The sequence below is a fragment of the Glycomyces algeriensis genome, from assembly GCF_027622855.1.
GTDB lineage: Bacteria > Actinomycetota > Actinomycetes > Mycobacteriales > Micromonosporaceae > Glycomyces > Glycomyces algeriensis.
Genome location: NZ_JAPZVR010000006.1, coordinates 57,006 through 114,676 on the forward strand (window position 1 = coordinate 57,006; position 57,671 = coordinate 114,676).

At 70.7% G+C, this 57,671-nt stretch carries 41 protein-coding genes (2 of these 41 cut by a window edge); 21 read left to right on the forward strand and 20 right to left on the reverse strand.

The window, feature by feature from the left end; all coding sequences use genetic code 11:
- Both O2L52_RS12945 and O2L52_RS12950 read left to right on the forward strand, forming a co-directional pair.
- Positions 1 to 524, forward strand: partial view of a TetR/AcrR family transcriptional regulator gene (locus tag O2L52_RS12945; RefSeq protein ID WP_270115931.1) — the 3' portion only. 49 nt of this gene lie to the left of the window's left edge; 524 of the gene's 573 nt are visible here — the last part of the coding sequence; the start codon falls outside the window, past its left edge; it ends in the stop codon at positions 522 to 524.
- Positions 525 to 782: 258 nt separating this feature from the next.
- Positions 783 to 1,241 (forward strand): DoxX family protein, encoded by a 459-nt coding sequence (locus O2L52_RS12950; protein WP_270115933.1) that lies wholly within the window; start codon positions 783 to 785, stop codon positions 1,239 to 1,241.
- Positions 1,242 to 1,308: 67 nt separating this feature from the next.
- On the opposite strand, the gene O2L52_RS12955 is transcribed toward O2L52_RS12950, so the two are convergent.
- The 6 genes from O2L52_RS12955 to O2L52_RS12980 all read right to left on the reverse strand — a co-directional run bounded on the left by O2L52_RS12955 (position 1,309) and on the right by O2L52_RS12980 (position 10,504).
- The gene (locus O2L52_RS12955) at positions 1,309 to 3,366 is read right to left on the reverse strand and encodes an Hsp70 family protein (protein WP_270115935.1); all 2,058 of its coding nucleotides are present in this window, start codon (positions 3,364 to 3,366) and stop codon (positions 1,309 to 1,311) included.
- 496 nt (positions 3,367 to 3,862) lie between these two features.
- Positions 3,863 to 5,998 carry a DEAD/DEAH box helicase gene (locus tag O2L52_RS12960; protein WP_270115937.1) on the reverse strand — a complete coding sequence of 712 codons (2,136 nt, stop codon included), beginning with the start codon at positions 5,996 to 5,998 and terminating at the stop codon, positions 3,863 to 3,865.
- Between the two features lie 255 nt (positions 5,999 to 6,253).
- The gene (locus O2L52_RS12965) at positions 6,254 to 7,279 is read right to left on the reverse strand and encodes a GNAT family N-acetyltransferase (protein ID WP_270115938.1); all 1,026 of its coding nucleotides are present in this window, start codon (positions 7,277 to 7,279) and stop codon (positions 6,254 to 6,256) included.
- Positions 7,280 to 7,339: 60 nt separating this feature from the next.
- Positions 7,340 to 8,359: a GNAT family N-acetyltransferase gene (locus tag O2L52_RS12970; RefSeq protein ID WP_270115939.1), complete on the reverse strand. Its 1,020-nt coding sequence runs from the start codon at positions 8,357 to 8,359 to the stop codon at positions 7,340 to 7,342.
- A gap of 82 nt (positions 8,360 to 8,441) precedes the next feature.
- A complete protein-coding gene (locus tag O2L52_RS12975) occupies positions 8,442 to 9,479 on the reverse strand; it encodes a GNAT family N-acetyltransferase (protein WP_270115942.1) in 1,038 nt (345 codons plus the stop codon).
- On the reverse strand, positions 9,476 to 10,504 hold the full coding sequence (locus O2L52_RS12980; protein WP_270115945.1) for a GNAT family N-acetyltransferase: 1,029 nt from the start codon (positions 10,502 to 10,504) through the stop codon (positions 9,476 to 9,478). Before O2L52_RS12980 ends, O2L52_RS12975 begins: the two co-directional genes overlap by 4 nt.
- A 172-nt stretch (positions 10,505 to 10,676) precedes the next feature.
- On the opposite strand from O2L52_RS12980, the gene O2L52_RS12985 reads away from it, so the two are divergent.
- Entirely contained in the window at positions 10,677 to 11,288 is a 612-nt protein-coding gene (locus O2L52_RS12985) for a SigE family RNA polymerase sigma factor (RefSeq protein WP_270115947.1), read from the forward strand.
- Positions 11,281 to 12,444: a TolB-like translocation protein gene (locus O2L52_RS12990; RefSeq protein ID WP_270115948.1), complete on the forward strand. Its 1,164-nt coding sequence runs from the start codon at positions 11,281 to 11,283 to the stop codon at positions 12,442 to 12,444. The genes O2L52_RS12985 and O2L52_RS12990 overlap by 8 nt, the downstream gene beginning before the upstream one ends.
- 76 nt (positions 12,445 to 12,520) lie before the next feature.
- Here O2L52_RS12990 and O2L52_RS12995 read toward each other — a convergent pair whose 3' ends face one another.
- From O2L52_RS12995 to O2L52_RS13005, 3 genes are all read right to left on the reverse strand, one after another.
- Positions 12,521 to 12,724, reverse strand: coding sequence for a cold-shock protein (locus O2L52_RS12995; protein ID WP_270115949.1), 204 nt, complete (start codon positions 12,722 to 12,724; stop codon positions 12,521 to 12,523).
- A gap of 149 nt (positions 12,725 to 12,873) precedes the next feature.
- Complete coding sequence (locus O2L52_RS13000) at positions 12,874 to 14,748, reverse strand: ABC transporter ATP-binding protein (protein WP_270115950.1); 1,875 nt, start codon at positions 14,746 to 14,748, stop codon at positions 12,874 to 12,876.
- Positions 14,749 to 14,892: 144 nt separating this feature from the next.
- A complete protein-coding gene (locus O2L52_RS13005; protein WP_270115952.1) occupies positions 14,893 to 15,159 on the reverse strand; it encodes a helix-turn-helix domain-containing protein in 267 nt (88 codons plus the stop codon).
- A gap of 104 nt (positions 15,160 to 15,263) precedes the next feature.
- On the opposite strand from O2L52_RS13005, the gene O2L52_RS13010 reads away from it, so the two are divergent.
- Positions 15,264 to 16,520 carry a hypothetical protein gene (locus O2L52_RS13010; protein WP_270115954.1) on the forward strand — a complete coding sequence of 419 codons (1,257 nt, stop codon included), beginning with the start codon at positions 15,264 to 15,266 and terminating at the stop codon, positions 16,518 to 16,520.
- A gap of 226 nt (positions 16,521 to 16,746) precedes the next feature.
- Here O2L52_RS13010 and O2L52_RS13015 read toward each other — a convergent pair whose 3' ends face one another.
- Positions 16,747 to 18,366: an ABC-F family ATP-binding cassette domain-containing protein gene (locus O2L52_RS13015; protein ID WP_270115956.1), complete on the reverse strand. Its 1,620-nt coding sequence runs from the start codon at positions 18,364 to 18,366 to the stop codon at positions 16,747 to 16,749.
- Between the two features lie 420 nt (positions 18,367 to 18,786).
- Between O2L52_RS13015 and O2L52_RS13020 the strand changes: the two genes are divergently transcribed.
- The gene (locus O2L52_RS13020; RefSeq protein WP_270115957.1) at positions 18,787 to 19,530 is read left to right on the forward strand and encodes a M23 family metallopeptidase; all 744 of its coding nucleotides are present in this window, start codon (positions 18,787 to 18,789) and stop codon (positions 19,528 to 19,530) included.
- An 89-nt stretch (positions 19,531 to 19,619) separates the two neighbouring features.
- Here O2L52_RS13020 and O2L52_RS13025 read toward each other — a convergent pair whose 3' ends face one another.
- The 3 genes from O2L52_RS13025 to O2L52_RS13035 all read right to left on the reverse strand — a co-directional run bounded on the left by O2L52_RS13025 (position 19,620) and on the right by O2L52_RS13035 (position 25,142).
- Positions 19,620 to 20,606 (reverse strand): LacI family DNA-binding transcriptional regulator, encoded by a 987-nt coding sequence (locus tag O2L52_RS13025; RefSeq protein WP_270115958.1) that lies wholly within the window; start codon positions 20,604 to 20,606, stop codon positions 19,620 to 19,622.
- On the reverse strand, positions 20,606 to 23,467 hold the full coding sequence (locus O2L52_RS13030; RefSeq protein ID WP_270115959.1) for a glycoside hydrolase family 3 protein: 2,862 nt from the start codon (positions 23,465 to 23,467) through the stop codon (positions 20,606 to 20,608). Before O2L52_RS13030 ends, O2L52_RS13025 begins: the two co-directional genes overlap by 1 nt.
- Before the next feature lie 430 nt (positions 23,468 to 23,897).
- Positions 23,898 to 25,142 carry an ROK family transcriptional regulator gene (locus O2L52_RS13035; protein WP_270115960.1) on the reverse strand — a complete coding sequence of 415 codons (1,245 nt, stop codon included), beginning with the start codon at positions 25,140 to 25,142 and terminating at the stop codon, positions 23,898 to 23,900.
- A gap of 262 nt (positions 25,143 to 25,404) precedes the next feature.
- Here O2L52_RS13035 and O2L52_RS13040 point away from each other — a divergent pair, with 262 nt between their 5' ends.
- The 6 genes from O2L52_RS13040 to O2L52_RS13065 all read left to right on the forward strand — a co-directional run bounded on the left by O2L52_RS13040 (position 25,405) and on the right by O2L52_RS13065 (position 32,062).
- Positions 25,405 to 27,090, forward strand: coding sequence for a type 2 periplasmic-binding domain-containing protein (locus O2L52_RS13040; RefSeq protein WP_270115962.1), 1,686 nt, complete (start codon positions 25,405 to 25,407; stop codon positions 27,088 to 27,090).
- A gap of 84 nt (positions 27,091 to 27,174) precedes the next feature.
- Positions 27,175 to 28,158, forward strand: a complete 984-nt coding sequence (locus tag O2L52_RS13045; RefSeq protein WP_270115963.1) for an ABC transporter permease — start codon at positions 27,175 to 27,177, stop codon at positions 28,156 to 28,158.
- Positions 28,155 to 29,087: a carbohydrate ABC transporter permease gene (locus O2L52_RS13050; protein ID WP_270115964.1), complete on the forward strand. Its 933-nt coding sequence runs from the start codon at positions 28,155 to 28,157 to the stop codon at positions 29,085 to 29,087. The genes O2L52_RS13045 and O2L52_RS13050 overlap by 4 nt, the downstream gene beginning before the upstream one ends.
- Positions 29,088 to 29,254: 167 nt before the next feature.
- Entirely contained in the window at positions 29,255 to 30,139 is an 885-nt protein-coding gene (locus O2L52_RS13055; protein WP_270115966.1) for a hypothetical protein, read from the forward strand.
- Between the two features lie 124 nt (positions 30,140 to 30,263).
- On the forward strand, positions 30,264 to 31,226 hold the full coding sequence (locus tag O2L52_RS13060) for an ATP-binding cassette domain-containing protein (protein ID WP_270115968.1): 963 nt from the start codon (positions 30,264 to 30,266) through the stop codon (positions 31,224 to 31,226).
- A complete protein-coding gene (locus tag O2L52_RS13065) occupies positions 31,223 to 32,062 on the forward strand; it encodes an ABC transporter permease (RefSeq protein WP_270115969.1) in 840 nt (279 codons plus the stop codon). Before O2L52_RS13060 ends, O2L52_RS13065 begins: the two co-directional genes overlap by 4 nt.
- Here O2L52_RS13065 and O2L52_RS13070 read toward each other — a convergent pair.
- On the reverse strand, positions 32,059 to 34,959 hold the full coding sequence (locus tag O2L52_RS13070) for a BTAD domain-containing putative transcriptional regulator (RefSeq protein ID WP_270115970.1): 2,901 nt from the start codon (positions 34,957 to 34,959) through the stop codon (positions 32,059 to 32,061). The two genes, O2L52_RS13065 and O2L52_RS13070, sit on opposite strands and share 4 nt — an antisense overlap.
- Before the next feature lie 301 nt (positions 34,960 to 35,260).
- On the opposite strand from O2L52_RS13070, the gene O2L52_RS13075 reads away from it, so the two are divergent.
- Both O2L52_RS13075 and O2L52_RS13080 read left to right on the forward strand, forming a co-directional pair.
- Complete coding sequence (locus tag O2L52_RS13075) at positions 35,261 to 35,749, forward strand: Imm1 family immunity protein (RefSeq protein WP_270115971.1); 489 nt, start codon at positions 35,261 to 35,263, stop codon at positions 35,747 to 35,749.
- 89 nt (positions 35,750 to 35,838) lie between these two features.
- Complete coding sequence (locus O2L52_RS13080; protein WP_270115973.1) at positions 35,839 to 36,387, forward strand: GNAT family N-acetyltransferase; 549 nt, start codon at positions 35,839 to 35,841, stop codon at positions 36,385 to 36,387.
- 228 nt (positions 36,388 to 36,615) lie between these two features.
- Here the strand turns inward: O2L52_RS13080 and xylA are convergent, their stop codons facing one another.
- From xylA to O2L52_RS13095, 3 genes are read right to left on the reverse strand one after another with little or no spacing between them, the layout of a single operon-like run.
- Entirely contained in the window at positions 36,616 to 37,788 is a 1,173-nt protein-coding gene (gene xylA, locus O2L52_RS13085) for a xylose isomerase (RefSeq protein WP_270115974.1), read from the reverse strand.
- 14 nt (positions 37,789 to 37,802) lie between these two features.
- Positions 37,803 to 39,212 carry a xylulokinase gene (gene xylB, locus O2L52_RS13090; RefSeq protein ID WP_270115975.1) on the reverse strand — a complete coding sequence of 470 codons (1,410 nt, stop codon included), beginning with the start codon at positions 39,210 to 39,212 and terminating at the stop codon, positions 37,803 to 37,805.
- A complete protein-coding gene (locus O2L52_RS13095; protein ID WP_270115977.1) occupies positions 39,213 to 41,510 on the reverse strand; it encodes a TIM-barrel domain-containing protein in 2,298 nt (765 codons plus the stop codon). It abuts the gene before it with no gap.
- A gap of 286 nt (positions 41,511 to 41,796) precedes the next feature.
- Here O2L52_RS13095 and O2L52_RS13100 point away from each other — a divergent pair, with 286 nt between their 5' ends.
- Positions 41,797 to 42,267, forward strand: coding sequence for a Dps family protein (locus O2L52_RS13100; RefSeq protein ID WP_270115979.1), 471 nt, complete (start codon positions 41,797 to 41,799; stop codon positions 42,265 to 42,267).
- A 112-nt stretch (positions 42,268 to 42,379) separates the two neighbouring features.
- Here the strand turns inward: O2L52_RS13100 and O2L52_RS13105 are convergent, their stop codons facing one another.
- Positions 42,380 to 43,801: an endo-1,4-beta-xylanase gene (locus O2L52_RS13105; RefSeq protein WP_270115980.1), complete on the reverse strand. Its 1,422-nt coding sequence runs from the start codon at positions 43,799 to 43,801 to the stop codon at positions 42,380 to 42,382.
- A gap of 260 nt (positions 43,802 to 44,061) precedes the next feature.
- On the opposite strand from O2L52_RS13105, the gene O2L52_RS13110 reads away from it, so the two are divergent.
- Positions 44,062 to 44,454: a hypothetical protein gene (locus O2L52_RS13110; protein WP_270115981.1), complete on the forward strand. Its 393-nt coding sequence runs from the start codon at positions 44,062 to 44,064 to the stop codon at positions 44,452 to 44,454.
- A 64-nt stretch (positions 44,455 to 44,518) separates the two neighbouring features.
- On the opposite strand, the gene leuS is transcribed toward O2L52_RS13110, so the two are convergent.
- Positions 44,519 to 47,329 (reverse strand): leucine--tRNA ligase, encoded by a 2,811-nt coding sequence (leuS, locus tag O2L52_RS13115; protein ID WP_270115982.1) that lies wholly within the window; start codon positions 47,327 to 47,329, stop codon positions 44,519 to 44,521.
- Positions 47,330 to 47,648: 319 nt separating this feature from the next.
- Between leuS and O2L52_RS13120 the strand changes: the two genes are divergently transcribed.
- The 5 genes from O2L52_RS13120 to O2L52_RS13140 all read left to right on the forward strand — a co-directional run bounded on the left by O2L52_RS13120 (position 47,649) and on the right by O2L52_RS13140 (position 56,028).
- Positions 47,649 to 48,653, forward strand: coding sequence for an AAA family ATPase (locus tag O2L52_RS13120; protein ID WP_270115983.1), 1,005 nt, complete (start codon positions 47,649 to 47,651; stop codon positions 48,651 to 48,653).
- Between the two features lie 2 nt (positions 48,654 to 48,655).
- Positions 48,656 to 49,900 (forward strand): DUF58 domain-containing protein, encoded by a 1,245-nt coding sequence (locus tag O2L52_RS13125; protein ID WP_270115984.1) that lies wholly within the window; start codon positions 48,656 to 48,658, stop codon positions 49,898 to 49,900.
- Positions 49,897 to 52,251, forward strand: a complete 2,355-nt coding sequence (locus O2L52_RS13130) for a transglutaminase TgpA family protein (RefSeq protein ID WP_270115985.1) — start codon at positions 49,897 to 49,899, stop codon at positions 52,249 to 52,251. The genes O2L52_RS13125 and O2L52_RS13130 overlap by 4 nt, the downstream gene beginning before the upstream one ends.
- Before the next feature lie 10 nt (positions 52,252 to 52,261).
- Positions 52,262 to 54,028: a DEDD exonuclease domain-containing protein gene (locus O2L52_RS13135; protein WP_270115987.1), complete on the forward strand. Its 1,767-nt coding sequence runs from the start codon at positions 52,262 to 52,264 to the stop codon at positions 54,026 to 54,028.
- Between the two features lie 272 nt (positions 54,029 to 54,300).
- Positions 54,301 to 56,028: a RelA/SpoT family protein gene (locus O2L52_RS13140; protein WP_270115988.1), complete on the forward strand. Its 1,728-nt coding sequence runs from the start codon at positions 54,301 to 54,303 to the stop codon at positions 56,026 to 56,028.
- Positions 56,029 to 56,118: 90 nt separating this feature from the next.
- Here O2L52_RS13140 and qcrB read toward each other — a convergent pair whose 3' ends face one another.
- On the reverse strand, positions 56,119 to 57,671 hold the 3' portion of the coding sequence (gene qcrB / locus O2L52_RS13145) for a cytochrome bc1 complex cytochrome b subunit (RefSeq protein WP_270115989.1). The gene runs 34 nt beyond the window's last position; 1,553 of the gene's 1,587 nt are visible here — the last part of the coding sequence; its start codon lies off the right edge, out of view; the stop codon is at positions 56,119 to 56,121.

Genomic DNA, 57,671 nt, shown 5'->3' on the forward strand with positions numbered 1-57,671 from the left:
TCGACGGCGCGCGCTCGTGCTTCGCCAAGTTCGGATACGAGGGCGCGACGGTGCGGCGGCTGGAGGAGGCGACGGGGCTCTCGCGCGGGGCGATCTTCCACCACTTCCGGGACAAGGACGCGCTGTTCCTGGCCGTGGCCTCCGTCGACGCGGCGGAGATGGCGGCGACGGTGGCCGACCGGGGCCTCGTGGGCGTGATGCAGGACCTGACCACGGGCGCGGACAAGCCCGAGACCGCCGGCTGGCTCGGCACGCAGCTGGAGGTCGCGCGGCGCCTGCGCACCGACCCGGAGTTCGCCGAGGCCTGGGGGCGGCGGCGCGAGGCGATCGCGGAGGCGAGCCGGGAGCGGCTCGAGCACCAGCGCGAGATCGGGGTGCTGCGCACCGACATCGACATCGAGGTCCTGGCCGGGTTCCTGCAGCTGATGTACGACGGCCTGGTGCGCTACCTCGCGACCGGCCGCGAGGACCTCGACATCACCCGCATCCTCAGGCTCGTGGAAGAGGCCGTGCGCCGCCACTGAGCGGGTCGGCATCGACGGCGGGAGGGCGGGCATTGTGCCCGCCCTCCCGCCGTTTGTCACTGATGCGCGGCGACGCAAAACGCGCACAGTATTCCTAGGCAGCAGACATTTACATCCATCATTACATTTTGCTAAACTTCTCTCTTAATTGAAAACTCAACCAATGTCGCTTCCGGTGCCTCCGCTCGCGGTCGACCGACCGCTCCACAGTGCCTCTCGCAGGCCGGTCGCGACTCCCACCCCCTATGGAGGGCATACATGATCACCCGACTCCAACCGATCGGACTCCTCATCGGACGCGTCGTCCTCGGCGTCGTCTTCATTGCACACGGCTGGCAGAAGTTCAGCGAGAACGGCATGGACGCCACGGTCCAGGGCTTCGAGGGCTTGGGCATCCCGGCACCCACGCTGTCGGCCTACTTCACCGTGGGGGCCGAGATCATCGGCGGCGCCCTGCTTATTTTGGGAGCGCTCCTACCGCTGGCGGGGCTCTGGCTCGCCAGCGTCATGCTCGGCGCGATGTACTTCGTGCACCCGCTCGACGGCGCGTTCTTCTCCCAGGAGGGCGGCTACGAGTACGTGCTCCTGCTGGCCGCCATCGCCATCGCCATCGGTTTCTCCGGCGGCGGCGCGCTCGCCGTCGACTCGCTGTGGCTCAACAACATCGGCGAGAAGAAGGAGGCTGACGAGCCCGCTCGCGCCGAGAGCCTGGCCTGACCCGCACTGGACCCGGAGCCTCCGAGCGGTGCCCGCTCGGAGGCTCCGGGCGTTCAGCGGCTCCGGATCAGCACGCGGCGAGTCCTCCGATGGAGTTCAGGTCCGCGGGGTCGACCACGAGCCAGACGAACGGGATGTAGCCGCGACCCTCGGCGAGCTCCACCTCGACCATGAGGTTCGACGGGCTCTTCCCCGGGTGGTAGTCCCAGAAGCCCTGTTCCTCCTGGCCGCTCGGGTCGATGGTCTCGGCGGCCGTGTAGCAGGCCAGCTCGAACTCCTCGCCGACGTCGGCGTAGTCGACGGCGGACGCCGCGTCCCCCGGCGTGCCGCGGATGCCGGGCCTGCCGCCCTGGTTCTGGCAGTACGTGCGCGACTGCGGGCAGTCCCAGTACACGGTCCCGGTGACGATGGACGTGTCCCCGACACCGGTCACCGGCTCGCTGTCCGCCGCGGGGCTGTGGACGGAGAAGAAGTAGGTGTCCGAGGCGTTGAGGCCCTCCAGGGTGAACTCGGCGCAGGGCAGGTCCTCCACGGAGCCTTGGGAATCGGAGCCGGTGTAGTCGACGCGGCAGCCGGTGGAGGCCGGGTCGGCGTCGGTGGTGACGGTCAGCGAGGAGACCCCGGGCACGACCTCCACGACCTCGCCCGGCCAGGCCGGCAGTGCCGCATCGGTCTGCGCCCCTGCGGATTCGGGCTCGATGCCCACGCCCTCGGTGGTGTCGCCGGTCGGGTCCTCACCGCCCGACCCGTCGCCGTTGCGGCGCAGGACCTCGGCGAGGACCGCGCCGCCGCACATGAGGACGACCAGCAGGACCGCGAGGACCACGGCGCGCGGCCGCGGCCGGCCCCGGTCCGGTTGCGGCGCAGGCGGGCTGAGCGGTGGCAGGACCCCGGTCATCGGCATGGTCGGCGGGCCCTGGACCGCCGGGGCGGCGGCAGGCGTCAGGACGCTCGTGGCGGCGGGCGCCGGTGCGACGGGGGTGTACGGGACCGCCGGGGTGACCGGCGGGAGCGGGGCGGCGGGCGTCTGCGGGGCCGGGGCGTGGATCGCCACGGCGCCTTCGCTGACGACCAGCTCGGGCTGCTCGATGAGGGTCGGCGCGATGCCGAGTTCCTGGTGGATCATCGTGGCGGCCAATGGCATCCGGCTCGCGCCGCCGACCATGAAGAGTCCGGCGAGCTGCTCAGGGGCGAGCCCGGCCTCGCGGATCACTGCCCGCGTGATCTCGACGGCTTGGGCCATGAGCGGGCGGGCCAGCAATTCGAGTTCGGCGCGGGTGAGCATCTCCTCGACGGCGAAGCCCGGCACCGCGATATCAGTGCTCGTGCGGCGCGACAGGCGCTCCTTCGCTTCGCGCACTTCGTCGTAGAGCGTGAAGCGCCCGCGGAGCGCCTCCGGTCCGGCGTCGGGGTCGAGGAGCCCGGCCCACCGGCTGGCGCGCTCCTCGGATCCGGCGAAGCGGCCGCCGAGGTACTCGACGAGCGCCTGGTCGAGGTAGTGCCCGCCGATCCGGTCCGATCCGTCCACGGCGAGCACGTCGTAGCCGGTGTCGGTGCGCGCCACGGCGCTCGCGTCGAAGGTGCCCGCGCCGAGGTCGAAGACGACGAGGGTCTGGCCCGGCGCGAGTTCATGGCCGAGCACCTCCGCGAAGTAGCGGGCGGCGGCCACGGGCTCGGGCAGCAGCACCGGTGACACGGCCCCGGCGCTGACGGCGGCGTCGCCGACGACGTGGCGGCGGGCCGGACCCCACCCGGCCGGGACGGTCACGGTGACCGAACGGGGCACGCCGGCGGCGGTGCCGCAGTCGGCGATGACCCGGCGCAGCACGGCCGCGACCGCTTCGCGGACAGGGATCTCCTTGTCCCCCAGCAGGATCGTGGAGGCATCGAGGCGCAGCTTCGGGTTGCGCTCGTAGCGCTCGGGACGGCGGCGGCCCTCGCGCGCGGCGTCGCGTCCGACGAGGATCGATGCCTCGTTATCGAGATATATTCCTGAAGGCAGCAGTGGCGTGCCCTCGAAGAGCAGCTGGTGGCGGCGGCCGTCGTCGCGGAGGACGGTGGCGACCGTATGGTGCGTGCCGAAGTCGATGCCGAGCGCGGCAGCCGTACGGGGGGCGGAGTCCATGCCGAGCTTTCTGGGGAGGCGGATCGGGACCGCATCAGCGTACTCGTGAGGAACGAGGCGCACATCGGTCGTCTTCGGCGGCAAGGCGATCGGCGGGCGGATGGGACCAACCGCCGCATTCCGGGCAACCCAAGGCGAATCGTTCGCTCTCGGCGGTACAGCGATCGGGATGGGGGGTCGGGGACCCGCCACTGCCGATGCCCTCGGCAGGGCAATCGGGGCGGCCAAGTCCTGCCGTCACATAGCGGCCGCCGCATTCCGGGCAACCCGAGGCGAATCGATCGCTCTCGGCGGTACAGCGATCGGGGCGGAGGCCGGAGCGCGCCACTTCGTGTCGGCCGCTGCCTTCCAAGCGCCGATCGTTCGCTCGGCAACAAAGCGACCAACGAATGGGACCAGCTGCCGCATCCACGCCGCAGGAAGCACGAAGCGGCCCTGAGGAAACCAGTTCCTCAGGGCCGCTTGCTCAGTCAGTTGTTATCCGACGCGCTGATGACTACCAACGGTCGCGACGCTCGCGGTCGCCGCGGAAGCCGCCGCCTTCACGGCTGCCCCGGTCGTCGCCGCGGAAACCGCTGCGGGTGCCGCGGTCGTCGCTGCGGAAGCCGCCGCCACCGCGGTTGTCGCGGTCGCCGTAGCTCCGGCGCTCGCCACCGCCGCTGTAACCACCGCTGCGGTTGTCGCCGCCTCGGAAGCCGCCGCCGCGGTTGTCGCGGTCGCCGTAGCTGCGACGCTCGCCGCCACCGCTGTAGCCGCCGCCTTCGCGGTTGCCGCGGTAGCCGCCGCCATCGCGGTTGCCCTGGTAGCCCCCGCCTTCGCGGTTGCCCTGGTAGCCGCCGCCGGAGCCGCCTTCGCGGTTGCCGCGGTAGCCGCCACCGTCACGGTTGCCCTGGTAGCCCCCACCGGAACCGCCCTCGCGGTTCCCGCGGTAGCCGCCGCCGGAGCCGCCTTCGCGGTTGCCCCGGTAGCCGCCGCCGGAGCCGCCGCCACGGTTGCCCTGGTAGCCGCCGCTGCGGCGCTCGCCGCCACCGCGGTCGTCACGATCGCGGCGCGGGCCGCGGTCGTCGCGCTCGCGGCGCTTCGGCGGGTCGAGGATCTCGCGCTCGGCCTGCTCGCGCAGACGGGCCGCCTGGGCGCGCAGGCCCTCGGCGTCCTCTTTCAGGCGCTGGATCTGCTGCTCGAGGCGGGCGGCCTCGGCGTCGTTCTGCGAGGCCTGGTGGTCCGCCGCCACCGCACGGAGGTCCGTGAAGTTGCGGGCGCCCATGAGCGCGGCCAGCTCAGTGTCGAAGTTGTCGCCGACGTGGTGGCGCTGGGCCTCCACGCCCGCACGCTCGATCAGGCTGAACATGCTGCGGTTCTGGTGCGGGAGCACCAGGGTCGCGACGTGCCCGGACTGGCCGGCGCGGGCGGTGCGCCCGGCGCGGTGCAGGTAGTCCTTGTGGGTCTTCGGCGGGTCGACGTGGAGGACCATGTCGACGCCGTCCACGTGGATGCCGCGGGCCGCGACGTCGGTGCAGACGAGGGCGTCGAGGCGCCCGTTCTTGAAGCGCTCCAGGACCTTGGAGCGGTCGACCTGCGACATGCCGCCGTGCAGGCCCTCGGCCTTGACGCCCTGCTCGCGCAGTTCCTCGGCGATCCGGTCGACGGCGAGCTGCGTGCGGACGAACACCATCGTCAGGCCCGGGCGGGCGGCGACGGCGGCGGTCATCGTGGCCTTGTCGCGCGGGCCGATGAGCAGCAGGTGGTGGGTCATGGTGGTGACCGAGCCGGCCGACGGGTCGACCGAGTGGGTGACCGGGTCCTGCAGGTACTTGCGCACCAGGACGTCGATCTCCTTCTCCAGGGTGGCGGAGAAGAGCATGCGCTGGCCGCCGACGGGGAGCATGTCGAACAGCTCCTCGACCTCGGGCAGGAAGCCCATGTCGGCCATCTGGTCGGCCTCGTCGAGGATCGCGAGCTCGACGGAGTCGAGCGAGCACTCGCCGCGGCGGATCAGGTCGCGCAGGCGGCCCGGGGTGGCGACGAGCATGTCGACACCGGAGCGCAGCGCGTCGATCTGGCGGTTGAATGCCGTACCGCCGCAGACGACCTTCATGTCGATGCCCACGGCGTCGCCGAAGGTCTGGAGCGACTCGGCGACCTGGATGGCCAGTTCGCGGGTCGGGGTCAGGATGATCGCGCGGGGCCGCTTGGCCTTCGTGCGACCGCCCGCGGCGAGGCGGGCCAGGGTCGGCAGGCCGAAGGCCAGGGTCTTGCCCGAGCCGGTCTGGCCGCGGCCGAGGATGTCGCGCCCGGCGAGGGCGTCGGGGATCGTCGCGGCCTGGATCGGGAAGGGCGTGATGATGCCCTGCTCGGCCAGTGCGGCGGTGATCTTCTCGGGCAGGCCGAGTTCCTCGAACGACGGGCCGGTGTAGGCCGGGACCTCGTCGGCCTCGACGGTGAACTCCGCGGCGGGAGCCGTCTCGGCGGCCGCTTCGACCACCGCAGCGGTCTCGAGCTCGACGGCCTCGACGGTCTCGGCGGCGGCTGCGACCACGGCGGGAGCCTCGGTCACGGCGGCGGCTTCGACGGCCTGGGCGTCGGTGGTTTCGGGGGTTTCAAGGGTTTCGAGCGCCATGTCGGATTCATTCATGGCAGCATCGGGCACAGTTTGGTCAAGAGTCATGGTTCGCCTTCCGCGAGAACGACTTCGTAAAGTGACGCACGTTCCGCGGAGTTTTGATTCACCATGAGCCGACGGTGATGGGGCGGGACGCGCCTGATCGGGCCACTATGAGGGCCAGCTATTGACAATAGCGGACCGCGGAGGGGGCTCGCCACCTCCGCGGTCGTCTTGTGCCTAGAGACACCATTTCGAGGCCGTATCTCCGGGCGGGTCCTACTCGGTTCAGGCCTCGAACTTGCGCGAGAACTCGCCGCCGGCGTCGACGATCTCGTACCCGAGGGTCACGTTGATGTCGATCATCGGGGCGTTGACGTCGGCGTTGTCCGTCCAGATGGCACGGATGTGCGGGAAGTTCTCGCGCACGAGCCGCACGTTGACGATCTTCAGGAGGAGGCCGAGGCGGTGGCCGCGGTGGTCCTTGTCGACGATCGTGATGCCCTGGTAGGCGTCCGGGAACTCGCCGTCGTCGTGAATGAACACGCACGTGTTGGCGACGACCTCGCCGGTGCCGCGGTGGCGGGCGACGGTCTGGACGATCTTCATGCCCATGGCCTCGTTGCGGTCGGCCTTGGCGTTCTTCAGTTCCGCGTCGATGGTCTCCGGTTCGAGGCCGAGCTCGCCGAGCGGGACCTCCGCGAGGATCGTGGAGTCGATGCGGGCCATCGTCTCGACGAGTTCCTCGGGGGTGCGCCCGATCCACGAGATGACCTCGTACTCGTCGCCGGCGGCGGCTTCGGCCTTCTCGAGGAGGGCCTGCTCGGTGGCGGCGTCGAGGGCGTCGACGGCGCAGCGGCGGTTGATCCAGGTGAGCGCGAGCTTGAAGCCGTGGTGCTCGTTGAACAGCTGGCCGGCCTTGGAGCGCTCCAGGCCGCCTTCCCAGCTCATATGGGTGTCGAGGGTGAGCTCGGTGCGGCCGCGCCCGCGCGCGTAGGCGACGTACGTGTCGACCAGGGCCGAGCCGATGCCCTTGCGGCGGTGCTCGGGGTGGACGATGATCCAGGCCCAGGCGAAGTGCAGGTTGCCGCGGTTGGGCATGCCGATGCCGAGCAGGGCGCGGACCTGCCCGTCCTCGACGGCGACGAAGTGGGCCTCGTCCTCGTCCGGCGGCGGGTAGCTCAGGCCGGCGACGAAGGTGGCCCGGTGCGGGGCGGGGTTCTCGGGGTGGTCGACCGCGTGGGCCGCGGTCATGACGTCGAATGCGCCGGAGACGAGGTCGCCGTCAGCGGGGTCGAGTTCGATGATTTCCATTCCGTCAGTGTGGACATCCGCGGTGACCTGCGGCAACCGAATATCGGTTTCGGCGCCGGCTCAGGCGTCGACGGTCCGCTGGTGGATGCCGATGCGCTCGACCGGCTGGTAGCCGAGGCGCTCGTTGATGGCGATCATCGGGGCGTTGGAGGCGGCGTTCGCGGTCCACAGCTCGGTGACGTCAGGGTGGTGTTCGCGCAGGTGGTGGAGGTTGGCGAGCTTGACGCGGAGGCCGAGGCGGCGGCCGCGGTGGGCCGGGTCGACGAGGGTGATGAGGACGTGGGCGTGGCGGGCCTCGGGGACGTCGTACACGTCGCTGCGGGTGTGCGCGGCGACTTCGCCGGTGGCGCGGTGGACGGCGACGGTGTGGACGGGGGTCATGCGGTGGGCGGCCGTGGCGGCCTCCTTGGCCCGGAACCGCGCGGGGTCGACCTGCTCCGGGGCTATGTCGAGGTCGCCCATCGGGACCTGCGCGAAGATCATGGCGTCCATGCGGCACATGGCGTCGAGGAGGTCGTCGGGGACGGGGCCGGTCCAGCTCCTGACCTCGTAGTCGCTGGATGCGGCCAGCGCCTCGTTCCGGAGGCGGGCTTCGGCGGCGTCGTCGGGGGTGTGGACGGGGAGGCGGCGGCGCACGAGGTCGAGGGCGAGGGTGAAGCCGTGGTGTTCGAGGAAGCGGGTGCCGTCGCCGGAGCGCTGGGGGCCGTCGTCGAGGGCGCGGATGGCGCTGAAGGTGAGGGTGTCGCGGTCCTCGGCGCGGCAGATCGCGAGGGCGTGGTCGAGGAGGGCGGTGCCGTGGCCTTCGCCGCGGTGGGCGGGGTGGACGAGGAGTTCCCCGGAGGCGGTGCGCGGGTTGTCGGGGGCGACGTCGAGCCGCAGGTAGCCGATGACGCGGTCGTCGATGGCGGCGGTGAAGTGGCGGACGTTGTGGCCCGGCTCGGGATGGGCGATGGCGGCCGCGTACGCGGCGGCGATGATCGGCTGGCCGCCGGGGGCGTCGGCGGCTCTGACGGTGGCGGCGAGTCCCGCGGCCTCGGTCGTGCGGGCGTGGTCGTCAGGTCCGATCTCGGCGATGTCCATCGGGCGAGTATAGGAGGAGCGGTGCACTCGATTGGGGTGCAATCGATGTCGGGCCGGGCGGATGCCCGGCCCGACGGGTCGGTCAGGTGAGCTTGCGCTGGTAGCAGACGCGGGCGTCGACGGGGCGGAAGCCGAGCAGGTCGTTGATGGCGACCATGTGGGCGTTGGTGTCGGCGTTGCCGGTCCAGACGGTGGTGACCTCCGGGCGGTGTTCGCGGAGCTGGCGGTGGTTGGCGAGTTTGGCGAGGAGTCCGAGGCGGTGGCCCCGGTGGGCCGGGTCGACGATGGTGATGGCCTGGCGGGCGTGCGGTTCGTCGCCGTGGAGGTAGATGACGGTGTTGGCGGCGATCTCGCCGGTCGGGCGGTGGACGGCGACGGTGCGGATCATCGTGTCGCCCTGGGCTTCCGCGCGGTCCTCGCGGGCGATGACGTACGCGGTGTCGATGACGCGGGGGCGGAGGTCGACCTCGCCCAGGGGGATCTCGGTGAAGATCTGGGAGTCGATGCGGCCGAGCCCTTCCAGGTACTGCTCGGGGGTGCGGCCGGTCCAGGACACGAGTTCGTAGTCGGCGGCGGCGCCGATCGACTCGTTCCAGAGGCGGGTCTCGGCGGCGGGGTCGACCGTGTCGAGGCGGAGGCTGCGGTCGATCTCGGTGAGGGCGGCGGTGAAGCCGCGCTGCTCGAGGAACCGCGGGCCGGTCTCGTCGCGGGCCGGGCCGTCCTCGACGGCGGTGCGGGCCAGGACGACCACCTCCGTGCGGGCCTCGTCGCGGGCGGTTTCGAGGAGGCGGTCGAGCAGTGCCGTGCCGACGCCGCGGCGGCGGTGGTCGGGGTGGACGGCCAGCTCGGTCTCGGTGTAGTGCGCGTTCTCCTTGCCCAGCAGGTGCATGACGAGGACGCCGACCGCGGTGCCGGCGATCTCGGCGAGGTAGCAGTGGACCTGCGTGTCCTGCGGCGGTTGGGCGAGGAATCCGCCGAACCGGCGGCGGCCTTCGGGCGCCGTCTCGGGGTGGTCGAAGGCGCGCACGGCTTCCTGGAGGGCGTGGGCGCGGTCGACAGCGGGCTCGTCGGCCGGGTCGACGAGGCGGATCTGCAGGTCCGCCGGACCTTCCTGGTTCACCGCGCCTCCAGCTTGAGCTGGTACTCGGCGTTGGCGTCCATGGTGGTGTAGTTGAGGAGTTCGTTGATGGCGATCATGGGGGCGTTGACGTCGGCGTTGTCGGTCCAGATGTACTCGACGTGCGGGAAGCGGTCGCGGATCTGGCGGAGGTTCGCGAGTTTGAGGAGCAGGCCGAGGCGGTGGCCGCGGTGGCCGGGGTCGACGATGGTGATGGCCTGGTGGGCGTCGCGGTACTCGCCTTCGTCGACGGCGACCTCGGTCCACGCGACGATCTCGCCGGTGGCGCGCTCGATGGCGACGGCGTGGGAGATGACCCGGCCCTCGGCGGCGTAGACGGCTTCGCGGCCGCGGAGCTTCTCGGGGGTGACCTGTTCGACCTCCATCTCGATCTCCCCCAGGGGGATCTCGCTGATGATCATGGTCTCCATGCGGCACATGGTGTCGAGGAGGTCGTCGGGGACGGGGCCGACCCATTGGCGCACTTCGTAGGCGTCACCGGCGGCGGCCAGCGCCTTCGCGTACTGCTCGGCCTCGCGTTCGGGCCCGAGGGGGTCGACGGGGCTGCGGCGGTTGACGGTGGTGAGGGCCTTGCCGTAGCCGCGGGATTCGAGGAGCCGCGCGAAGCCCTCGTCGCGGGCGGGGCCGTGCCCCCAGTACACGGGGGCGCTGGTGAGGACGGTGGTGCGGCCGTGCTCGGCGCTGAACCGCTCGGCGTGGTCGAGGAGGGCGGTGCCGATGCCGCGGCCGCGGTGGTCGGGGTGGACGGCGCTGAAGCGCAGCATCGCGAGTTCGCGGTTCTCGTCGGTGAAGAAGGTGAGGCGGGTGTGGCCGAGGAGGGCGCCGTCCTCGACGCAGGCGAACCAGTGGTTCTCGCGGCCGGGGAAGGCGTGGGTGAAGAGGGTCTTGAAGAAGCGCTCGACGGGGGCGGGGTTCTCGGGGGTGTCCGCGCCGTGGGCGGCGGTCAGGACGGCGAACGCCTGTGCCACGAGTCCGGGGGTTTCGGGGTCCATTTCGATGATTTCCACTGGGACAGTGTGCCGGGTGGGGGCGATGGTCTCAAACCGATATCGGTGGGTGCCGGCGACCTGTCCGTTCGGTCAGGTGGTGGTCGGCCGTTCGTACGATGCGGAGCCGTGGCGGTTTTCCCGTCTCTACAGGTATCTCCACCGTATTTCCCTTATAGAAACGGATTCGACCGTGACCGGATCGTCTGTCCCCGCAGGGGAGCCGCCGGGTCCCCCACCGCCTGGGGCGCCCACGAGGCAGAGCGAGTTCGAGGACTTCGTGCGGGCGCGCTCGGGGGCGCTGTGCGCCTCGGCGTACCTGCTCACCGGCGACCGGGGCCTCGCCGAGGACCTGGTGCAGGACGCGCTCGCCCGCACCTGGCGGTCGTGGAAGCGGCTGCACCGCACCGCGAACGCCGAGGCGTACACGCGGCGCACGATGTACCACCTGCATGTGAGCATCTGGCGGCGGTCGAAGGTCGCGGAGGTCGCGACCGAGGCCGTGCCGGAGCGGGCGGACGAGGAGCCCGACACGGCCCTGCGGCTGGCGGTGCACGCGGCGCTGCTGTCGCTGCCGGCGACCCAGCGGGCCGCGATCGTGCTGCGGTACTTCGAGGACCAGACCGAGGCGTCGGCCGCGGCGATCCTGGACTGCCCGGTGACGACGCTGCGCGCCCGCGTGCAGCGGGGACTGCGGCGGCTGCGCAACGGGTTCCCCGAACTGGTGATCGGCGGCGATCCGGGCACGCACCTGGCGCGCTGGGAGTCTGAATTCGCGAACGTGAGGGGAGAGGCCAATGCCTGACTCGATCCGCGAAGTGCTGCAGGGCATCGCCGGCGACGAGGGTCCCTCCCGGGACCTGGCAGCCGGGGCGTACCGGCGGGCCCGGACGATCACGCGGCGGCGGCTCGCCGCGGTCGCGATCACCGTCGTCGCGGGACTGGCGATGGCGGGCGGGGCGACCGCCTCGATCATCGACCGCGACAGGGTCGAGACGCCCCCTGTGGACGATGCCACCAGGGACGCGACCGGGGCGCCGACCGATCCGGCGACGACGCCCGAGGAGGTGGAGACCACTGCCGACGAGGCGTCCGGGTGCGGCGTACCCGAGGACTGGTCCGGTTGGGGGCCTTCGGATTCGATGGGTGGTCTCGACGCGCTGCCCGACGGGCTGGTGTTCGAGGTGCGCTCGGACGGCGCGGAGGCGGACCCGGTCTTCGTGCGCTTCGAAGGCGACGAGCCGGTGCAGGTCCTGCAGGACGGGGAGTACGCCGTGGCGCCCGACGGGCAGCGGTTCGCGGTCGGGGGCGACGAGGCGTGCACCGGGACGCTGGCGACCCTCACCGGCGAGAAGCTCGACGGGCTGGAGATCTGGACGATGTATTGCACGCCCTCGTGGTCGCCTGATTCGGACCGGGTCGTGCTGAACCGCGCGGACCCCGAGAACACCGGCTACGTGCTCGATGTCGCCACCGGGGCCGTCTCGGCGGTTCCCGCGGAGGTCGGGTGCTCGCCGCGATGGACCGCGGACGGGGAGTTCCTGGTCAGCGTCGACGGAACGGTCGCGATGCGGCCCGACGGGAGCGGCCGGGTCGAGCTGGCGGGCTCCGACGCGTGGATCACCGAGGAGGGGTTCGCCGGGCTGTCGTCGGTCTCCGCGGACCTGAGCCGAGCGTGCCTGCACTTCGAGGACTCTGAGGCGGGCGCCTCCGGGCACGTGGAGCCGACCCGCTGCGACCGGTACGTGGACACCGCCACGGGTGAGGAACTGGAACTGCCCGTGGACGCGGAGAACCCGAACGTGGCGTTCCTCGCCGACGGCTCGATGATCATCTGCGACGACCAGTACGGCCAGATCGTGCTGACCCTCATGGACGTGGACGGAAGCGTCGCGGACACGCTGACGCTGCCGGGCCAGAGTTCGGGCGGGACGATCCTGCGGGGCTACTACACCGGCTGACCCCGGCCGGTTGACCCCGCGCAGCAAAGAAGCCGCTGTCCTTCATGGTGAAGGGCAGCGGCTTCGGCCGATCGGCTTAGAGCGCGCGCAGGTTGGCGGCCTGCGGGCCCTTGTTGCCCTGCTCCACATCGAACTCGACCCGCTGGTTCTCTTCGAGCGAGCGGTAGCCGCTGCCGGAGATCGCGGAGAAGTGAACGAAGATGTCGGGTCCGTCGCCATCAGGAGCGATGAAGCCGAAGCCCTTTTCAGAGTTGAACCACTTGACAGTGCCTTGCGCCATTATTGCGTTTCCTTGCGATTCGATCGTCAGACCCGCGCTTCACCCGCGCCGCGAGAGCGGCGCGGCCTGCGGCGGCGAGGCCTGTGCGTGCTGCCATTGCTGGCCTTTCACCCATTCGGTGAGTAATACTCCGAACCGGCTGCTGCACTCTACAATACTCCGGCTCCCTCGAACTGGGTCTTGTACAGCTCGGCGTAGAGGCCGCCGCGGTCCACCAGCTGCTCGTGCGTTCCCGACTCGGCGACGCGCCCGTCCTCGAGGACGACGATCCTGTCGGCCCGCCGCACGGTGGAGAGGCGGTGGGCGATGACCAGGGAGGTGCGGCCTTCCAGGGCCGAGTCGAGGGCGCGCTGGACGGCCGCCTCGGACTCGGAGTCGAGGTGCGCGGTGGCCTCGTCGAGGATCACGATCGGCGGGGCCTTGAGCAGGACGCGCGCGATCGCGAGGCGCTGCTTCTCGCCGCCGGAGAACCGGTAGCCGCGCTCGCCGACGACCGTGTCGAGCCCGGATTCGAGGCGGCGCACGGTGTCGCCGATCTGGGCCCGGTCGAGGGCCTCCCAGATCTGCTCGTCCTCGGCGTCGGGCCGGGCGTAGCGCAGGTTCTCGCGCACGGTGTCGTGGAACAGGTGCGCGTCCTGGGTGACCATGCCGATGTGCGCGGCGAGCGAGGCCGAGCTGAGGTCGCGCACGTCGATGCCGCCGACCTCGACCGCGCCCTCGGTGACGTCGTACAGGCGCGGCACCAGGGTCGCGGTGGTGGTCTTGCCGGCTCCGGAGTGGCCGACGAGCGCCACGAGCTCGCCGGGGGCGACCGCGAAGGAGACGCCGTCGAGGATCTGGCGGCCGTTGTCCGAGCGGTCCGGCCGGGCCAGGTCCTCCAGGCTCGCAAGGGAGACCTCGTCGGCGCCGGGGTAGCGGAAGCGCACGTCGCGGAAGTTGATCGAGGCGGCGCCGGCGGGGAGCTCGCGGGCGTCCTCCTTCTCGCGGATGAGCGGCTGGAGGTCGAGGACCTCGAAGACACGCTGGAAGCTCACGAGCGCGCTCATCACGTCGACGCGCACGTTCGACAGGGCGGTGAGCGGGCCGTACAGGCGCGTGAGCAGCAGCGCGAGGGTGACGACGGTGCCGGCGCTGAGCTGCCCGGCGAACACGAGCGCGCCGCCGAGGCCGTACGCGAGGGCCTGCGAGAGGCCCGCGACGAGGGTGAGCGCGACGATGAAGGTGCGGGCGTACATCGCGGTGGTGATGCCGATGCCGCGCACCCGGTCGGCCTTGTCGGCGAATTCGGCGGACTCGGTCGCGGGGCGCCCGAAGAGCTTGACGAGCATCGCGCCGCCCACGTTGAACCGCTCGGCCATCTGCGTGTTCATGGCCGCGTTGAGGTCGAAGCCCTCCTTGGTGAGGGCCGCGAGCTTGCGGCCGACCCACTTGGCCGGGATGATGAAGACCGGGACGAGCACGAGCGAGAGCAGCGTGATCTGCCAGGACTGGAAGAACATGACGCCGATGATGAGCGCGACCGCGATGCCGTTCGAGACGAGCCCGGAGAGGGTGCTCGTGAACGCCCGCTGCGCGCCCATCACGTCGTTGTTCAGCCGCGACACCAGCGCACCGGTCTGCGAGCGGGTGAAGAACGCGACCGGCATCGACTGGACGTGGTCGAATACGACCCGCCGCAGGTCGAAGATGATGCCCTCGCCGAGCTTCGCGCCGTACCAGCGCATGGCGAGGTTGAGCACCCCTTCGACCGCGGCGAGCCCGGCGATGATGGCGGCGATCGTGACGACCCCGCGCTGGGTGCCGTTCGCGCCGGTCAGCTCGTTGACGATGTCGCCGGCGAGCACCGGGGTGGCGACGCCGATCGCGGCGATGAGCGTCACGAGTCCGATGAAGAACCCGATGTCGCGCCGGTAGGGCCTCGCGAAGCGGAGGATGCGGCGCTTCACGCCGCGGGAGAGTTTGACGCCTTTGAGGTCGTCCGCGCGCCGCATGGAGCGCATGGCGTCCCATCCGGCAGGTCCCATCGATGACACTGGGCCTCCTGTTGTTCAGGTGTGCCCAAGTGCGTTCGTCGGCCGCGCTCGTCGTCTGCCTGCAAGGCGGAGCGGGGGTGGGCTTGGGCTGGAGCTGATTTCTCGTCGACCCCTCAACGCCGTGCCCCGCCGGTTTTATTTCCGCGGGCCCTTGCGGGCGCCTCCCCGGGTGCGCAGCTCGGTGCCGGACTCGGCGAGGAGCCGGTGCACGAAGCCGTAGGAGCGCCCTATGGTTGAGGCGATGTCCCGGATGCTCTGCCCTTTCTCGTACTCGACGCTCACGAACTCGGTGAGCTCGCGGCGCTCGACGCCCCGGACCTGCCGGTTCGGGTCGGTTCTGGTGGACTCGGCCGGGGGGAGGCCGGACGCACCACTGCTGCGGGGTGGAACCTCTGGTGCCATGTGTCCTTTCCTATGCACGGAGGGTAATGAAGGTGCGTTGTGAAGTTTGCCGGAGTTTTCTCGCCCGGCGGTCGCTTGTGTCGGATACCCGATAGTTTCGTAACGTGACCGCACCGCAGACCTCCTTCACCGACCGGCTCGAGGCCCTCGCCCCGGCCCGGCACCGCCACGGCCGGGTGCGCGACATCGGCATCTGGATCACGCTGCTGGTGGCGACGCTGACCCTCGCGTCGGTCGCGGTCGAGACCTCCTCCGAAGTGGTCGGCCCCTCGACCCTCCCCTGGTGGCCCGCGCAGAACCTCCAGTTCCACGTCACCGCCGGCATGGTGGTCGCGCCCCTCACCGCGGCGGCCGTGCTCGCCGTGGCCTCGCGGCCCATGGCGGCGCGCATGTCCTGGAACACGCTGCTGGTGCTCGCCTACCTGGCCTCGATCACCTGGTCGGCGGCGCTGCACACCAATGTGGACCCGACGACGATGACGACGGCCACCGCCGGCGCGCGGCGGGCGATCGCGCTCCTGGTCTCCTACACCGGTTCGCAGGCGGGCCTCGCGATCACGGTGATCGCGATCTCGTGCCTGGCGGTGCCGTTGACGCTCGTCGCGGTCAAGAGCGTGGCCGGACCCGTCGCGGCCCGGTCGCTCTCACCGATCCTCATCCTCGGCCCGTGGGCGGCCTGGACCACCCTCGGCATCGACGGGATCTCCGCGGCCGCCTGCGCGGCCGTGCTCGCGTGCGGCGCGGTCGTCTCGGAGCGGAAGGTCCGCGGCGCGGACGCGTTCTTCGGCGCGGCGGCCGCGGGCGGCATGCTCGGCATCGCGGCGCTGCTCTCCTACGGCGCGGCCTGGTTCGCGGTCTCGCTGCTCTGCATCTTCTTCGCGCGGCGCCGGTCCGCGCAGATCCTCACCGCCGCGGCCTCGGCACTGACGGTGCTCGGACTGGCTGCGGCCCTGGGAAACTCGTGGCCGTACGGGCTCGTCGACACCTACAACGCGGCGATCGGCGAGATCGCGGCGCACCCGGGCCAGCTGTGGTGGCTCGCGCTCATGCCCGCGCTCGTGGGTGTGGCGTGCGGCCCGGCGATCATCGAGAGCCTGCGGCGCTTCGGGTCCAGCGCGGCCTGGCCGCTCATGATCGGGCCGCTGCTGGCGCTGATGATCGCGCCGCTCAGCGGATCGAACCCCGAGCAGCCCGAATACGGCTGGATCGCCTTGTGTCCCTGGCTGATCGTCGCCGCGACCGCCCCGCGCCTCAACGGCGCCGGAAAGCCCGGCGAGCCGCGCATGCGGTCCGTGCGCGTACCGCTCGTGACGGCTGGTGCAGGCGCCTGCGCGGCGATCGTGCTCATGTACTCCGGATGAGCACGGCTTCAGGATGAACACGGCGTCCGGATGAGCCCGGGGTCCGGATGAACGGCTCGCGGCCGCGTACCGATACCCCGTCCACTAGCCCCCACCCACCACTAGAGGGGAAAAGACTGTAGGCCCCAGCGTCCCGCCCGGGTACGACAAAACGGGGGCCGCGCGGCCCCCGTGTCACTCGAAAGAGTCAGCCGGCGCCGTACTCGAGTCCGGCCGCAGTATTCGCTTATGCAAGTTCGACGAGTTCCATGAGGTCATCGGACCAGAGGTCCTCGTCGCCGTCGGGGAGGAGGATCGCGCGCTCAGGTCGAAGCGCCTCCACTGCGCCCGGGTCGTGGGTCACCATCACGATCGCGCCGGTGAAGCCGTCGACCGCGTCGAGCACCTGCTGGCGGCTCGCCGGGTCGAGGTTGTTCGTGGGCTCGTCGAGCAGCAGCACGTTCGCGCCCGAGCACACCAGGCTCGCCAGCGCCAGCCGCGTCTTCTCGCCGCCTGAGAGGACGTGCACGGGCTTGTGCACGTCGTCGCCGGGGAACAGGAACGCGCCGAGGATCTTGCGGAGGTCCGCGTCGGGGATGTCCGCGCCGGAGTCGGAGGCGGCCGACTGCATCTGCTCGAGCACCGTACCGGTGTGGTCGAGCGTGTCGTGCTCCTGCGCGAAGTAGCCGATGCGCAGGCCGTAGCCGGGTTCGACCTGGCCGGTGTCGGGTTCGAGGGTTCCGGCGAGCATCCGCAGGAGCGTGGTCTTGCCCGCGCCGTTGAGGCCGAGGATGACGACGCGGGAGCCGCGGTCGATGGCGAGGTCGACGCCGGTGAAGATCTCGAGCGAGCCGTAGGACTTCGAGAGGCCGCTGGCGGTGAGCGGGACCTTGCCGCACGGGGCGGGCTGCGGCAGGCGGACGTCGGCGACCTTCTCCTGCAGCAGGTCCTCTTCGAGGTTGTCGAGCATCTCCTCGGCGCGGCGGATCATGCCCTTGGCGGCCTTGGCCTTCGTGGCTTTGGCGCCGAGTTTCGCGGCCTGCTTGGTGAGGGTCGCGGCCTTCTTCTCGGCGTTGGCGCGCTCGCGGCGGCGGCGTTCGGCGTCCTCGGCGCGCTGGCGCTGGTAGGCCTTCCAGCCGAGGTTGTAGGCGTCGATGACCGAGCGGGTGGGGTCGAGGAACCAGACGGTGTTGACGACCTCGTCGAGCAGTTCGACGTCGTGGGTGATGAGGACGAGGCCGCCCTTGTGCCCGGCGAGGAAGCCGCGGAGCCAGTTGATGGAGTCGGCGTCGAGGTGGTTGGTGGGCTCGTCGAGCAGGAGGATGCCGTCGCCGTCGTCGGAGAAGAGGATGCGGGCGAGTTCGACGCGGCGGCGCTGGCCGCCGGAGAGGGTCTCGAGCGGCTGGGCGAGGATGCGGTCCTCGAGGCCGAGCTTGGAGCAGATGCGGGCGGCCTCGGACTCGGCCTGGTAGCCGCCGCGGGAGGAGAACTGCTCTTCGAGGCGCGAGTAGCGGCTGACGAGCTTGTCGCGCTTGGCGTCGTCGGCGACCTCGGCGAGCGCGGCCTCGGTCTTGGCGAGGTCGGCGATGAGCTGGTCGAGGCCGCGGGCGGAGAGGACGCGGTTGGAGGCGGTCTGCGTGAGGTCGGCGAAGCGCGGGTCCTGCGGGAGGTACCCGAAGGGGCCGTTGTTCTCGATCTTCCCGGCGTAGGGCTGGGTGAGCCCGGCGAGGACGTTCATGGTGGTCGTCTTGCCGGCGCCGTTGCGTCCGACGAGGCCGATCCTGTCGCCGGGCTGGATCCGCAGATCGGCCCCGGACAGGAGGATGCGCGAACCGGCGCGCAGCTCGAGACCGGTGGCGGTGATCATGGGGCACTCCTTCAGGCGATGGCGGCCGAAATGACGGCGACCGGTGAGATGGCGGGCGTGGTCGTACGAGCGACACTGCCGCAGACCTACCAAGTTTAGGCGGCGTCGTACGTCACGGTCATGTCGATATGGTCGGAGCCACCATGAGGAGGCGCACGCTCACACTCCGTGTTCAGCCTCCTCCTTTCGGATGAGGCGCGGCCGCCCCGGGGTGCCGACCTCTGCCGCAAGAGGACCAGTTCCGGCGTTGTATCGCCTGGTCGTGGGCTTGTTGTCCAAATCGGGTCTGTTAGGTTTCCCGGCGCTATGGGCAAACATGACGACACCAGCGAATCCGCTGGCAGAGAAGTGACCAGCCGCCGGCTTCGGGCCGTACTCAGGCGACGCCGCATCCGTCGCGAACGTCACAGTTGGCGTTTCGTGAACGGTGGGCTCGCCGCCGCGATCCTCGTCGGCTCCGGACTAGCCGCCCTTTCGGGGCAGAACGCCGCTGCGCAGGCCGCCGAGGCCGAGGAGCAGCAGAACGACACGGTCGTCCAATCCGAGTGGCAGGTCGATTCCGTCCTGGCCGGGATGGAGTCCGAGTGGGTGGCCGAGCAGGCGGCCCAGGAGAAGGCCGAGAAGGCCGCCGCCGCAGAGGCGAAGCGGCTGGCCGAGGAGCAGGCCGCGAAGGAGGCCGCCGAGCAGGCCGCCGCCGAGGAGGCCGCCCGCGTGGCAGCCGAGGAGGCCGAGCGCGTCGCTGCGGAGGAGGCTGCGGCCGCCGCTGAGGCGGCGAACCCGTGGACCGCCCCGTCGGACGCGCGCATCACCTCGTACTACGGGATGCGCGACGGCCGCCTGCACGGCGGCACCGACTTCGGCAACTTCGAAGGCGACGAGATCAAGGTGGTCGGCGACGGCACCGTGACGTACGTCGGCTACGAGGCGGGCGGCTACGGCAACGTGGTCTACGTCGACCACGGCGACGGCATCGAGACCCGGTACGCCCACGCCTCCGAGGTCCCCGTCAGCGTCGGCGACAAGGTCTCCAAAGGCGACACGATCATCCTCTCCGGGAACACCGGCGGCTCGACCGGCCCGCACCTGCACTTCGAGGTGCTGATCGACGGCGAGAAGATCGACTCGCTCGCCTGGCTCGAGGAGCAGGGCCTCGACGTCGGCTGACCCCCCTGAGGACTTTTCTCCCTCCCTACAAGTGAATAGAGTGCGGCGGCCCTGGGGACATCTCCCCCAGGGCCGCCGTTCTCTCGCGTCTAGCGCAGTGTGAGCTGCGGTTCGATCAGCGTCGAGTCCGGGACCTCGAGCCCATCGAGCTTGCGCATGAGGTGGCGCACCGCGGTCTCGGCCAGGGTCTCGGCCGGGACGAGCACCGAGGGCAGCTGCGGGTGGGTGCGCTCGGCGACCTCGTCGGGGCCGATGACGACGACGTGGAAGTCCTCCCCCACGCGCTTGCCCGCGTCCGCCAAGGCGTGCATGACATGCCCGACGGCCGGCTCGTTGTGCACGGCGAGGCCGGTGAGCTCGGGCTTGGAGGTGAGCAGCTCCTTCACGGTGCGCTGCACGGAGACCGCGTCGTCCGGGCAGGGCCAGACCTCGGCGCGCGCGGCGCCCTGGCCGAGGAAGCCCTCGCGGACGCGCTCGGCGAAGCCTGTGCGGCGGGCGTAGACCGCTTCGGAGGCGCCGAGCAGGGCGATGTCGCCGCAGCCGCGCTCGACGAGGTACCGCGCGCACACCCGCCCGGCCGCCTCGAAGTCGAGGTCGACGCAGGTGAGGCCTTCGGCGTCCGCCGGGAATCCGATGAGGACGCTCGGGAGCCCCAAGCGGCGCAAGGTCTCCACGCGCGGGTCGCGGACCTCCACGTCCATCAGGATGAGGCCGTCCACTATGGCCGAAGCGGCGACCCGGGCGAGTCCGGCCGGGCCCTCGTCGGCCGTCATGAGCAGCACGTCCTGGTCGTGGCGGCGCGCCTCGGTGACCGCGCCCGAGGCGAACTGCATCAGCACCGGCAGGTGCATGCCGTCGCGCAGCGGGAGCATCATCGCGACGACCCCGGCCCGCCGGGAGGCGAGCGAGCGCGCCCCGGCGTGCGGGTGGTAGCCGAGGTCGGCCACGGCCGCCATGACGCGGTCGGCGGTCTCCGGCGAGATCGACCGCTTCCCGCTCAGCACATACGAGACGGTGCTGGCCGCGACGCCGGCCCGCGCCGCGACGTCGGCGATCGTGACGCCCCGGCCGGCCACTACGCCGCCCCGCCGTGCTCGGCGGCGAAGGACAGCGACGCGAGGCGCACGGGCCCGGACTCGAAGGCCACGTACAGGTCCTTGACCCCTTCGATGCGGCCCAGTTCGACCGTCACGTCGGTGTAGTCGTACACCCCGTTCGTGGCGGGCGTGTCGATCTTGGCGAGCACGTCCCCGTCGAGCGGGTCGTCCACCCGCAGGGTCAGCTGCGAGGCCTGGCCCGCGACGCGGGCGGTCACCGTCGGGTACTGCTCGGCGCTGCCGAAGTCGCAGTCGCCCAGCATGATCCAGCCGCCGGCCTCCTCGGCGGCGATCACGTCGCCGGAGGTGCGGTTCTCGTCGCGCCACAGGACGCCCTCGTAGAGGTCGTTCGCGGTGGCTTTCAAGGTCTGCGAGAGGTCGCGGGCGCCCACGGTCTCGCCGTCGACCCGCACCGAGGCGGAGAGGACGATGTCCGTGGCGGAGCGGCCGACCATGAGGCGCTGGCGGGACTTCTCCACGATCATCCGCCCGGTCACGTTGTCCCAGTGGGCGAGTTCGTCCACGGGCACGGTGAACGTCACGGTGCGGGTCTCGCCCGCGGCCAGGCGGACCTTCTCGAAGCGGCGAAGCTGGCGCAGCGGCTGCTTCACGCGGGAGCCACACTGGTGCGTGTAGAGCTGCACGGTCTCGACTCCGTCGCGGCCGCTGGTGTTGGTGACCTCGACGGTGACGGTGAGTTCGTCGCCGGGCTTGGCGTTCTCCTTGTCGGCCTTCAGGTTCGCGTACTTGAACTCCGCGTAGGAGAGGCCGTGGCCGAACGGGTAGAGCGGCTGGCCGAGGTAGTAGAGGTAGGTCGCGTCGGAGGCCACGATGTCGTAGTCGAGCATCGCGGGCAGCTCGGCCGCGTCGGTGTACCAGGTCTGTGGGAGGCGGCCCTCGGGGTCGCGGTCGCCGTAGAGGACGTCGGCGAGGGCGTTCCCCCACTCCTGGCCGCCGTGGCCCGACCACGCCACGGCGCGGACGTGCTTCTCGGCCCAGTTCGCGGCGTAGGGGTAGGAGGAGGACATGACCAGGATCGTATTCGGGTTCGCCTCCTGCACGCGCTTCAGGAGCCACTCCTGGGCATTGGCCAGGCGCAGGTCCGTGCGGTCCTCGGTCTCGCGGCCGTTGACGAGCGGGTGGTCGCCGAGGACCACGATCGCCACGTCGGCGTCGCGGGCGAGCTCGGCGGCGGTGTCGTGGCCCTTGACGACGAGCTCGACGTCGAGTTCGACGGCGTCGGCGCGGTCGTCGCTGAGCACGATCCGGCCGTCCTCGAGGGCGTACCACTTGCCGCCCTCGGCGCCTTCGGCCACGTGGATCTGCTGCAGGGCGACCTTGCCGCCTTCGAGCTCCACGATGCGGAAGGTCTCGTGCACGTCGAACTCGTGCGGGCCGACCGAGTCGGCGCCCACGGTCCCGTCGAGGCGGCCGTCCACGTACAGGCCCGTGGCGGCGTTGCGGGCGGTGTAGGACCAGCCGCCCCAGTCGAACAGGTCGTACTGGGCCGCCGCGCCGGTGGCGTCGGTGATCTCGAGGGCCTTGCCGTCCTCGACGGCGGTCACGTACCCGTTCCGGTGGCGCAGGCGGACGCGGTCGACGGCTTCGCTGTAGACGACCTCGGCGCGCTCGCCGAGGGCCTGGCGGGCGGTGACGGCGTACGGCAGGGTCCCGGAGTACCAGTCCTGCATCTGCGTGTCCGCGAACGGTCCGAGCACCGCGATCTTCTTGGGCGCCTGGCGGTCCGGGCCGGCGAGCGGGAGGATCCCGTCGTTCTTGAGGAGCGTGATCGACTGGGCCGCGGCCTCGCGGGCGAGGGCCTGGTGCTCGGGCGAGTTGACGGCCTCGTCGCCGATGTGCGCGTACGGGTCCTCGGGGTCGAACTCGCCGAGGCCGAAGCGCACGTGGAGGTTGCGGCGCACGGCCGTGTCAATGTCGCCCTCGTCGAGCAGGCCGCGCTCCAGGGCGGTCTCGACGTGGACGAGGACGTCGCGGGCGTTCTCGTCGTCCTGGGTGAAGGAGTCCAGGCCGGCCTTCACGGCCGCCGCGTACGCGGTCGGGAGGTCCTCGAAGTAGCCCTGGAGGTTCGCGAGGTTGTTGGGCGCGTAGGCGTCCGAGACGATGTACACCTCTTCGTCGGTCCAGGTGCGGAGCTCTGAGTTGACCAGGGGCGTGACGTGTGCCGGGCGGCCGTTGACGAGGTTGTACGAGAGCATGACCGCGACCGCGTCGCCGCTCGCCAGTGCCGGGCGGTGGGCGGCGAACTCGTATTCGCGGAGGACTCGCGGCGGCATGTTCGAAGAGGTGGTGCAGCGGTCGGCCTCGTTGCCGTACGCGAGGAAGTGCTTGACGGAAGGCGCGGTCTTCCACACGGAGCCGTTGTCGCCCTTGAGTCCCCGCGCGTAGGCGGCGCCCATGAGGCCGGCCATGCCCGCGTCCTCGGAGTAGCCCTCCTCGTTGCGGCCCCAGCGCGGGTCGCGCAGCGGGTTCACGGTGGGGGCCCAGACGTTGCGGCCGACCTTGACCGGGTCGTTGTGGTTGAAGGCCAGCACCTCGTCGGCGACGGCCGCGCCGATCTGCTCCACGAGCTCGGGGTTCCAGGTCGCGCCCAAGGCGACCACCTGCGGGAAGACGGTGGCCTCGCCGAGCCACGCGAGACCGTGCAGCGCCTCGGTGCCGGTCTTGAAGGGGCCCATGCCGAGACGTTCGACGGGGCGGTGGTACTGGTGCAGGAGGCCGATCTTCTCGTCGAGCGTGAGGCGGGAGAGGAGATCGGCGACGCGCTCGGCGCGAGGCAGGTTCGGGTCGCGGAAGGCGGGACGCGGGTCGATGTCGCTCATGGGTGGACTTCCTTGCTTGGACGTCGCTGTCGTTGTGAGGGTCCGTCCGTCGAAGCGCTTCGATGATCAGGGCATTACGTCCGTGATCTGAAACTGGAAACTGTCTTGTCGAAGCGCTTCGATTGAGGATGCAAGATTTCTACACCTTGGCCGTGATCCAAGTCAAGCCAGGTGGAGTACGACAACGTACGGGATTGACGGGTTTCGCCCGTTCCGCAGGGGTTTAACCTGCGGAAACAAGCGGGGTAACAATCGTGAAACAGGCGCTAGGGCCTGTCCTGTGCATCAGGGAGCGGCGGTATCCGAGTCCATTCGCTCGCTCGCAAGACGGAGGGGCGGCTGCATACCGGTGTTGTATGCAGCGGCCCCGACAACGCAGCGAGCGGGCGAATGGGCCGGATAACGACCGGTCTGATGCACAGGACAGGCCCTAGGCGCCCAGCGGCGTGGGCATGCGCCCGGCGTCGATGTCGTTGAGGATGCCGGTGGCCGCGCCCAGGGCAGGGGCCTCGTGCCCGAGGGCCGAGACCACGATCTCGGCGCCTCCGGCCCCGGAGGCGTGCGTGCGGGCGGCGAGCTCGCGTTCGGCCGCAGGGCCGATCCAGGGGCTCAGCGCCTGGTAGTGGCCGCCGAGGACCACTGCTTCGGGGTTGAGCAGGTCGACGGCGAGCGCGATGCCGGCGCCGAGCGAGCGCCCGATGCGCTCCAGGGCCTCGAGCACGCGCGGCTCTTCGGCGCGGGCGCGGGTGACCACGTCCTCCACCTCGGCCTCGACCTCGGCCCCGGCGATGTCCTCCGATTCGGACAGCGTCTTGAGGACGGCGCTGATGCCCGCGAGGTCCTCGACACGGCCGACACTGCCGTCCACGTCGATGAGGAGGTTGCCGATTTCGCCGGCGAAACCCGTTGCGCCCCTGCGCAGTTCACCGTCCACGATGAGGCCGGCGCCGAGGCCGATCTCACCGGTCAGGTAGATCATGTTGGACACCCCGGCCCAGGAGCCGAAGCGCTGCTCGGCCACGGCGCCGAGGTTGGCGTCGTTGTCGGCGGTCACGGCGTACTTGGGGTCGCGCATGGCCTGGCGCAGGCGGCCGGTGAGGTCGAAGTCCTCCCAGCCGAGCATCGGGGCGCGCTGGACGACGCCCCCGTTGTCGATCAGGCCCGGGACGGCGACGGCGAGCCCGAGGATCTGGCGGCCCTCGGCGTCCATCTTGTCGACGGCGCGCTTGGCGAGGCCCGCGAGGGCGGAGACGGAGCGCCCGGGGGTCGACCCGGCACCGTCGTGGGCGCGGCGCCAGGACAGGAGCCGGTTGCCCGCCAAGTCGACCGCGACGAGCGTCATGTAGTCCACATTGACTTCCACGCCGAGCGAGGCGTAGTAGCCGGTGTCGACGCTGAGCAGTACTGCGGGGCGGCCGATGTTGCCGATGACCGAGCCCGACTCGCGCAGCACGCGCCGTTCGATGAGCTCGGCCACGAGCGAGGAGACCGTGGCCTTGTTGAGGCCGGTCTTCGCGGCGAGATCCGCACGGGAGCAGCGCCCTTCGGCGCGCACCTGGCGCAGCACGAAGCCCAGGTTGTTGGCCCGCACGTCGGTGAAGTCGGCGCGCTTGGCCCGGCCCCGCGCCTCCTCGCCGACAGCCCCGGCCGACTTCGACGCTATGCGCATCGCCATGTGTTCCTCCTGTGCATGTCCCGGCTCATTCTGATAGATCGCGACAACCGGTCCTCGGGCGGTCCCTGACCGTTGCGCAGCGAAGCGTTTCACCACAAGGGCCGTTCCCGAATCGTGATCAATCCGCGCCCGTATCGCCTGACCCCCGGCTTGTGTCGGGTGCCACCGTGCGCTACTTTAGTTTATCGAATAGCCGAACTAATTATCGGCCAGACCCCCCGCAAGACCCTCACATGTGCAGTACGACCGAAAGGACAGCATCGTGGCTACTCCCTCAGACGGGTCGATCTTCCGGCGCCGCTCCCTGTTCAAGGCAGCCGGCCTCGGCGCGGCTGGTGCCGCGGGCCTTCCCTTCATCGCCGCGTGCAGCGACATCGAATCGGGCGGAGGCACCTCGCAGACGACCGAGGGCTTCGACTTCCTCCCCGAGTACAAGGAATGGCCCCTCCCGGTCGAGCCCGACCTGGTCGGCGAGCCGCCGAACCACCCCTCCGGCTTCACCACCTACCCCGAGCCCGTGCCGGCCATCGAGAACCTCCCCTCCAACAGCGGGACCTTCGAGATCACCGTGCCGATGTGGGGCGAGGCCCCCTCGAACGACGACCCGTACTTCCAGGCGATCGCCGAGGCCAGCGGCGGCACCACGGTGAACCTGCGCCAGGCCGACGGCAACACCTTCGCCGAGACCTCCGTGCAGTGGCTGAACGCCAACGAGTTCGGCGACGGCATCATGTTCTTCGCCTGGATGCTCTTCGCCCACCCGAACTTCCAGGAGACGGTGGTCAACTCCTTCTACGACCTGACGGACATCGTCAAGGGCGACATCTCCGAGCGCTGGCCGCTGCTCGCCGGCCTCCCGACCGCCTCCTGGGGCCAGTCGGTCTGGTCCACGGACCCCAACGACCCCGAGACCGCCCGCGTCTTCGCCATCCCCGGCTCCTTCTCGGGCGGCTCGAACAACGCGATGTTCGCCCGCACCGACCTGCTCGAGGAGAAGGGCCAAGCCCTCCCGACCTCGGTCGAGGAGCTCATCGAGGTCGCCCGCGCCGTCAGCGACGACGCCAACGGCCGCTGGGCATTCGGCGGGCTCGACTACCTCACCCCGTCCTGGTTCGGCCTCGCCGGCGGCGACGGCTGGGCGTACATCGACGGCAAGCTCGTCCACAACTGCGAGCGCCCCGAGTACACCGAGTGGCTCGAGTTCCGCCGCCTCCTGTGGGACGAGAAGCTGGTCCACCCGGACATCCCCTCGGGCACCCTCGACGGCCAGGCCCTGCACAAGGCCGGGACGATCGTCTTCCAGCTCGACGGCATCTCCTGGTGGCAGGGGTTCATCGACCAGTCCACCGCCGAGGGCACCGGCGGCACCATCGCCCCGCTCGGCGCGCTGGCCGCGAAGGGCCGCAAGCCCCTCGTGCACGTCAACACCAGCGTCGACTCCTGGACGTTCCTCAACAAGGACCTCTCCCAGGAGCAGGTCGAGGAGTTCCTCGACTTCTGCAACTTCGCCTCGGCGCCTTACGGCACCACCGAGTACGAGCTCATCAACTACGGCGTCGAGGGCACGCACTTCACCTACGGCCCCGACGGCGTCCCGGTCTTCAACGAGGTCGGCACCACCGTCGTCCAGGCCCCGGTGAACCACAAGACCATGTCCGGCCACGTGCAGCAGTTCCTGTCCGGCGCGCCCGACATGGTCCAGGCCCGCTTCGAGTACAACGCCTCCTTGAAGGAGTTCGCCGAGGTCAACATCTTCGAGGGCATGCGCGTCGAGGGCCCGGCCGACTTCAAGTCCGCGGGCCAGGTGCTCACCGACCAGCAGAACGACATCGCGTTCGGCCGCGCCGAGCTCTCGTCGATCCCGGACATGGTCGAGACCTGGAAGACCAACGGCGGCGAGACCGGCCGCGAGCACTACACCGCCGCTTACGACAAGCTGCACGGCTAAGACGCCCGGCCGGGGCGCGACGCGCGTCGCCCCCGGCCTCCCCGTCCCCGCACAGGTACTCACTGACTGGATTTCACACAAGCGATGGCAGCTCTCCAGACCTCAGCGCCCCCGGCTCCCTCCGGGCAGGAACGCCGCACCATTGTCAAGCGGAAGCGGACCGTGGCCCAGCGGTTCCGGCACGACTGGCCGCTCCTGCTCATGACGCTCCCGGCGATGGCCCAGCTCGCGGTGTTCTTCTACTGGCCCTCGGCCTGGAACATCATCGCGTTCATGGACTACAGCCCGCACCGCCCGTTCTGGGAGAACCCCCTGGTGGGCTTCGCCTGGTTCGAGCGGCTGTTCAACAACCCGTACTTCCTCCCGGCGCTGCTCAACACGCTGAAGTACTCGTTCGCGAACCTGCTGTTCCTGTTCCCGCTGTCGATCGTCCTGGCCCTGGTCATGCACAGCGTGGTCTCCACCAAGGTGCGCAGCGTCTTCCAGTCGATCGTGTACCTGCCGTACTTCTTCTCCTGGGTCCTGGTCGTCACCGTGTTCGTCCAGACGCTCGGCTCCGACGGCCTGGTCTCGAACTGGCTGCTCGGCTTCGGCGGCGACCGGTTGTCGTTCATGTCGAACCCGGACACGTTCATGTTCCTGGCCTGGCTGCAGTGGGCCTGGAAGGACGCCGGCTGGGGCATGATCATCTTCCTGGCCGCGCTCGCCTCGATCAACCCGAGCCTGTACGAGGCCGCGGCCGTGGACGGCGCCAGCCGCTGGCGGCGCATGTGGCACATCACCCTGCCGGGCATCCGGCCCGTGATCGTGCTGCTGCTCATCCTCCACATCGGCGGCATCCTCACCGTCGGCTTCGAGCAGTACCAGCTGCAGCGCGACGCCATCGGCTACCAGACCACGGAAGTGCTCGACACCTTCATCTACTACCGCAGCGTCATCGGCACCGAAGGAGCCTCCTTCGGCACCGCGGCCGGCCTGTTCAAGGGCGTGATCGGGCTGATCCTGGTCCTCATCGCCAACAACGTCGCGCACCGCCTCGGAGAGCAAGGGATCTACCAGAAGTCATGACCGCCATCGACATCAAGCTCAAGCCCCGCAAGAGTGCGCGCCCCGTCTGGGACGAGGAGCCCTCGTGGTTCGGGAAGTTCGTCAAGGCGCTCTTCCTGATCGCCTACGGCGCGGCCATCGTCCTGCCGATCTGGGCGGTCGTGGCCACCAGCTTCGCCAGCGAGGAGTCGCTCGCCTCGGCGGGCGGGAACCTGCTGCTGATCCCGACCGACTTCAGCATCGCGGCGTACCAGGAGATCTTCGACGGCGGCGCGCTCACGAAGTCGCTGATCCTCACGATCGGCCTGACCGCGGGCGGCACCGCGCTGAGCATGGTCCTGACCATCGGCGCGGCGTACGGCCTCTCGCGGACCGGCTCGCTGCTGCACCGGCCGCTGCTCATGCTCGTGCTCTTCACGTTCCTGTTCGCGCCGGGCCTGTACCCGAGCTTCCTGGTCGTGCAGAAGCTGGGCCTGTTCAACAACTACCTGTCGATCATCCTGCCGATGGCGCTGAGCGCCTTCAACCTCATCGTGCTCCGGGCGTTCTTCATGAACAGCGTCCCGACCGAGCTGCTCGACGCGGCCCGGATGGACGGCGCGGGCGAGTTCCGCACCCTGTTCAAGATCGTGCTGCCGATGTCGAAGGCGATCCTGGCGGTCATCGCGCTGTTCTACGCGGTCGGCTACTGGAACATCTACTTCTCGGCGGTGCTGTACATCCCGGGTCTGGAGACGCAGCCGATCCAGGTCGTGCTGCAGCGGATGCTCATGTCCACGCAGGGCCTGCCGGGCGCCGCGGCGAACGTGAGCCAGTACCAGTCCGCCGCGCCCGACGCGGCGCTGAAGATGGCCGTGGTCGTCTGCACGATCATCCCGATCGTCATCATGTACCCGTTCATCCAGAAGCACTTCACGAAGGCCGTCATCACCGGCGCGATCAAGGGCTGACCCCCTGGTGCAAGGGGCCGCCTCCGCATTGCGGAGGCGGCCTTTCGCGTCGCTCCGGGTCCGCCTCCCCGCCACATCGAAGGTCCTGTCCGGACATTCCCGGGCCGCGGATTGCTAGACTCCGAGACCCCTGACGGCTCACCCCCACAACGGATTCGGATTCCGACATGCCCCCTTGGATCAATGCCGCCGCCGGACGGTTCCGCGTCGCGGTCGGCCGCAGACCGGGCAGTTGGGCCCTGCTCGCCGTGGTCGCAGTCGGATCGCTCATGATCGGGGCGCTCGTCGCGATCCCCGAACCGGAGGGTCGGATCCGGTTCCTGCCGGAGCCGCCGCCCACCACAGCGGAACCGGACCCCGAGACGGCCGCCGCGTCGATCATCCAGGAGTCCGGTCTCGCCGGCGAGTTCAGCTTCGTGCTCTACGACTCGGTCGAGCAGCGGTATCTGCTCAGCCACCGAGCCGACGAGACCCACAACACGATGTCCGTCTCCAAGATCATCATCGGCATCGGCGCGCTCGAACACGGGGTCGAACCGTCCCGAGTGGCCGAGATGATCTCCCGGAGCCACGACCCGATCGCCAATGAGCTGTGGGGCGTCGTGGGAGGCCCCGCGGTCATCGAGGAGCAGGCGGCGCTGATGGGGCTCGAGCACACCGTGCCCGCCGAGGACTGGGGACGCTGGGGCGATGTGCAGATCTCCGCCTCGGACGTGGTGCGCATGTACGAGTACGTCCTCAATGAACTGCCCGAGGACGACCGCGCCGTCATCGTCGACGCGATGGAGGCGACCACCGAGCTGGGCGCCGACGGCTACGACCAGACCTTCGGCATCCCTGACGCCGCCGGCGGCCTCGACTGGGCCGTCAAGCAGGGCTGGGGCTGCTGCAAGCCCGACCGCTTCCTCGTCTCGACCGGCACCGTCGGCGCCGACCACCGCTACATCCTGGCGGTCTTCGGCGCGTTCGACGAGACCCTGATCGACGAGGCGCAGTCCGGCGAGGAGATGACCACCGTGGCCGAGGCGGTCATCGCGGCCATCCCGGCCTGACCCCTTTCACGGACCCGGCTGCGGTGAAAGCGGGGCGTGAAAGCCGGGTGAGACCCATCTGAAAGCAGGGGCGCGCACGCTGGCGGCACAGGAAGCGAACCAGTGCAGCAGAGAGGCGCACCCCATGAGATACGCCATCGAAGTCCGGGGGCTGAAGAAGTCCTTCGGGGAGGTCCAGGCCCTCAGCGGCGTCGACTTCGCCGCGGCCCCCGGCACCGTGCTCGGGGTCCTCGGCCCCAACGGGGCCGGGAAGACCACCGCCGTCCGGGTCCTGTCCACGCTCACCAGGCCCGACGCCGGGACCGCCCGCGTGCTCGGCCTCGACGTGACCGCGCAGGCCGCCCAGGTGCGCGAGCGAATCGGCCTCACCGGGCAGTACGCCGGGCTCGACCCGAACCTCTCGGGCGAGCAGAACCTCGTGCTCGTGGCCCGGCTGCTCGGCGCGTCCCGCCGCCAGGCGAAGGCCCGCGCGAACGAGCTCATCGAGCGGTTCGACCTCGCCCACGCCGCGACGCGCGCCGCGAGCAAGTACTCCGGCGGCATGCGCCGCCGGCTCGACCTCGCCGCCTCGATCGTGCGGCGGCCCGAGGTCCTGTTCCTCGACGAGCCGACGACGGGCCTCGACCCCAAGAGCCGCAACGGGCTCTGGGAGGTCGTGCGCGACCTCGTGGCCTCCGGCACCACGGTCCTGCTCACCACCCAGTACCTGGAGGAGGCCGACCAGCTCGCCGACTCGATCGCCGTGATCGACACCGGGCGCGTCATCGCCTCGGGCACGCCATCGCAGCTCAAGCAGGCCGTGGGCGGCCAGGTCCTGCGCCTGTCCCCCACCCGCCCCGACGCGTCCGACCAGCTGGTCCAGCTCGCCGAATGGGCCGTGGGCGCGCAGGCCCGCGCCGAGGGCGGGGACGTCCTCGTCCCCGTCGCCCATGCGGGCGAGGCGCAGGCCGTGATGGCCCGCGTCTCCCAGGCCGGGGTCGACCTGGCCGGGTTCGGGCTCCACGAGCCGACCCTCGACGAGGTCTTCCTGCAGCTCACCGGGCACCGCACCCGCACCGACGAGACCACGAAGGAGCCGGTGGCATGAGCACCGACATGAACACTGCCGCAACCGAGACGCCGAGGCGCGCCGCGGGCGCCGAGACGACCTGGACGACCCGGCGCGGGGCGCTCGCGCAGTCCGCCACGATGGCGGCCCGCTCGCTCGCCTCGATCAAGCACGCGCCCGCCCAGCTCGTCGAGTTCTTCATGATCCCGCTGATGATCCTGCTGTCCGTCACGTTCTTCATGGGCGGCCAGATGATGGGCTCCTGGCAGGACTTCCTGCAGTACGCGGGGCCGACCATCATCGCGATGGGCCTGTTCTTCGCCATCACCTCGACCGGCCTGGGCCTGTTCGGCGACATCAAGGAAGGCGTGTTCGACCGCCTCACCGCCATGCCCGTGTCGCGGTTCGCGCTGCTCGCCGGGCGGGTCGCCGCCGACATGGTGAAGTACGCGTGGGCGCTGCTGGTCGTCGGCGGGGTCGCGTTCGCCATCGGCTACCGCTCCGGAGGCGGGGTCCTCGGCACGGCCGCCGCCGCCGGCGTCCTGCTCCTGTTCCTGTTCGCCGCCTCGTGGTCGATGGTCCTCGTGGGCCTCACCGCCAAGAGCGAGGAGCAGATCCAGACCTGGATGATCAGCCTGCTCATGCCGCTGGCCTACACCTCGACGGTGTTCGTGGAGCTCGACACGCTCCCCGGCGCGGTCCAGTGGTGGGCCGAGCTCAACCCGCTGACGGCCCTCGCCGACTCGATGCGGGTCTTCCTCGACGGCGGCGACCCGGGCGGCGAGGTGCTCGCGCTCCTAGGCTGGTGCGCGGCGCTCATCGCCGTGTTCGTGCCGCTGTCACTGCGGGCCTACCGCCGCAAGCTCACCGATTAGCTGCTGAACGGCCAGGTGCTCTGCTCGAGCATCGAGGCGGCCCGGGCCTCCAGGTCCGGGTCGCCCTGCTCCCGTGCGATGGACGCGAGCTGGCGGTACAGCTGCATGGTGACCTCCGAGAAGCTCTGGAACCGCGGCAGGTCCTGCTCGGCGTCGAGCAGTTCGCGCAGCGCCTCGTCTCCCTTCCCCATGCGGCGCAGGCAGATCGCCGCGGCGTTGCGGGCGGCGAGCGCGTTCTCGGCGTTGCCGATCCGCTCCGCCCGCTCCTGCTGCGCCCGCATCCGCTCGAGCATCGTCTCGGGGTCGTCCCCGTGCTCGGCGTCGATCCGCCACAGCTGGTCGGCGATCACCGAGTCGGACAGGTCCGCCCCGAACTCGGCTTCGGCCGCGATCGCCCGCACCAGCAGCTCGCGCGCGCCCGGGTAGTCCCCTGCCGCCATGCGGTCGGCCGCGAGGCCCTGCCAGGAGAGGATGAGCCCGAACCGGTCGCCCATCGACGCGAAGATCGCGTTCGACTCGGCCAGTTCGGCCGCCGCCGCGTCGGGCCGCCCGGACCGGTACGAGAACTCGGAGACGAACAGCAGGCCGATCCCCCGCACCCACGCGTGCTCCTCGGTGGTCAGCCTGTCCAGGATCTCGCGCATGCGCCCCCCGTCCCCGGCGATCATCGCCCGGATCATCGGGATCATCTGCAGCAGCGGTTCGACCGCGAAGAGCCCGTGCTCCTCACTGATGCGCTGCGCGGCCGCGAACTCGGCGTCGATCTCGACCGGGTCGATCCGGCCCGACCACAGGCCCCAGCTGCCGGCCATCGACACTTTCGCGCGATGCAGCGGGTCCGCGTCATCAGCGTCTACAGAGTCGGCCGAGTCGGCAGAGCCGAGCGGGATCGCCCGGACCTGCCGGGCCAGCTCCATGCCCTCCTCGCGGAAGCCGCGCATCCACCAGTACCAGGAGAGCGGCGCGATCGCGCGGTAGGCGACGCGGGCGTTCCCGGCCGCGACCATGCGGCGGATCGCCGCGAAGAGGTTCGCGTGCTCGGCCCCGAGCCGGTCGAGCCACTCGACCTGTTCGGCGCGCATGAGGTGCGGCTCGGCCTCCTCGGCGAGGGCCGCGTAGTGCTCGGCGTGCCGCTCGAAGCGCTCGGCGGTCTCCCCCGCCTCGGCGAGCCGCGCGGCGGCGTACTCGCGCACGGTCTCCAGCAGCCGGTACCGGCCGCCGGGCAGGCGCTGCACCAGCGACTTCTCGACCAGGCCCGTGATGTCGTCCGCGCTCGCGGAGCAGACCGCGCACGCGGCGGCGAGGTCGGCGCTGCCGCTGAAGACGGACATGCGGGCGAGCACGAGCCGCTCCCGCGGATCGAGGAGGTCCCAGCTCCAGTCGACCACCGCGCGCAGCGTCCGCTGGCGCGGCTCGGCCGTGCGCGGGCCCCGCCCGAGCAGGCCGAACCGGTCGTCGAGGCGCGCGGAGAGGTCCTCGATGCTCATGGCCCGCAGGCGGGCCGCCGCGAGCTCGATCGCGAGCGGCAGGCCGTCGAGCGCGGCGCAGACCTGCAGCACCGCGTCGGCGTTCGCCGCGTCGACCGCGAATCCCGGATCGCTCTGGCGGGCCCGCTCCTCGAACAGCGCGATGGCCGCGTGCGAGCGCAGGTCCGCGACCGAACCGGCGCGCTCGGGCAGCGGCAGAGGCCCGACGCCGAGCACGGCCTCCCCGGTGATGCCGAGCGCCTCGCGGCTCGTGGCGAGCACCCGCAGGCCCGGCACGCGGCCGAGCAGGTGCGCCAGCAGCTCGGCGGCGTCCTCGATCAGGTGCTCGCAGTTGTCCACCGCGAGCAGGAGGTCCCGGCCCCACAGGGCGTCGGTCAGGCGCGTCCGCGGGTCCTCGCTGCGGCGGGCGAGGATCGACTCGCCGAGGCCGATCGCATCGCCGAACACCTCGGGCAGGCGGCTCGGGTCGGCGACGGGCGCGAGCTCCACCAGGCGCACCTCGCGACCCTCGGCGACCAGCCGGTTCGCGGTCTCCACCGCGAGGCGGGTCTTGCCGGTACCGCCTGGGCCGGTCAAGGTCACGAGCCGGTTCGCTTCGAGCAGACCGGTCACCGCCGCGATCTCGGACTCGCGCCCGATGCACGCGGTGAGCGGCTCGGGCAGGCGGTGCTGCTTGGGCCGGGCCGCCTGCGGTGGCGCTTCGCGCAGCACGTCGAGGTGCGCTTCGCGGAGCACCGCGGAGGGGTCGACGCCGAGCTCGTCGGCGAGGCGCTCCCGCACGGCGCCGAAGACGGCGAGGGCTTCGGCGCGGCGGCCCGCGGCGGCCAGCGCCCGCATGTACCGGGCGGCGTCGGGTTCGTTGAGCACGTCCGCGCCGTGGCGGGCGGCGAGTTCGGCGAGGACCGCGTCGGCGCCTTCGAGGCGCAGCCGGGCGTCGAGGTGCAGGGCGGCGACGGTGTCGCGGCGCATGGCGAGCCGAGTGCGGGCGGTCTCGGCGAAGGCGTACCCGTCGAGGTCGGCGAGCGCGGTGCCGCGCCAGAGCGCGAGGGCGGCTTCGGCGCTGTCGCGGGCGGCGGCGGGCCGGTCCTCTCTGGAGGCCGCTTCGGTGCCGGCGGCGAATCGCTCGAAGGCGTCGATGTCGGTGTCGGCGGCGAGCCGGTAGCCGCCGGGGCCGCTTTCGAGGCGGTCGCCGAGGAGGCCGCGCAGTCGCGACAGCTGGGTGTGGAGGGCGCCGCCGGCGTTGGCGGGCGGGTCCTCGGGCCAGACGGCGCCGATGAGTGCGGCGGCGGTGACGGCGCCGCCTTCGAGTGCGAGGCGGGCGAGGAGGGCGCGCTGGCGTCCGGCGGGGACCGGGACCTCGGTCCCGTCCTCGCCGAGCACTCGCAGCGGTCCCAGCAGCTCCACTCGCATGCGGTCTATCTTGCCGCCCTGGCGGGGGCGCGGGCGACCCGGTCGGCAATGGGCCGCGTGGACTCCCTAATGGAATCTGCTACTTGCATGAACAGGTTGTCACGGCATATCAGTGCTTTTCTGTCAAGTTCCCGACTGATCGAACATACGGCGCGATCGCGCACGTACTGTCGTTCCCAAAACCCCGAAACGGTACGACCCCATGTGAGGTGCGGTGTCCGCCATGGCGATCAGTCTCGATCACAAACACGATGCTCTGCCCCGCACTGCCGAGTCTCGCGACCCGGAAGGAGAGCCCCCCATGAGCCCTGGCCCCGCCGGCGCGCACATCGCCGGCTACTGCGTCGAGTTCCGGCTCGAGACCCGGGACAACGGGACCCGGGTCCTCCTCGCCCACGACCCCGACGGCGTGGCCGCCGCCGTCGCCACGATCGTGGCGGCCGACCTGCTCCAGGTCGCGACCGCGATCGTGCGCGACCGGCCCGGCTACGAGCCCGGCGGTCGGCCCGACCACGGCCTCAAGATCATCGCGGACAGCACTGCGGAGGTCGGGGCGCTGGCCTACTTCGGTCCGGGCGGCGAGGACTACGGTCCGGGCGCCTGGGTCACCTACTCGAGCGAGCTGCAGGCCCCGCACCTGCGGCTCTACCGGGACATGGACGCGGCGAGCACGTTCCCGCCCGATGCGCACATCGCGTTGAGCACGCTGGCGCGCGCGGTGGAGGACTTCCGGGCGACGGGCGGCCTGCGCCCGTCCGGCTGCATGTGGCGGCCCAGCACGGTGTGGTGACGCCGGTGTGGCGAGGGCCCTTGTGGCATTGACCGCCTGGCGGGAACGCGGCCCGGTACCGAGCCCGCCTCTGGATAGTCTTTGCTGTCATGAGCACCAGTGACGCCGTGACCGTGCGTTTCGCACGGGTCGGGGACGCGCCTGCGGCCAGCGCGATCCTCGACCACTACATCGCCGAGTCGACCAGCAACTTCCGCACGGAGCCGTACGCGCCCGGGGAGTGGGCGGAGCAGTTCGCGGCGAATGCGGACCGCTTCCCCTACCTCGTCGCGGAGTCCGGCGGGGCCGTGGCCGGGCTGGCGTACGCGAGCACGTGGCGGCCGAAGCAGGCGTACGCGTGGACCGCCGAGTCGACGGTGTACGTCTCGCCCGACCACCAGGGTCGGGGCGTCGGCTCGCTCCTGTACGGGGAGCTGCTCAAACAGCTTGAGCAGCAAGGGTTCCGCAGTGTGATGGCACAGATCTCGCAGCCGAACCCGGGCAGCGAGGCGCTGCACGCCCGCTTCGGTTTCGAGCTGCTGGGCAGCATCCGCGATGCCGGGTTCAAGCACGGTTCCTGGGTCGGCGTCGGCATCTGGCAGAAGATCCTGGCCGAGCCGGAGCACCCGCCCGCGCCGACGGCGCCGACGGCCCGCTGATCCCCTGTCCGGCGAGTGGCGCTGCGGTTCCAATGAACCTCTAATCGTTCTCGCGTGGAATACAGAGGCCCCGTCCCTAATCTTTGGCGCAGGGGAAAGAAGAAGAAACCTCCTGAGGGGTGACGAGCCGCAAGGCGAGTCGAATCCAATTGATGGGTGTGGGGTAGTGATCGGGCCCGGAGCGAAAGCTCCGGGCCCGATTGCATTGCCTTGCTTTAATACTTGCGCTTAGCGAACGCCGTAGAGGTGCTCGAGGGCGAGCTGGTCGAGGTGCTCGAAGGCCATGCCCTTAGCGGCGAGGCCTTCGACGTCGACCTTGACGTCCTTGAGGTCGGCCCAGGTCTCGCCTTCGGCGAGGGTGGGGGTCGCGAGCTCGGCGACGCGGGCGGCCGCGAGGGCCTCCTGCACCTCGGGGTCGGCGCGGAAGGCGCGGACCTTGGCCTGCAGGATCTTGTAGTTGCGCATGCAGGCGGCGGCCGAGACCCACACGCCGTTGTCGTCTTCGACGCGCGGGGGCTTGTAGTCGAAGTGGATCGGGCCGGTGTACTGGCCCTTGGCGATGCCCTCTTCGACGGCGTCGACGACCCAGAAGGCCCCGCCGACGTTGCCGGCGCCGAAGCGCAGGTCCTGGTCGAAGCGCGGACCGGTCTGGCCGTTGAGGTCGATGTGGTAGAGCTTGCCGTGCCACAGGGCCTGGCGGATGCCGGCGGCGAAGTCGAGGCCGGCCATCTCCTCGTGCCCGATCTCGGGGTTGATGCCGACCAGTTCGGGGCGCTCGAGCTCGTTGATGAACGCGAGGGCGTGGCCGAGGGTCGGCAGCAGGATGTTGCCGCGGGGCTCGTTCGGCTTGGGCTCGATGGCGAAGCGCAGGTCGTAGCCCTGCTCGGTGACGTAGTCGCCGAGGGTGTCGAAGGCTTCCTTCATACGGGCCATGGCGGACTGGACGTCCTTGGAGCCGCCGAACTCGGCGCCTTCGCGGCCGCCCCAGGCGACGTAGATCTCGGCGCCGAGTTCGGCGGCGAGGTCGATGTTGCGCATGACCTTGCTGATGGCGAAGCGGCGCACGTCGCGGTCGTTGTGGGTGAAGCCGCCGTCTTTGAAGATCGGGTGGCTGAAGAGGTTGGTGGTCGCGGTGGTGACCTTGAGGCCGGTCTCGTCGAGGGCCTTGCGGAACGCGCCGACCTTGGCGTCGCGCTCGGCTTCGGAGTCGTCGAAGCCGAACACGTCGTTGTCGTGGAAGTTGACGCCGTAGGCGCCGAGCTCGGCGAGCTTGCGCACGGCGCGGTCGGCGGCCATGGCGTCGCGGGTGGCCGAGCCGAAGACGTCCTGAGCCGCCCAGCCGACCGTCCAGATGCCGAAGGAGAACTTGTCCTCAGGCACCGGTGCGTATTTGTCGGTCATGATCGATCCTTTTCTCATTGGTGTGCGGCCCAGGACGAGGTCTCGTCCCGGAGGCTCGCGTACTGCTCGACGATGTTTCTGAACGACCCGGGCGTGGCGGCGTCGCCGGTCAACCGCGCGGTGTCGCCTGTCTTCCACTGCGGCGGGGTCTGGGCGCCGCTGAGGGCCCATGCCGCCTGCTTGGCGGCCCCGAGGGCCACGTACTCGGCCGAGGGCGGGACCTCGACGTCGACGCCGAAGACGCTCGGGGCGATGCGGCGCACGGCCTCGGAGGCGGACGCGCCGCCGATGAGGAGGACGCGCTTCGCCGTCAGCCCTTGGGCGGCCATGGCGGCGAGGCCGTCGGCCTGGGCCGAGAGCATGCCTTCGACGGCGGCGCGGGCGAGGTCCTCGCGGGTCGCGCCCGTCGTGAGCCCGTTGATGACCCCGGTCGCGTTGGGGCGCTTGGGGGTCCGTTCGCCGTCGAGGTACGGCAGGAGGGTGAGGCCTCCGGCGCCGGGCTCGGCGGCGAGCGCGAGAGCGTCGAACTCCTCGTGGGTCACACCGAGGAGGGTACGGAAGGTGTCGAGGACGCGGGCGGCGTTCAGGGTGCAGACGAGCGGCAGGAACCGGCCGGTGGCGTCGCTGAAGCCGGCCACGAGCCCGGAGGCGTCGGCGGCGGGGACGTCGGAGACGCCGAAGACGGTGCCCGAGGTGCCGAGCGAAACGGCCACGTCGCCGGGGCCGAGGCCCAGGCCGAGGGCGGCGCCGGCGTTGTCGCCGGTGCCGGGTGCGACCGCGGCGCCGGAGGCGGTGCGGCCGACGACCTCGTTCGGGGCGGCGACGCGCGGGAGCGCGAGGTCGCGGCCGAAGGCCTGGACGAGCCGGTCCCGCACGTAGCCGCCCGTGGCGGGCGACCAGTAGCCGGTGCCGGAGGCGTCCGAGCGGTCGGTGGTCGCGTCGGCGGCGGTGGCCCCGCGGAGCTTCATGGTGAGCCAGTCGTGCGGCAGCATCACCGAAACAGTTTTCGCCGCGTTTTCAGGCTCGTTCTCGGCGAGCCAGGCGAGTTTCGTGGCGGTGAAGGAGGCCGCGAGGACGAGTCCGGTGTCGCCGGCCCAGGCCTCGGGGCCGCCGTGCTCGGCGGTGAGCCGCTCGGCCTGCGGGGCCGAGCGGGTGTCGTTCCACAGCAGCGCCGGGCGCACGACCTGGTCGTTCGCGTCGAGGACGACCATGCCGTGCTGCTGCCCGGCGACGGCCACGGCCTCGGCGCGGTCCAGCAGGCCCTTTCCGGCCTCCTGGAGCGCCTCCCACCAGGCTTCGGGCGGGCACTCGGTCCCATCCGGGTGGGAGGCGCGACCGGAGTCGACGATCTCGCCGGTCTCGGCTTCGACCAACAACACTTTCGTCGACTGCGTCGATGAGTCGACTCCGGCCACCAGGGTCATCTAGGTACGCTCCAGCTCCACGTTCGCGGGCTTGCCCGCAACATCTACGACACTCACATTAGCGATATCGGCCGGCCCTGTCGACACCAGGGTCACAACAGTTTCTGAAACTGTTTCAATCTCAACCGTGGTGTCGCCGTCGACGTCGCTGATCACGATGCCGCGGTCGGGGGTGCCCCACACCTCGAGCGTGATGTCCGCGAACGCGCCGTCGGCGATCTGCACGTCGGCGGCGATGCGCGGGATGATCGCGCCGTAGCGCACGAACACCGGGAAGGTCTCCAGGGTGTGCTTCGTGTCGATGTAGCGACCGCCCTCGTGGACCTCCTTGGTCCAGAAGTCGATCCACCGGCCCTCGGGCAGGTACACCTTGCGCTCGCCCGACGGGTCGTTCACCGGCGCGACGAGGAGGTCCTTGCCGAAGCGGTACTCCTGGTCGGCGTTCCACGCCACCGGGTCCGAGGGGTTGTCCACATTGAGCGCGCGCAGCACCGGCTCGCCGGTGCGCGAGGCGTGCACGGCCGCCGAGTAGATGTACGGCATGAGCGAGTACCGCAGCCGCAGCGACTCCACCGCGAGGCGCTCGGCCTCCGCGGAGAACTCCCACAGCTCGCGGGTCGTGGTGCCGTGGTAGCGCAGCAGCGGCGAGAGCGCGCCGAACTGGGCCCAGCGGATGTACAGATCGTCGTGGGGCGTGCCGTTGAAGCCGCCGGTGTCGTGCGACCAGAACGGGACGCCTGACAGGCCGTGCGAGAGGCCGCCGCGGATGGTGCCGCCCAGGCCCGCCCAGGTGGTCTGGACGTCGCCCGACCACTGCGCGGAGTGGCGCTGCCCGCCGAGGAACGACGAACGCGCCCACACCAGCTCGTGGCCGTTGACCTCGCGGGTCACCTCGACCACCGCGTCGTTGTAGAGCAGGGTGTACACGTTGTGCAGCTCGGTGCCGCTCATGCCGTTGTGCGCCACCGCGTCAGCGGGCACGCCCTCCGCGAAGTCCGTCTTGTACAGGGCAGCGCCGGCCTGCAGCGGGCCGCGCAGCAGGTCCTTCCACCACGCGACCGCGTCGGGGTTGGTGAAGTCGACGATGCCGCTGGCCTGGTGCGAGCCGTGCCAGACGTCCGCCACGTAGGTCTCGCCCTTGGCGTTCTTCAGGAAGTAGCCGCGCTCGTCGCCCTCGGCGAAGACCGGTGACAGGGCCGAGATGTAGGAGTTCATCCACAGGCAGACCTTGAAGCCCTGCTCGGCCAGCTCGGCGAGCATCCGCTCCGGGTTCGGGAAGTTCTCGCGGTCCCACTGCATGTCGGACCAGTGCGGCTCGTGCTGCCAGAACGTGTCCAGGTGGAGCACGTCGCACGGGATGCCGCGCTCGCGGATCTTCTTGGCCCGCTCCATGACCCGCTCCTCGGAGTCCACGAAGAAGCCCGAGGAGATCCAGGTGCCGAAGGCCCACTTCGGGGGCAGCGACGGGCGGGAGGTGAGGCCGTCGAACCGGTCGAGGACCTCGACCGGGGTCCCGCCGAGCACGAAGTACTCGAGGGCGTCGTCGGGCACGATGAACTCGACGGCCGCGTGGGTCTGCTGGGCCATGTCGAACTCGACGGGCGCGCCGGAGTTGACGACGATCCCGTAGCCGCGGTCCGAGACGTAGATCGGGGCGTTCTTGTACATGCGGATCGACTCGGAGCCGAACGCGTCGAAGTTCCACATCAGCGGGCGCTGGCCGCGGGCGTTCAGCGGCGCGAACCGCTCGCCGAACCCGGCGAAGGCCTCGTCGGGCGCGGCGGTGAACGACTCGTGGAACGCGACCGGCTGGCCGTCCACGAGGGACCGGCCGAACGGCAGCGTGCGCAGGCGCCCGGAGATGTCCTCCTCGCCCGCGTTCTGGGCCACGAGGGTCTTCCCGGCGGCGTCGGTGTACCGCAGCGACCAGGTCTCCAGGGTGGCGACGGCGCGGACGGAGCCGGCGTCGACGACCACGGTGCCGTCCTCGACCGAGACCTTCGCGTCGGCGTAGGCGCCGGCGTGGACCAGCTCGATGATCTTCTCGACGGAGGGGCGGGCGGCCGGGTCGGCCGAGAGGCGGGCGCGCACGACGCCCTCGGCGACGGCGCTGATGCCGATGTACAGCTCCTCCCCCGCGCTCGTCTGGGCCTTCAGGAGCACGGAGGCGGGGCCGGTCTCGGCGACTTCGGCGCTCGTGACGGCCGACAGACCCTGCTCGCCGTTGGCTCGCTGGGGAAGCTCCGGGGGGTCGGCGACGAAGAACTCGCGGGCGACCAGCGGCGGGCGATAAGGCATTCGATGCTCCTGCCTGTTGAGGGTATGTACGACAGTGCGAGCCGGGTGGGGCGGCACGACGTTCATTAGTTTATCGACTATCCGAACAAATTGCGACCGGGGGCGTCGAGATTCCGCGGGACGCTTTCGCCAGGCGCCCTGAGCGCCCCGCGGCGCACCCGGCGCCGCCCGGTGCGCCGAGTCGCCCACACCGCGGGCGCGGGAAAGCTACCCTGGGCGGTGCGACCGCCCGAAAGCTAACGTCGCGCACCGCGTTCCAGAGCCCAGTCCGATGCGAGGTACCGAGATGTCCACCGTCCGCTCCAGCCTTTCCGACGAGAACCGCGAGACCACCGCGAAAGCCCTCCAGGGGGCGCTCGTCGACCTCATCGACCTCTCACTCATCGGCAAGCAGGCGCACTGGAACGTCTACGGCAAGAACTTCCGCTCGCTCCACCTGCAGCTCGACGAGATCGTCGTGTCGGCCCGCAACGCCACCGACCTCGTCGCCGAACGCGCCATCGCCATCGGCGTCAGCGCCGACGGGCGAGCGGCCACGGTCGCTGAGACCTCCTCCGTGCCCAAGATCCACGACGGCCAGATCAGCGACAACGAGGTCGTCTCGCTGTTCATCGAGGCCTACACCGCGATCATCGCCAATATGCGCGAGCGCATCGAGGTCACCGAGTCCGCCGACCCGGTCACCCAGGACCTCCTCATCGGCGTCACCGCCGAACTCGAGAAGCAGAGCTGGATGTTCCAGGCCGAACTCGGCTGAAAGGCACCGCCGACGCGCGGCCGGGGCCGGGCGGAGCGACTGGTGAGCACGGCTTCGTCGCGCTCACAGATCAGCCGCTCCACCCGGCCCCGGCCTGTGCGAAGCGATCGGTCTAGGCGGGTGTGCAGGTCACCGTGGGCACCGACGCGGTCGAGCCGTCGGCCTTGGTGATGTTGAACCCGAACGTGGTCGACTGGCCCGCCGCGAGCGTCCCGTTGTAGGGCGCGTTCGCGCCGCTCACGCTCGCACCCGTCAGCGTCCCGGTCACGCTCCAGGCGTTGGAGATCCGCTCCGAGCCCGGCCAGGTCCAGGTCACCTTCCAGCCGCTCAGTGCCTGGTTGGCCTTGACGGTGGCCGAGTACGTCGCGCCGGTGTTCCACGGACTCGAGACGCTCAGGGTCGCGGTGCATCCCGAGCCGGTGGGCGGCGGCGAGGTGGTGGTCGCCGGGTCCGAGGTGGCCGGGGTGGTGGTCGGATTGCCGGTGCCGTCGCCGCCGAGGGCGTTCAGCACCGCGGTGTAGGCGGGCTTCTTGGAGTAGTCGTCGGCGTAGAGCAGCGGCGCGCCGGTGCCGGGGAAGGTGCCGGGCACCCACGAGTCGGCGTCGCGCAGGCCCCACACGGTGACGCCGGAGCAGTCGGCGAGCTCGGCGCAGATCTCGACCACGCGCTGATAGTCGTTCGCCTGCTGCTGCAGCTCGGCGCTGTCGGCCGGCAGGTTGATGCGGATGTCGAGCTCGGTGATGCGGACCTTCAGGCCGAGGTCCACGAAGCGCTGGAGGTTCGCCTCCATGGTGGAGGGCACCTGGCCGAGGATGAGGTGCGCCTGGAAGCCGACGCCGTCCAGGATGTTCTGCGACTTCAGGCCCTGGGCGATCCGGTAGACCGTGTCGGACTTGGCGTTGATGCCGTCGATCGAGTAGTCGTTGATGTAGAGGTCGGCGTTCGGGTCGGCCGCGCGGGCGGTCTGGAAGGCGGTGGTGATGTACCCCTCGCCCATGGTGCGCAGCCAGAACGAGTCGCGCATGGCGCCGTTGTTGTCGCTGACGACCTCGTTCACGACGTCCCAGGAGTCGACCCGGCCCTCGTAGCGGTTCGCCACCGTGTTGATGTGGTCGACCATGGCGGTGCGCATGGACGTCGCGTTCAGGCTCTGCACCCAGGACGGGGTCTGCTGGTGCCAGACGAAGGTGTGCCCGTGCACGGTCTGGTTGTTGTCCTCGGCGAAGTCCACGATCGAGTCGGCCTGGGAGAACGTGTAGTTGCCGTCCGACGGCTCCGTGGCGTCCCACTTCATGGCGTTCTCGGCGGTCAGGGAGTTGAACTCGCTGGCCACGATGTCGCGGTACTGCGCGTTGCTCTGGAGCCGGTTGGCGTCCACCGCGACGCCGATGTCCTTGCCGATGGCGTCGGCGGCGCCGCGCAGCGTGGTCTGGGCGCTCGCGAACTGGGTCGAGAGCCCGATGCCGAGGGCCGCGGTCGCGACGGTGACGGCCCCCGCGATCACCGCCCGACGGCGTTGACGGGTAAGCAGCACAGATATCTCCTCAAGGTGGTGCCGCGCCGTGAGGGAACGAGGCTGTTCAAAGGGTGGTCCGCGCCGGAGCGAAGCGCTCCCAGCGGGGTGAGGCCCAGCCTAGCGAATGCATAGATGTTGGTCAATGCTCGAGCGGCCGTTTCAACGCCGCCCGCCGCGCGAGGGCCCCACCGGCGGCGCACCGGCGGAACACCGGCGGGAGTCGGGCGACGGCCGCGCGAGGGAACCCGCGAGAACGCGAGGAGCCATACCATTCCAAGATGGAAACCACCCCCTCGAAACCCGTCTACCAGCGCCCGATGCCGTGGCAGATCACCGTCGCACTCGTGCTCATCGGCCTCGACGTTCTGTTCACCGCCGCGACGGCGGTGCTGGCGTTCTCACCTTTGGCAGCACTGTGGACTCTCATCTGGGTCGCACTCGGCGTATGCATCGCCGCACGCCTGAACAGGGCCCGGAACCTCGCGCTGGCGTTCAACCTCCTCAGCATCGTGATCGCCATCATGCTCACCGTGGTACTCGCCGCCGTCGGGACGATCGCCGTGCTGACGGCCGCGAGCGGCGCGTTCTCGCTCGGCATGATCTTCCTGCTCGGCAGCGAGGCGTCCAAGGCCTACACCTACAAGGTCGGCCCGAGGTCGTACCAGGACTGACGAAGGGCGAGCCGGATCGCTCCGGCCCGCCCTCGCAAAATCCTATAGGATATATCCTATAGGGCTACTTGGCGACGATCGAGACCATCTTGCCCGCCACCACGATGACCTTCTTGACGTCCTTGCCCGCCAGGTTCGCGGCGACCTTCTCCTCGGCCAGCGCGGCGGCCTTCACGGCCTCCTCGTCGGCGCCCGCGGCGACCTCGATGCGGCCGCGCACCTTGCCGTTGATCTGCACCGGGTAGGTGACGGTGTCCTCGACCAGGTGGCGCTCGTCCGCGACCGGGAAGTCCACATAGGCGATGCCGCCCTCGTGGCCCAGGCGCTCCCACAGCTCCTCGGCGATGTGCGGGGCGACCGGCGCGACCATGGCGACCAGGGCCTCGGCGGCCTCGCGCGGGACCGGGTTCAGGCCGGTCAGGTGGTTGTTCAGCGTGATCAGCTTGGCGACGGCGGTGTTCATGCGCAGGTGCTCGTAGTCCTCGCGGACGCCGGCGATGGCCTTGTGCAGTTCCCGCATCGTGGCCGGTTCGGGCGCCTCGTCGCCGACGGTGACCTCGCCGGTCTCCTCGTCGACGATGTTGCGCCACAGGCGCTGCAGGAACCGCTGGGAGCCGACGATGGCGCGGGTCTCCCAGGGCTTGGACTCGGCCAGCGGGCCCATGGACATCTCGTAGACGCGGAAGGTGTCCGCGCCGTACTCGGCGCAGATGCCGTCGGGGGTGACGACGTTCTTCAGGGACTTGCCGATCTTGCCGTACTCGCGGTTGACCTTCTGCCCGTTGTGGAAGTACTCGCCGTCGACCTCTTCGACCTCTTCGGCCGGGACGTAGACGCCGCGGTCGTCGGTGTAGGCGTAGGCCTGGATGTAGCCCTGGTTGAACAGGCGGCGGAACGGCTCGCGGCTGGAGACGTGGCCCAGGTCGAACAGGACCTTCTGCCAGAAGCGGGCGTACAGCAGGTGCAGGACGGCGTGCTCGACGCCGCCGATGTACAGGTCGACGCCGCCGACGTCCTCGGCGTCCTGCGGGCCCATCCAGTAGGACTCGTTGGCGGGCTCGGTCAGCTTCGCGGCCGACTTGGGGTCGGTGTAGCGCAGCTCGTACCAGGAGGACCCGGCCCAGTTGGGCATGGTGTTCAGTTCGCGGGTGTAGGTCTTGGGCCCGTCGCCCAGGTCCAGTTCGACCTCGACCCAGTCCTTGGCGCGGCCCAGGGGCGGCTCGGGGGCGGAGTCGGCGTCCTCGGGGTCGAAGGTCTTGGGCGAGAAGTCGTCCAGTTGGGGCAGTTCGACCGGCAGGTGCTCCTCGCTCAGGGCGACGGGCAGGCCGGTCTCGTCGTAGACGATCGGGAAGGGCTCGCCCCAGTAGCGCTGGCGGCTGAACAGCCAGTCGCGCAGGCGGAACGTGGTGGCGCCTTCGCCGCGGCCGTGCTCGGCCAGCCATTCGATCATGCGGGCCTTGGCCTCGGCGACGCGCAGGCCGTCCAGGAAGCCGGAGTTGACGGCGGTGCCGTCGGCGGTGAAGGCGCTCTCGCGGTCCCACGCTCCCTCGCCGGCGACGACCTGGACGATCGGGATGCCGAAGGCCTGGGCGAACGCGAAGTCGCGCTCGTCGTGGGCGGGCACGGCCATGATCGCGCCGGTGCCGTAGCCGGCCAGCACGTAGTCGGCGATGAAGACGGGCACGTTCTCGCCGTTGACGGGGTTCGTGGCGTAGCCGCCGGTGAAGACGCCGGTCTTCTCCTTGGCGTCGGCCTGGCGCTCCACGTCGGTCTTGGCGGCGGCCTGGGCGCGGTAGGCGGCGATCGCCCCGGCCGGGGTGTCGTGGCCGCCGGTCCAGGAGTCGGGGACGCCGGCGGGCCAGGACTCGGCGGTCAGGGACTCGACCAGGGGGTGCTCGGGGGCCAGGACCATGTAGGTGGCGCCGAACAGGGTGTCGGGGCGGGTGGTGAAGACGCGGATGTCCCCGGCGTAGGTGCCGAAGTCCACGTAGGCGCCGATCGACTTGCCGATCCAGTTGCGCTGCATCGACTTCAGGGACTCGGTCCAGTCCAGTCCGTCCAGGTCGCCCAGCAGCCGGTCGGCGTAGGCGGTGATGCGCATCATCCACTGCTTCAGGGTGCGCGTGTAGACCGGGAAGTTGCCGCGCTCAGAGCGGCCCTCGGAGGTGACCTCCTCGTTGGACAGCACGGTGCCCAGGCCGGGGCACCAGTTCACGGGGGCCTCGGTGACGTAGGCCAGGCGGTGGCCGTCGATGACGGCGCGTCGCTCGACCGCGCCCAGTTCGGACCACGGGCGGCCGTCGGGGGTCTCGCGCTCACCGGACTCGAACGCGGCGACCAGCTCGTCGATCGGGCGGGCCCGGTCGGCCTCGGTGTCGTACCAGGAGTTGAAGATCTGCAGGAAGATCCACTGCGTCCACTTGAAGTAGTCCGGGTCGGTGGTGGCGAACTCGCGGCGCTTGTCGTAGCCCATGCCCAGGATGCGCAGCTGCTCGCGGTACCGCTCGATGTTCTCGGCGGTGATCTCGGCGGGCTGGCGGCCGGTGGCGATCGCGTACTGCTCGGTGGGCAGGCCGAACGCGTCGAAGCCCAGCGGGTGCAGCACGTTGTACCCGGCCATGCGCAGGTAGCGCGAGTACGCGTCGGTGGCGATGTAGCCCAGCGGGTGGCCCACGTGCAGCCCCGCCCCGGAGGGGTAGGGGAACATGTCCATCACGAACTTCTTGGGCGCCCCGGCGCGCGGGTGGCCCGGCTCGGCCAGGTCCCCGGTCGGGTTGGGGGCGCGGAAGGTCTGCTCGGCGTCCCAGCGCTCCTGCCAGCGCGGTTCGATCCGGTTGGCCAGTTCGGCGTCGTAGCGGTGTGCGGGTTCGGTCATGACTCGTCCTGTGGTCCTGTGGTGGCTCTGGGTTCGGGCTGCGGGTTCCGGTAGACCCGTCTCGGCGGGTTCGCGGGCCGTAAATTTGCGCAGACAGCAAAAAACCCCTGGCATGCAGGGGTGGCCGTGTCGGTTCTCTCCAACACGGCTATCTAAGGAGCGCGAATCGCCGGGACATGCGTTCAGTGTAGCGGAGGGCCCCTGGGGCGGCGCGTGACATTGGTGCTGGGCGCGTCCGAGTAGGATGGCGGACAGGCGACCGTAACGCGGAACGGTGTGTCAGGCCGCCCTTTCCACAGACTTTGTCCCGGGAGGACCATTGACCTTCGAGTCGTCCCCAGGCCAGCCTCCTCAGGCCCCGGCGCCGCTCTCTCCCCAGGAGTTCAAGGCGACGGCCGAGGGCATCCTGACGAACGTCGAGTGGGTGATCGAGGGCAAGTCCCACACGATCAAGCTCGCGATCGCGGTGATGCTCGCGGAGGGCCACCTGCTGCTGGAGGACGTGCCGGGGGTGGGCAAGACCCAGTTGGCGAAGGCCCTGGCCCGTTCGGTCGACTGCTCGGTGCGGCGCATCCAGTTCACGCCGGACCTGCTGCCCTCCGACGTCACTGGCGTGAGCATCTTCGACCCGGAGAAGCGCGACTTCGTGTTCAAGCCGGGCGCGATCTTCGGGAACCTGATCCTCGGCGACGAGATCAACCGCGCCAGCCCCAAGACGCAGGCCGCGCTCCTGGAGTGCATGGAGGAGCGGCAGGTCACCGTCGACGGGAACACGTACAAGCTGCGCAGTCCGTTCATGGTCATCGCCACCCAGAACCCGGTGGAGATGGAGGGCACGTACCCGCTGCCCGAGGCGCAGCGCGACCGGTTCGCCGCGCGCCTGGCCATCGGGTACCCGGACATCAACGCGGAGCTGGCGCTGCTGGACCGCCGCGAGGAGTACAACCCGCTCGACGCGCTCCGCCCGGTGGCGGACGCGGAGATGATCGTGCGGATGATCGCCGCGGCCCGCGCGGTGCACCTGGCCCCGGAATTGAAGCGGTACGTGGTCGACCTGGTGACCGCCACGCGGTCGAACGCGCAGGTCCGGCTGGGTGCGAGCCCGCGTGCGACGCTGCAGCTGCTGCGGTGCACGCAGGTGCTCGCGGCGATGGACGGGCGCGACTTCGCCCTGCCCGACGACGTGCAGCAGCTGGCCGTGCCGGTGCTCGCGCACCGGTTGATCCCGACGACGGAGACGACGATGGGCGGGGGCGACACGAAGGCGATCGTCTCCGACATCCTTCGGCACGTCCCGGTGGTGTCCCACCCGGGGAGGTACTAGGCGTGGAGCTCACCGGACGCGGCAAGACGCTGCTGGCGGTGAGCGTGGTCGTCGGCCTCGTCGCCCTGGCGGTGGGCGAGGGCGACCTCCTGCGCGCGGCGCTGCTGGCGCTCATCGCGCCGCTGGGCGGGCTGGTCCTGCTGCGGTGGTCGCGGCCCTCGCTCGAGTCGAACCGGGTGCTCAACCCGCCGCAGGTGGAGGCGGGGCAGCCCACGCAGGTGCGGCTGGGCATCCAGAACACCGGCCGGGGGCGCCCGCCGGCGCTGATGCTGGAGGACCGCATCCCCTACCGGCTCGGGAACCGCCCGCGCCTGGTCCTGGAGCGGCTCGCGCCCGGGGCGCGCAGCGTCGTGAACTACACGATCACGCCGGGCACGCGCGGCGCGTACGAGCTGGGGCCGCTGACGGTGCGGACCTCGGACCCGTTCGGGCTGGCCGTCTCGGTGCAGGAGTTCCCGCTGACGACCGAGCTGATCGTGACCCCGCGCATCCAGCCGCTGCGGAGCCTGCTGCTGCCGGGGGGCGCCGGGATGTCCTCAGGGGAGTCCGCGGCGCACGCGGTCGCGATCACCGGCAACGACGACATCGCGGTGCGCGAGTACCGCCACGGCGACGACATGCGGCGCGTGCACTGGAAGGCCAGCGCGCACCGCGGCCAGCTCATGGTGCGCCGCGAGGAGCAGCCGTGGGAGAACAACGCGGCGCTCCTGCTCGACGTGCGACGCGGCGCGCACCGCGGGGAGCTCTCGAGCTTCGAGTGGATGGTGGACGCGGCCGCGTCGGCGACGGTGCGGCTCTCGCGCGACGGGATCGACCCGTGGCTGATCACCGCGCACCGCGACTTCGAATGCCGCCAAGGCGATTACAGCCAGGCGATGCGGTACCTCGCGACGGTGGCCGCGGCCCCCGAGGCGCCCATCTCGCATCTGGTCGAGAAGGCGCAGCGGTCGCGGTCGGTCTCCGGGATCGTCGCGTTCCTGGGCCATCTGAGCGCTGAGGAGGCCGCCTCGCTGGGGCGGCTCGCCAAGCGCGGCGGGGCGTGCACGGCACTCGTGGTCGACCCGGTGCGGTGGATCCCGAAGGCGCCCTCGAGCCGCCCCGACCCGCGCGAGCGGGCGTTCGCGGAGCAGCACGTCGCGGCGGTCTCAGCGCTGTCGAACGCGGGCTGGCAGGTGATCCCGGTGGTCGCCGGGACCGAGTTGCGCCGGGTGTGGACCCGCCTGGGCGCGTGGAGGACTCTCGCATGAGCGGACAGCGGCACGCCACGATGGTCGCGGCGGCCACCCTGGCCTTGACGCTGACGCCGCTCATCGGCATCTTCGACGGCGTCGGGTGGGCGTTCCCGGTGCTGCTCACCATTACGGTGATCGCGACCTGCGGGTCGCTCATGCGCGCGGCCGGGCGCGGGCAGGGCCTCCAGACCGTCGCGATGTGCGCGGGCCTCCTGGTCGTGCTCACCGCCGGTTTCGGCGACGGCACCGCGTTCCTGTTCATCGTGCCGCTGCCGGCCACGTTCGAGCACTTCGGCTACCTCGCGAACGAGGGCGTCTCGGGGATCGTCACGAACGCCCCGCCGGTGCCCGCCGAGGGCGGCATCCTGTTCCTCACCCTCCTCGGGATCGGGCTCGTGGCGATCCTCCACGACATGTTCGTGGTCGGCCTGCGCACCCCGGCGCTCGCTGGGCTCACGCTCCTCACCATGTACCTGGTGCCGGTGTCGGTCGCGCCCGACGCGACGGCCTGGTTCTGGTTCATCCTCCCCGCGGTCTCGTACCTGTGGCTCCTCGCCGACGACAACCTGCGCCGCGTCTCCGCGTTCGGGCACCGCTTCACCGGGGCGGGCCAGCTCGTCTCGCAGCGGTTCCCGTCCCCGATGGCGCGCAGCGCGCGCTGGTCGGCGCTCGCGTTCATCGTGGTCACGCTCGTGTCGCTGACCGTGGTGCCCACCAACACGTCCGGGTTCATCGACCGCGTCGCCGAGGACTTCGAGGGCGGGGGCGACGTCGGACTCGGCGACGTCAACCCGTGGGCGCAGCTGTCCGGGTCGCTCAACCGGCCCGAGGAGGTCGACGTCCTCCGCGTCTCCACCGACGACCCGAACCCGCGCTACCTGCGGATGCACGTGCTCGACGAGCTCACCTCGGACGGCTTCGGCCCCAACGACTACGAGGAGGGCGGCTCCCTCGACGACCTCGTCGCCGAGGGCGACGAGGTGTACACCGCCGAGGTCGAGAACCTCGAACTGGAGGCGTCGGTCCTGCCCGTCTACGGCGACCCGGCCGACATCGAGATCGACGGCGACTGGGCCGTCGACGACGACACCGGCGTCATCATCGGCGACGGCACCGACATGGGCGACATCGACTCGTACTCGTTCTCCTACACCGACCCGGCGCCGAACGCGGAGACGCTCGCGGCCGCCGGCGGAATGGACCCCGGCGACGGGCGGTGGGAGGACAACACCCGGCACCCGGACGTGCCCGAGATGACCGAGATCGTCGACCGCGAGGTCGGCGGCGCGTCCACGGTCCACGAGAAGGTCCTCGCCGTCCTGGAGTACCTGTCGGCCTCCAACGGCTTCCGGTACTCCCTCACCACCAGCGAGGCGGGCAACGACGAGGCCATCCTCGACTTCCTGGCGACCCAGGAGGGGTACTGCCAGCAGTACGCGGCCGCGATGGCGTGGATGCTGCGCGAGGCCGACGTCGCCGCGCGCGTCGTCATCGGCATGTCCCAGGGCCGCCGCGACGGCACCGACTGGGTCCTCTCCAACCACGACTACCACGCGTGGGTCGAGGTCTACTACGAAGGACCCGGCTGGGTCACCTTCGACCCGACGCCGGCCTCGGGCGTGCCCGGCGCGGTCTCGTTCCCGTGGGCGACCGAGCCCGCGCCCGAGGACCTGCCGTCCCAGGACCCCGGCGCCACGGCCGACCCGACCGCCGGCCCCGGCGAAGAGCCCACCGGCGCCGCCCCCGACCCGTCGGCCGGCGCCGAGACGCCCACCGGCGGCCCCACCCCGCAGGCCGGCGACGGCGGCTCCGGCGGCGGCGCCGCCTTCGACCCGGTCTGGCTGCTGCTCGTGCCGCTCCTGGCCCTCCCGTTCGTCCCGGCCGTGTGGCGCGGGCTCCTGCGCCGCTCCCGGCTGCACCCGGCGAAGCTCACGGCGAAGACCGCGTGGGACGAGGTGCTCGACCTCGCCATGGACTACGGGGTGGGCCTCACCGATTCGCTCACCCCCCGGCAGGCCGCCGGGGTCCTCGGCCAGGCCGCCCCCGCGGCCCGCGAGGCGGCGACGGTCCTCGGCTCCGCGATGGCCCGCCACCGCTACTCCGCGCAGGGGGCCGACCCGACCGGGCTCGCCGACGCCGTGCGCGACCTCCACTCCGAACTGGACAAGCGCGCCGAGCCGCGCCGCCGCTACCGGGCCATGTTCTGGCCCGCGTCGCTCCTGGCGAAGATCGCCTCCAAGCAGGCGGAGGAGAGCGCCCGCCTCGCGCGCCGCTCCGCCCGCGCCTCCGACCGGGTCCGGTCGGCGGTGCGGCGCCCGCGACGTTCGAACAGCCGCAAGGACCGGTCTGTCACAGGTCGCCCTTAAGGTGGCCCACATGTACAGAAGCGGCGCTGCGAGCGACGGTGCACTCACCGATGGTGCACCGAACGCCGAAGGCTTCACCCAGCCGACCCTCGACAGCCTGGGGACCCCGCTCGCCGAGGTGACCTTCTGCGTCGTCGACCTCGAGACCACCGGCCTCGCCGCGGACGCGTGCGGCATCACCGAGATCGGCGCGGTCAAGGTCAAGGGCGGCGAGGTCATCGGCGAGTTCGGGACCCTCGTCAACCCCGGCGAGTCCATCGACCCGCGCGTCACCCGCCTCACGGGCATCACCGACGCGATGGTCGCCGACGCCCCCGGCATCGAGGCGGTACTCCCCTCGTTCCTGGAGTTCGCGCGCGGCGCGACCCTCGTCGCCCACAACGCGGGCTTCGACATCGGGTTCCTGCGCCACGCCTGCGAGCTCACCGACACGCGCTGGCCCCGCCCGCCCGTGGTCGACACCGTGGTCCTGGCCCGGCGCCTCACCGAGAAGAGCGAGGTCCCCAACCGGCGCCTCGCCACCCTGGCGCGGCTCTTCGGCTCGCCGGTGACCCCGAACCACCGGGCCCTGGACGACGCCCGCGCCACGGTCGCGGTGCTGCACGGCCTCATCGAGCGCGCCTCCGGGCACGGGGTGACCACGGACGCCGAACTCGCCGAGTTCTGCCGCGCCATCCCCTCGGAGCTGCAGCGGCGCAAGCGCCACCTCGCCGACGGCCTCCCGCACGGCCCCGGCGTCTACATCTTCCGCGACGCGGACGACCGGGCGCTGTACATCGGTGTCTCCGTTGACGTCGCCGCCCGCGTCCGCAGCTACTTCTCGGCGGCCGAGCAGCGCCGCCGCCTGCGCGACATGCTCGCCTCCGCCGAACGCGTCGAGGTCATCGAATGCGCGCACCGGCTCGAGGCCGGCATCGCCGAACTGCGGCTCATCTCCGGCGGCAAGCCGCCCTACAACCGGGCCGCGAAATTCCCCGAGCACCGCTCCTGGGTGCGCCTGTCCGACGAGCCCTACCCGCGCCTCCAGATCTCCCGCAACCCGCCCGGCCCGGGCACCCCGCGGCTCGGCCCGACCTCGGGCACGCAGGCGCAGGCGGCGATCGGCGCGATCGAGGCGGCCCTGCCGATCCGCTCGTGCCGCACCCGCTTGTCCCCCAAGCGGATGTCGCCCTCGTGCGTGCTCGGCGAGATCGGCAGGTGCGTCGAGCCGTGCCGCCACACCGTGAGCGTCGAGGAGTACGCGGCCGTCGCCGAGCGCGCGGCCCGCGCCATGGACGGCGACCCGGCCCCCGTCGCCGCCGCCGTCACCGAGCGCCTCGCCGAGCTCGCGGCCGCCGAGCGGTTCGAGACCGCCGCCGAGCGCCGCGACGAACTCGGCGCCTACCTCCAGCTCGCCGCCGCCACCCACCGCACCAGGAGCCTCGTCGCGGCCGGAGAGGTCGTGGCCGCGGGCCGTGCCAAGGGCGGCGGCTGGGAGATCGCCGTGATCCGCCACGGCCTGCTCGCCGGGGCCGTCCGCACCCCGCCCCGGGTCGACCCCATGCCGCACATCGCGAAACTGCGCGAGACCTCCCGGGTCGTCGACCCGCTCGACGACGTCGCCGACGCCGCCCACGCCGCCGAGACCCGGCTCCTCCTCGAATGGCTCGCCCGCCCCGACGTCCGCCTCGTCATGGTCGAGCACCCCTGGGCCAGCCGCCTCGACGGCGCCGAGCGCTGGAGCGGCGCGGTGCCCCACGACCCGTCCGCGTGGCGCCGCTCCAACGGCGAACGCTGACCACATACTGGGACGGGACTGCGAACCCTCCGCTGTCCCAACGAAACCCACCGTGCCATTGCCCGAGACCGGCGCAACCCGGCGAATCGGACGTGAGTCGTCTCGCATTCATTTGCGGCGCTTCGGGTTTCCACGGCACGGCCCGCACGGGTACTGTGTGTCATCCGCCGATGGCGGCGGCCCCGCCGAAATCCGACAGTGTCTAGTGTCGATTCTCTCCAAGAATCGTTGTACATCTAGAATGCGGTCAACCTTGGGCATCGGAGGCTTTCATGTTGCGCGCATTGCTTTCGGCTACTCGCTCTGCCAAACCCGACGATCCGTGGGACCTCGCCGGGAAGGTCGCGGAGCTCGAAGCGGCCCACCGTGCGCACTACGAGCAGCCCGACATGCTCCTGGTCCGCCGCGCCTACCGCATCGCCGAACAGATGCACCGCGGGCAGGCCCGCCGCTCCGGCGAGCCCTACATCACCCACCCCATCGCGGTCTCCACCATCCTCGCCGGGCTCGGCGTCGACACCGCCACCATCGCGGCCGGGCTCCTCCACGACACCGTCGAGGACACCAGCTACTCCCTCGAGGCGCTCCGCGGCGACTTCGGCGACGAGATCGCCGTGATGGTCGACGGCGTCACCAAGCTCGACAAGATCCACCTCGGCTCCGCCGCCGAGGCCGAGACGTTCCGCAAGCTCGTGCTCACCGCCGGGCGCGACATCCGCGTCATGGTCATCAAGCTCGCTGACCGCCTCCACAACATGCGGACGATCAAGTTCAAGAAGCGCCCCAGCCAGATCCGCATCGCCGAGGCCACCAAGGACGTCCTCATCCCCCTCGCCGACCGGCTCGGCCTCTACGTCATCAAGCGCGAGCTCGAGGACATCGTCCTGGAGACCCTCGAACCCGACGTCTTCCAGCGCATCCACGAGCACCTCGGCTCCGACACCGACCGCAGGCGCCAGGTCGCCGTCATCGTCCCGCAGGTGCGCAAGGCCCTGCGCGAGTTCAAGGTGGCCGCGACCCTCCACGACCGGCCCCGGCACCCGTACTCGATCTACCGCGAGATGCAGAAGCACCCCGGCACCGGCCCGGCCGACCCGCCGCGCCTGGTCATCGTCGTCGACGGCCCGCCCACCGACTGCTACGCCGCGCTCGGCGCGATCCACAAGCTCTGGAAGCCCGTGGGCGGCAAGTTCCGCGACCTCATCGCCGCCAAGAAGTTCAACTTCTACCAGTCGATCCACACCGCCGTGGCCGGTCCCGGCGGCACCCCCATCGAGTTCCTCATCCGCACCAGGGAGATGCACGAGACCGCCGAGGTCGGCATCGTCGCCGGCATGCGCCAGTCCGGCGCGAACCCGGTCGAGATCCAGCTCCCCTGGCTCCAGCGGCTCCTCGAGTGGCAGAACGAGGTCGCCGACTCCGGCCAGTTCCTCGACTCCCTCCGCTGCGACCTCGCCGACCAGGACATCATCGTCTTCACCCGCGAGGGCGAGCGGCTCATGGTCCCCAAGGCCTCCACCCCCGTCGACGTCGCCTACTGCTCCGGCCCCTCCAAGGGCCACCGACTCATCGCCGCCTACGTCAACGGCGAGATCGCCCCGCTCGCGCAGAGCCTGCGCGACGGCGACACCGTCGAGCTCGTCCTCACCAACGAGCAGCCCTACGGCCCCTCGAAGCAGTGGCTCGACCACGCCAAGACCCCCGAGGCCCAGCTCCACATCAACGACTGGTTCGGGTCGATGGAGGACGTCGACTCCACCGGCGAACTCCCGATCATCCCGATGCAGCGCTTCGAAGACGAGCTGAAGGCCGGAAAGAACCGCCTGTGGCGCTCCCTGATCGCCCGCGGGCGCGGACTCTCAGGCGAGCAACCACTCCACGGCGTCGCGTCGTCTCTGGGCTTCCCAGACCTCGATTCGCTCTACCTCGCCCTCGCCCGCGAGAAGCTCGACCCGGACGAGCTCGCCGAGAAGCTCATCACCACCGTCGACCGCTTCTGACCCGAACGCCGCGAACCGGCGGGAGCACCGGCGGCACAACGAGAAGCGGAGCCGCACCTTCCGGTGCGGCCCCGCTTCTCGTTCACTCGCCTAGTGCTTGCCCGACTCGATCTCGTCGCGCCGCTCGGTGCGGCCGTCCTCGGACGGCTCCTCGATCGACTTGAAGAAGCCCTTGTCGGCGGGCGGCAGCGCGCCGATGCGGTTCATCTTCTTCGGGACCACCCAGCCGTTGTACTCCAGCTCGGTGTGGCCGTGCTCGTCCGGCTCGGCCAGCGGCTGGTGCACCTCGTAGAAGCGGCCGTTCGGGTCGCGCATGAGGATGCCCGTCTCCAGGCCGTGCGCGAGGACCTCGCGGTCGTGCTGCTGCAGGCCCAGGCAGATCCGGTACGTCACGTAGTACGCGATGATCGGCAGGACCACGAGTCCGATGCGGCCCGCCCAGGTCATGGCGTTCAGGCTGATGTCGAACTTCTCGGCGAACACGTCGTTGCCGCCGGAGATCACGCCGATGATCCAGAAGACCACGACCATGACGCCGAGGCTGGTGCGGCCCGCGTTGTCGCGGGGACGCTGCAGCAGGTTGTGGTGCCCGCGGTCCTTCGTGAACCGCCGCTCCAGCGCCGGGTACAGCAGCGGCAGCACGACGGACAGGCCCATGCCCACGATGCCCGGCCAGAACACCGGCGGCAGCGTGAAGTACGGCGGGATGCGCAGTTCCCACGCGGGGAACAGGCGGATCAGGCCGTCCAGGTACATGACGTAGAAGTCGGGCTGCGAGGCCGAGGACACGACCGAGACCTCGTAGGGGCCGAAGAGCCAGATCGGGTTGATCTGGAACAGGCCCGCCATCGCGCCGAGGACGCCCCAGATGAACAGCATGAAGCCGATCTGCTTCATGACGTAGTTCGGGAACATCCGGAAGCCGACCACGTTGTGCTCGGTGCGGCCCGGGCCGGGCCACTGGGTGTGCTTCTGCGCGAACACGAGTCCGATGTGCACCGTGATGAGCGCCAGCAGGAGCAGCGGGAACACGAACACGTGGATGATGTAGAGCATCGAGATCACGCTCGTGCCCGGGAACTGGCCGCCGAAGAGCGCCGCCGAGGCCCAGGGCCCGATGAACGGGATCGAGACGGTCATGCCCTCCATGATGCGCAGGCCCGTGCCCGAGAGGCCGTCGTCCGGCAGCGAGTAGCCGAAGAAGCCCTCGAAGAAGCCGAGCCAGAACAGCAGAATGCCGATCATCCAGTTCGTCTCGCGCGGCGCGCGGAACGCGCCGGTGAAGAAGATCCGGAGCATGTGGATCAGGATCGACGCCATGAACAGCAGGGTCGACCAGTGGTGCATCTGGCGCATGAACAGGCCGCCGCGCACCTCGAACGAGAGGTCGAGGGCCGAGGCGTACGCCTGCGACATCTCCACGCCCTGCAGCGGCACGTACGCGCCGTGGTAGGTCACCTCGACCATGGACGGCTCGAAGAACAGCGCCAGGAAGGTGCCCGAGAGCAGCAGCAGGATGAACGAGAACAGCGCGATCTCGCCCAGGAGGAAGGACCAGTGGTCCGGGAACACCTTGTTGAACAGCACCCGGGCCGGGCCCGCGAGCTTGAAGCGGTCGTCGAGCTCGCCGCCCGCCTTGGTCA

What these genes read in the sequence shown, in the direction of transcription:
- O2L52_RS12950 (WP_270115933.1), top strand. Translation starts at nt 783, where the DNA reads ATGATCACCCGACTCCAACCGATCGGACTCCTCATCGGACGCGTCGTC.
- O2L52_RS12955 (WP_270115935.1), bottom strand. Translation starts at nt 3,366, where the DNA reads ATGGACTCCGCCCCCCGTACGGCTGCCGCGCTCGGCATCGACTTCGGC.
- O2L52_RS12960 (WP_270115937.1), bottom strand. Translation starts at nt 5,998, where the DNA reads ATGAATGAATCCGACATGGCGCTCGAAACCCTTGAAACCCCCGAAACC.
- O2L52_RS12965 (WP_270115938.1), bottom strand. Translation starts at nt 7,279, where the DNA reads ATGGAAATCATCGAACTCGACCCCGCTGACGGCGACCTCGTCTCCGGC.
- O2L52_RS12970 (WP_270115939.1), bottom strand. Translation starts at nt 8,359, where the DNA reads ATGGACATCGCCGAGATCGGACCTGACGACCACGCCCGCACGACCGAG.
- O2L52_RS12990 (WP_270115948.1), top strand. Translation starts at nt 11,281, where the DNA reads ATGCCTGACTCGATCCGCGAAGTGCTGCAGGGCATCGCCGGCGACGAG.
- O2L52_RS12995 (WP_270115949.1), bottom strand. Translation starts at nt 12,724, where the DNA reads ATGGCGCAAGGCACTGTCAAGTGGTTCAACTCTGAAAAGGGCTTCGGC.
- O2L52_RS13000 (WP_270115950.1), bottom strand. Translation starts at nt 14,748, where the DNA reads ATGGGACCTGCCGGATGGGACGCCATGCGCTCCATGCGGCGCGCGGAC.
- O2L52_RS13005 (WP_270115952.1), bottom strand. Translation starts at nt 15,159, where the DNA reads ATGGCACCAGAGGTTCCACCCCGCAGCAGTGGTGCGTCCGGCCTCCCC.
- O2L52_RS13015 (WP_270115956.1), bottom strand. Translation starts at nt 18,366, where the DNA reads ATGATCACCGCCACCGGTCTCGAGCTGCGCGCCGGTTCGCGCATCCTC.
- O2L52_RS13030 (WP_270115959.1), bottom strand. Translation starts at nt 23,467, where the DNA reads ATGAGCGACATCGACCCGCGTCCCGCCTTCCGCGACCCGAACCTGCCT.
- O2L52_RS13035 (WP_270115960.1), bottom strand. Translation starts at nt 25,142, where the DNA reads ATGGCGATGCGCATAGCGTCGAAGTCGGCCGGGGCTGTCGGCGAGGAG.
- O2L52_RS13045 (WP_270115963.1), top strand. Translation starts at nt 27,175, where the DNA reads ATGGCAGCTCTCCAGACCTCAGCGCCCCCGGCTCCCTCCGGGCAGGAA.
- O2L52_RS13050 (WP_270115964.1), top strand. Translation starts at nt 28,155, where the DNA reads ATGACCGCCATCGACATCAAGCTCAAGCCCCGCAAGAGTGCGCGCCCC.
- O2L52_RS13055 (WP_270115966.1), top strand. Translation starts at nt 29,255, where the DNA reads ATGCCCCCTTGGATCAATGCCGCCGCCGGACGGTTCCGCGTCGCGGTC.
- O2L52_RS13060 (WP_270115968.1), top strand. Translation starts at nt 30,264, where the DNA reads ATGAGATACGCCATCGAAGTCCGGGGGCTGAAGAAGTCCTTCGGGGAG.
- O2L52_RS13065 (WP_270115969.1), top strand. Translation starts at nt 31,223, where the DNA reads ATGAGCACCGACATGAACACTGCCGCAACCGAGACGCCGAGGCGCGCC.
- O2L52_RS13070 (WP_270115970.1), bottom strand. Translation starts at nt 34,959, where the DNA reads ATGCGAGTGGAGCTGCTGGGACCGCTGCGAGTGCTCGGCGAGGACGGG.
- O2L52_RS13075 (WP_270115971.1), top strand. Translation starts at nt 35,261, where the DNA reads ATGAGCCCTGGCCCCGCCGGCGCGCACATCGCCGGCTACTGCGTCGAG.
- O2L52_RS13080 (WP_270115973.1), top strand. Translation starts at nt 35,839, where the DNA reads ATGAGCACCAGTGACGCCGTGACCGTGCGTTTCGCACGGGTCGGGGAC.
- xylA (WP_270115974.1), bottom strand. Translation starts at nt 37,788, where the DNA reads ATGACCGACAAATACGCACCGGTGCCTGAGGACAAGTTCTCCTTCGGC.
- xylB (WP_270115975.1), bottom strand. Translation starts at nt 39,212, where the DNA reads ATGACCCTGGTGGCCGGAGTCGACTCATCGACGCAGTCGACGAAAGTG.
- O2L52_RS13095 (WP_270115977.1), bottom strand. Translation starts at nt 41,510, where the DNA reads ATGCCTTATCGCCCGCCGCTGGTCGCCCGCGAGTTCTTCGTCGCCGAC.
- O2L52_RS13100 (WP_270115979.1), top strand. Translation starts at nt 41,797, where the DNA reads ATGTCCACCGTCCGCTCCAGCCTTTCCGACGAGAACCGCGAGACCACC.
- O2L52_RS13110 (WP_270115981.1), top strand. Translation starts at nt 44,062, where the DNA reads ATGGAAACCACCCCCTCGAAACCCGTCTACCAGCGCCCGATGCCGTGG.
- leuS (WP_270115982.1), bottom strand. Translation starts at nt 47,329, where the DNA reads ATGACCGAACCCGCACACCGCTACGACGCCGAACTGGCCAACCGGATC.
- O2L52_RS13130 (WP_270115985.1), top strand. Translation starts at nt 49,897, where the DNA reads ATGAGCGGACAGCGGCACGCCACGATGGTCGCGGCGGCCACCCTGGCC.
- O2L52_RS13135 (WP_270115987.1), top strand. Translation starts at nt 52,262, where the DNA reads ATGTACAGAAGCGGCGCTGCGAGCGACGGTGCACTCACCGATGGTGCA.
- O2L52_RS13140 (WP_270115988.1), top strand. Translation starts at nt 54,301, where the DNA reads ATGTTGCGCGCATTGCTTTCGGCTACTCGCTCTGCCAAACCCGACGAT.